The organism is Bacillus mobilis (assembly GCF_001884045.1).
Taxonomy (GTDB): Bacteria; Bacillota; Bacilli; order Bacillales; family Bacillaceae_G; genus Bacillus_A; species Bacillus_A mobilis.
Map to the genome: position 1 here is coordinate 1 of NZ_MACF01000137.1, position 57,671 is coordinate 57,671.

Sequence of the window (57,671 nt, forward strand, 5' to 3'; positions counted from 1 at the left end):
TCTATATTTAAGTTAGGTACTACAGTGTGATCAATCAAGTAAAGAGGTGTAACGTGTTATTGGTATAAATGACTACCAGTGTCTTTAAATTCTTTCGCTTTCTCTTTCATCCCTTTTTCAATTGCTTCTGTCGTTTCTAAATCATTTTCTTTCGCATATTCACGAATATCATGTGAAATTCTCATACTACAAAACTTCGGTCCACACATGGAGCAGAAATGAGCTGTTTTCGCGCCTTCTGCTGGCAATGTTTCATCGTGATATTCCATCGCACGTTCAGGATCTAAAGATAAATTAAATTGATCGCGCCAACGGAATTCAAAGCGAGCTTTTGAAAGTGCATCATCACGCTGATGAGCCGTTTTATGCCCTTTCGCAAGATCAGCCGCATGCGCAGCGATTTTGTACGTAATAACCCCCTCGCGAACATCATCTTTATTCGGTAAACCTAAATGTTCTTTCGGCGTTACATAACAAAGCATCGCTGTTCCAAACCAGCCAATCATTGCAGCCCCAATTGCGGATGTAATATGGTCATAACCTGGTGCAATATCTGTCGTTAACGGCCCAAGTGTATAGAACGGCGCGCCCTGACAAATATCAAGCTCTTTCTCCATATTCTCTTTAATTAAATGCATCGGTACATGCCCAGGTCCTTCAATCATCACTTGCACATCATGTTTCCAAGCAATCTTCGTTAATTCACCAAGTGTTTCAAGCTCAGAAAACTGTGCTTCGTCATTTGCATCTGCAATCGAACCTGGACGTAATCCATCTCCAAGAGAGAACGAAACGTCGTACTGCTTCATAATTTCACATATCTCTTCAAAATGAGTGTATAAGAAGTTTTCTTTATGATGGAATAAACACCACTGTGCCATAATTGAACCACCACGTGAAACGATACCTGTCGTACGCTTTGCAGTAATCGGAATGTAACGAAGTAATACGCCCGCGTGAATCGTAAAGTAATCAACACCTTGCTCCGCTTGCTCAATTAACGTATCACGATACACTTCCCACGTTAAATCTTCTGCAATTCCGTTTACTTTTTCCAGCGCTTGATAGATCGGTACAGTTCCGACTGGTACAGGCGCGTTACGAATAATCCACTCACGCGTCGTATGAATATTTTTACCTGTAGATAAATCCATAATCGTATCTGCACCCCAGCGCGTTGCCCACGTCATCTTCTCTACTTCTTCTGCAATAGAAGAAGATACAGCAGAGTTTCCGATATTTGCATTAACCTTCACATGGAAATTACGTCCGATAATCATCGGCTCTGCTTCCGGATGGTTAATATTCGCTGGTAAAATGGCACGGCCTTCCGCGATTTCCTTACGAACAAACTCAGGCTCTACTCCTTCACGAATCGCAACATATTCCATCTCAGACGTAATGATGCCATTACGCGCATAATGCATTTGCGTAACGTTTGCCCCTTGCTTCGCTCTAAGCGGCTGGCGATCCATTTGTGGAAAAACAGGTGTATGTTTCGAAGCCACTTTCACACCGTCATCCTCTGGTTTCACTTCGCGCCCTTCGTATGCTTCTACATCCTCGCGCTCTATGATCCAAGAGTGGCGCGGCGTTGGAATCCCTTTTTCCAGCTCCACTTTATACGCAGGATCTGTATAAGGACCGCTCGTATCATACACACGAATTGGCGGATTCGGAATGCCGTTCGTTTCACTTTGTTCAATCTCGCGCATCGGCACTTTCATACCCGCGCGTGGTCCATCCACATACACTTTCTTACTTCCTGGTAAACTCGATTTCAATTCAATTTGCTCAGCTGAAACAGACTGTTTCATAACCTTTGTTGCCCCCCTGTACGTGACAAGGACGAGATATGGCCAGCGTATGCCAAAATAAAAAGAGCCAGGTCCATAAAAAAATAAGGACCTGGCTCATAAAGACATCATTATGTAAAGCCGTTAACTTCCCTACGCTGGTACGAGCCAGATCAGGTCCAAAGGGTTAAGAAGTTCACGCGCTTCTCTCTCAGCCTACGCATACGTTAGGCACCCCTAGTTTATCACTGATTTAATTTTCAATACTTTCCCATCATACACGATAATCTGAAAAATGCAAAGTTTATTTCTTTTGTTGTTTATGGAATCATCCACGTTAAATAATATGCCTGTACATACGTCATAATACCAACAATAATTACGAAGAATAAACTATGCTTCACTGTAAAGCGGAATAAATCTGATTCTTTTCCAGCAAGTCCAACTGCCGCACAAGCAATCGCAATCGATTGCGGAGAAATCATTTTTCCTGTTACACCGCCCGTTGTATTTGCTGCAACGAGAAGTACTTCAGATACACCGACTTGCTGCGCTGTAATCGCTTGTAAATTCGAGAACAGTGCATTCGCTGACGTATCGGATCCTGTTAAAAATACACCGATCCAGCCTAAGAATGGTGAGAAGAACGGGAATAGTCCGCCAGTTCCAGCAAGCGCTAACGCTAGTGTAGAAGATAAACCAGAATAGTTTGCGATAAATGCGAATCCTAATACGAATCCGATAGATAGAATTGGCATCTTAAGCTCATTTAGCGTTTCTTTAAATGTTACTACTGCATCTTTTGCACTCATTTTCAAAATAAAGATAGAAATGATACAAGCAATTAAAATTGCTGTTCCCGTCGCTGATAAAACATCGAATTTCAAGATTGCTTCATAAGGCGTCGGTTTATTTACAATTGGTTCTGCTTTCATTACTAGATTGTGTAAGCCTGGAACCTCAAACTTAAACACAAGGCTTTCTAATGCGCCACCTGGAGCAAATAACGCTTTAAAGAAACTTTGGCTCCAAATGACTACCATTACAGTTAAAATAATGAATGGAGACCATGCTTTTACTACTTTTCCTACTGTTAGTTTCGGCATAGATGTTGCTGTCGTTGTCGCAGCTACTTCACTATTTGCTTCTTTAGACTGATAGATTTCTTTCGGCTGCCAAACTTTTAAGAATAGCGATAAACTCACTAAACTTACAAGTGCTGATGTAATATCCGGAAGTTCTGGTCCTAAGAACGTCGCTGTAATGAACTGCGTAATTGCAAATGAGCTACCCGCTACAAATAGAGCTGGCCATGTTTGTCTTACTCCTTTAAATCCATCCATTAAAAATACGATAAAGAACGGAACAAATAATGATAGAAACGGTAATTGATGTCCAGCCATTTGTCCAATTTTATGTGGATCAATACCTGTCACTTGTCCAGCAACTGTAATCGGAATTCCCATCGCTCCGAACGCTACTGGCGCCGTATTTGCGATTAAACAAAGACCCGCTGCATATAAAGGATTTAGTCCAAGACCTGCAAGAAGTGCTGCCGTAATCGCTACTGGTGCACCAAATCCTGCTGCCCCTTCCAAAAATGCTCCAAATGAAAAACCGATTAAAATAACGAGTAAACGATGGTCATTTGTAATGGATAATACAGATGCACGAATGACATCGAATTGACCTGTTTTTACAGATATTTTATATAAAAATACCGACATAATGATAATCCAAGCAATCGGCCATAGTCCGTATAAGAAACCATATCCCGTCGCTGCCATCGCCATCGTGAACGGCATCTTATAAGCGAATAACGCCACTAAAATTGTAAGTACAACTGTAATAAATCCTGCCACATACCCCTTCATGCGGAAAACTGCTAAAGCTAAGAAAAAAAAGATAATCGGAATAAGTGCGACCGCTGCCGAAATCCAAATGTTTCCGAACGGATCATAAACTTGTGTCCATGTGTTCATTATTCTCTCCCCCTAAAAAATCCCCTTTTAAATAGAGTAACCTCATCAATAGACTATCAGGTCATCATACCTTTAAGTCTAAAATAAAAAACGTCCAAGAAAACGTTTTCATTAATTCTATCACAACAATTTCCATTACGGAAGATTTTTTTGAAAATTTCATTTTTAACCTAGAAATCTTACAAAAGCGTCACGTTCTTGTAATGTTCATCGATAGGAAGCTCGCTACATTTCCTGCATAATAAAGGTATAACAACGGATATTATTTATGAGGTGATATATATGAACGGAAACAAAATATTAGCAGCTTTATCATATTTTAGTGTATTATTTGCCCCTATCTTATTCCCAATCATTGTGTGGATCGTGGGCGATTCTGAAACGAAACCACATGCAAAACGCGCTCTATGGACACACATTATTCCAAGCATCGCGTCATTTATTGGATTGATTATTCTAGGAATTATGGGTATCGGATCTGATCAACCAGACGTAACACTTGGCATTGGAGCAATGATTGTCTTATGTATTTGCGGCATTATTAGCTTATACTACTTCATTTGGAACATCGTAAAAGGTATTAAAATACTGAAAGCTTAAGTTTAAACAAACGTTTGATTAAAACATCACGCATAATGGCAAAGGAAAAAACCGTCCCAAAATACCTTTTGGGACGGTTTTTTTATCTTCTGCGTTTCTTCTTTTTTCTCATCATTTTCTTGCGGCGCGTATTCACTTTATCCGCTATAATGTGAAGCGTGCTTGCCACAACAATTCCCATTACGAACGTTATAATTTCAACCTCATGTTTCTTCGCAATTTCTATTAAATTCCCGTCAAGCGCGATTACATTTAATAGGAATAAAAACGGAGAAAATACAATTAACATGTATGCAATACGAATCACATCACCAAGTATAATTGTATGTGTAAAGAAGGATCGATGCGGCATTACCTTCTTATACGGATACCAAAATATACGTAAGAATCCCCATTTATTATACGCATTACTATACGTATCTAAATCCGGCGTTAAAAATGTAGTACCTACTAAAAAGCCAATTGCAAAAGTTAATAAAAAATCAAAGTTTGTTAATCCATACGAAAAGAGCATAAACAAAACAACCGGAAGGGATATTAAGTTTATTTTCGTATGAGTTCTTCCTGATGGCATAATGCACTTCCTCGCTTATGTTCGCCCTGTCACCATATGACAGTTCTCACCTATTGATCTAATTTCTGATCGATAAAGGATGTGTCTATATCCGAACCAAACCATTCTGCCAACTTCACTCGTGCCTTATCTTTCACATCTTCATTGACGTATATTGACGCTTGTAATAGCGCAGCCATTAACGCCCCTAAATCATCCGTATAACCAATTCCAGCAACGAAATCTGGAATCGCATCAATCGGTGCAATAAAATAAGCAAGTGCTCCAATTACAATAATTTTCACTCGTTTTGGAACATCCGGTTTCTGCAAAACGTAAAACAATAATAAACTTGCATAAATGACCGATTGCCCTGCTTGCTTTGCAACATGTTTCACTTTCTTCCAAAACGCTTCAACTGAAAATTTTTGTTCCATGTAAAAGCCTCCCTATTTTTAAAAAGAAATAAGCTACAATATGTTATCAGTAAAAGTTCATCAAAATTACACATAATCTATCAATGAACTTTCATTGTAACAAACAAACGAAAAAAGAACAAGTGTTCGTTAATTTTCCTGTACTCTCCTTCATATAATAGGTTTCTAGATAACCGCTTACCCATCGTCATTTCTTATTTCTCAACAAAGAAAATTTTCAATTCTACTTAACATTCTGCTCTACCTTTGTTATATTTTCTAGTTGACGGACATATAAACGAATGTTAAAGTTTTCTCTGGTAGTGACAAATCTCATACAAAAAATGTAAAATGTTATAGTGTTTCTCAGAAATGAATTTTGTTGTATAATACAGAAATGACGTTATGCTTATGAGCAGCACAAGAAACCAAAAGGGTATGCATAGTTATAGTCGTATATGGGTGAATATAGAACCTCTAATTATGGCCAAGAAAACTATGTATTTTTTATTTTAGCATTTTTCGCTCCAAAATCGACCAAGCCTGATAGAGAAAGGGTGGAAATGAATGAAAGAAACCTTGAAATCACAATTTCAAAATGTGCGTTTCACTGTATTCGTAGCTTTAGCCGTATGGTTGAAGACATATATTATTACACGCACAAGCTTTGATTTAAAACTTGAATCTTTCATGCAAGAATTCATTTTATTCCTTAGCCCATTAGCAGCATCATTACTGCTTGTTGGCCTTGCATTATTTGCAAAAGGAAAAAAACGTAACTATATAGCACTTGGAATTAATTTTGTCTTAACAATCATTCTTGTTGGTAACGTAATGTTCTACGGATTCTACAATGACTTCGTTACTTTACCTGTACTAGGACAAACATCTAACTTTGGAAGTTTAGGTTCTAGTGTGAAAGAATTGTTTAACTACAAAATCATCCTTGCATTTGCTGATATTATCGTATTCTTCATTTTATTGAAGAAGATGAAGAATTTTGCACCGACAGAGCGTGTAGCACGCCCAATGCGTTCCCTATACTTCGTGTCAACAGTTGCTATTTTCTTCGCAAACTTAGGACTGGCAGAAGCCGAGCGTCCTGAACTATTAACACGTTCATTCGACCGCGTTATGCTTGTTAAAAACTTAGGTTTATATGTACACCAAGTATACGACCTTGGCTTACAAGCAAAATCAAGTTCACAAAAAGCTTTTGCTGACGGTAGTAAGTTACAGGAAACAGAAAACTACGTAAAAACAACACAAAGCAAACCAGATCCAAATATGTTTGGTACTGCAAAAGGGAAAAACGTAATTGTTGTCTCTCTTGAGTCATTACAAACATTCTTAATTGGTGCAACAGTTAACGGACAAGAAGTTACACCGTTCTTAAACCAATTTACGAAAGAAAGTTATTACTTTGATAACTTCTTCCATCAAACTGGGCAAGGAAAAACATCAGATGCTGAATTCTTAGTAGATACTTCCATGTATCCACTAGACCGTGGTGCTGTATTCTTCACACACGGTAATAATGAATATACAGCAACTCCAGAAATTTTACGTGAGCAAGGATACCACACATCAGTATTCCACGCGAACAACGCAACATTCTGGAACCGTAACATTATGTATCCGGCACTTGGTTATGATCGTTACTACAACGAACTTGACTACAAGATTACGCCAGAAACGAAATTAAATTGGGGATTAAAAGATATCGAATACTTCGATCAATCTATCGATATGTTAAAAGAAGTGAAGCAACCGTTCTATACTCGCTTCCTTACTTTAACAAACCATTACCCATTCACTTATGATGAAAGTACGAAATTAATCGATGAATACAATTCTGGCGATGGCGTATTTGACCGTTACATGGTAACTGCTCGCTATTTAGACGAAGCAATGAAACACTTTATTGAGCGTCTAAAAGCAGAAGGTATTTACGACAACTCAGTTATCGTATTCTACGGTGATCACTACGGTATTTCTGAAAACCATAACCGTGCAATGGCACAGTTCTTAGGAAAAGAAGAAATCACTGCATTTGACCATATGAACTTACAAAAAACACCGATGTTTATTCACGTTCCAGGTCAAAAAGAAGGTAAAACAATTTCAAAACCAACTGGTGAAATTGACATTAAACCAACAATTCTAAACTTACTTGGTGTAGATTCTACGAATCAAGTTCAATTTGGTCATGATGTATTCTCACCTGATAATAAAGGATTCGTTGTTCTTCGTGACGGTAGCTTCATTACAGATAAGTACATGTACACGAACAGTACATTCTACGACCGTACTACTGGCGAAGTTGTACAATTACCAAAAGAAGAATCTCAACCACTTATTGATCGTGCACAAAATGAATTGAACATGTCTGACAAAATCATTGAAGGTGACTTACTTCGCTTCTCTGAAAGTAATAAGACCAAAACTGGTGAAGTAAAGACAGCTATTAAAGAAGAAAAAAAGAGCGCTGAGTAATCTCAGCCTCTTTTTTTATATTTCTCCATACAATCACTTATATTCATTAACTTTAACATTACATAACCTTTACCAAATATTCACATAAGATTAATGAAACATCTCTATAATAAAATATGTAAGCGAGGTTCTATATATTCCTTATCTCTCATCTTTAATAAGATCCCTTAAAGAAATATATGAATCGTTTATTTCTACTTTCTTATAATTGTCTTTCAATGTGTTTTGTTTCCATACACAAAACATTCAATAAGACGATGTCCCTATGAAAGATAGCTACCCTCCTTGTGCAGCATTCCATAAGAATGTTGCTTTTTTTTATTCAAAAGCAGGATTCTTATTTCTTATTTTCGAATTTGTATATACAAAATGCTGTAAATCACTACTACTTCTCTACCATTTACAAATACATATACGTCATATGTAAAGAAGTACTCACATAAAAATTACTATAGTGATTTTTATTCCGAATGAAAGCTTCACTTTACTTATGTACTTACGAAAGGATGGGACGGAAATTGGCATATGAAAGATTTGTACTTTGGAATGATGCAGTTATTGATACAACGAAACAAAAAGCGTACATAGCACTTGAAGAAAGAGGCTTACAGTTTGGAGATGGTGTCTACGAGGTTATTCGCCTATATAAAGGGAACTTTCACTTATTAGATCCGCATATCACAAGATTATATCGCTCCATGGAAGAAATAGAATTATCACTCCCTTTCTCAAAAGCAGAACTTATTATCCTACTTTACAAACTAATTGAAAGCAATAATTTCTACGAAGATGGAACGATTTATTTGCAAGTATCTCGTGGTGTACAAGCTCGTACCCACACATTCTCATATGACGTCCCGCCGACAATCTATGCCTATATTACGAAGAAAGAAAGACCTGCGTTATGGATTGAATATGGTGTACGTGCTATATCAGAACCAGATACGCGCTGGCTACGCTGTGATATCAAATCATTAAATTTATTGCCTAATATATTAGCTGCTACAAAGGCTGAACGCAAAGGTTGTAAAGAGGCTCTTTTCGTACGAAATGGCACTGTAACTGAAGGAAGCTGTTCTAATTTCTTTCTCATAAAAAACGGAACTCTCTACACACATCCAGCCAATCACCTTATTTTAAATGGTATCATTCGTCAATATATCCTTTCTTTAGCGAAAACCCTTCGCATTCCTGTACAAGAAGAACTATTTAGCATTCGCGATGTTTATCAAGCGGATGAATGTTTCTTTACAGGAACGACGATTGAAATTTTGCCGATGACTCACCTTGATGGAACTGCAATTCAAGATGGTCAAGTTGGCCCTATCACAAAAATGCTACAAAGATCCTTTTCTCAAAGCTTGCTACAATCCAATATGTCTTCTTAAACACGAATAATTTCTTTTCTTTCTACATTCAATATATGTATTTAAATGGAAATCAAGGTGTAATTTATGCCTTGATTTTTTCTTGTAATCTTTTTGTCATATTCAGATTCCCGCATAAGTCTTGACAGTAATCGACATGCTCTTTAGAATTTTTAACAGTTGGTAAATATTTCTTCACTACATTACAGACAGAAAGGAATCGACAAATTATGAAAAAATACCTTGCCGGTCTTGCGGCAGTGTCTGTAGCAGGAGGAGCAGCACCTACACTTGATAGTGTTCAAGCTGCCCCTGAACAAAATACACAAAAAGCTGCTACACAAACTGTCCAAGCTTCCGCATCAAACAGCTCATCTTATACGGTAAACACTAGCGTATTACATGTTCGTGCAGGATCTAGTACTTCTCACGACATCATCTCACGCGTGTATAACGGTCAATCTTTAAACGTGGTTGGCGAAGAGAATGGTTGGTTCAAAATTAACATTAATGGACAAACCGGCTTTGTTAGCGGCGAATTTGTATCAAAAAATGGAGCAAGCAATTCTAATGTAAGTACATCGGGTGGAAACAATAAAGTTACTGCTGATGTATTACGTGTACGTACTGCTCCAAACACTTCTAGTTCTGTTTCAGGACGTGTATATGAAGGACAAACATCAAACGTAATTGGGCAAGAAAATGGTTGGGTGAAAATCAACCATAATGGACAAGTAGGTTATGTAAGTAGCCAATTTGTATCTGGTGCTTCTTCAAATACGGGTTCTTCAAACAACAATACAAATAATAACAACCAAGAATCTGTAAAACCAGCAAGTGGAAACTATACAGTAAATGTATCTTCCCTTCGTGTTCGTACAGGTCCTAGTACTTCTCATACAACTGTAGGTTCTGTTGCAAAAGGACAAGTCGTACAAGTTGTTGGCGAAGTTCAAGATTGGTTCAAAATCAATTATGCTGGACAAGCTGCTTACGTAAGCAAAGACTACGTGACAAAAGGCGGTTCTAGCGACAACGTTACACAAGGTAACAACCAAGATAACAAACAAGAACAAAATAATAATGTAACCGTTCAAACTGGTGGTACTTACGTTGTTAACGCAACATCTCTACGCGTTCGTACAGGCCCTGCTGCTTACCATAGTGTAATTGGCGGCGTGTTAAATGGGACTACATTAAACGTAGTTGGATCTGAAAACGGTTGGTTTAAAGTAAACTATCAAGGAAAAACAGGCTTCGTTAGTAGCGAGTTTGTAAAATTCGTTAAAGGTGGCACTGCTACTCCTGAACAACCGAAACAACCTGAACAGCCAAAACAGCCTAATCAAGGTGCAATTGGTGACTACTACATTAATGCTTCTGCCTTAAACGTACGTAGCGGCGAAGGTACAAATTATAGAATCATAGGCGCACTTCCACAAGGACAGAAGGTTCAAGTAATCTCTGAAAACTCTGGATGGAGTAAAATTAACTACAACGGTCAAAATGGTTATATCGGAACACGTTTCCTATCTAAAACACCAGTTGGCGGTGCTGTAAATAATAAGCCTAACGAGAATCAAAATAATAATAATAATAACAATAACAATACAAGCAATAATAATGGCGATAGTTCTTCCCTACTTGCATACGCAAAAGGAATGCAAGGCGTACCATACGTTTGGGGCGGTACTTCTGCTACTGGTGTTGACTGCAGTGGTTACATCTACCACGTATTTAAGAAATTTGGTCATAACATTAGTCGTCAAAGTGTTGCAGGATATTGGAGCAGCTTACCACAAACTTCAAGCCCACAACCAGGTGACTTAATTTATTTCAAAGACACTTATAAAGCAGGTCCTTCTCATATGGGTATTTACCTTGGCGGGGGATCATTTATCCAATCTGGAGATAAAGGTGTTGCAATCGCTTCATTAAGCAATTCTTATTGGAGTAAGCATTTCTTAGGTTATACGAAAGCACCTTAAGCTATATTTTTAGAGCCTTCTAGATTACTAGAAGGCTCTTTTTAATGTGTATAACCTATTACCCTCAAAAAATAATGTATCTATTTTCCTATTTCATACACTATATTCTACAATAATGATCCATAACGTTATCATAATGTATATTTTCACATAAAAAACATAACCTATTTCATGTCTAATCATTTTATATGTGTTTTTTTAAAGAATTTTCTTTTTATTTAAACTTTTCATTAGACGTTTGACCTCTGATGTCCATTATGATAAGTTACTTAAGATGTTATATTCGTAAATGTATAGACAACTGGTTTATACACTTTTTTTACTATGAGGAAGGAGCTTACACTGCATGAATCTTTTATGGGGAATTGGCGGCGTGATTGGAGTATTAGCAATTGCTTTCTTACTATCTTCCAACCGCAAAGCTATTAATTGGCGCACAATTTTAATCGCGCTAGCATTACAAATGTCATTTTCATTTATCGTATTACGATGGGATGCCGGAAAAGCAGGTTTAAAATACGCTGCAGATGGCGTTCAAGGATTAATTAATTTTTCTTACGAGGGAATTAAGTTCGTTGCTGGGGATTTAGTCAACGCAAAAGGCCCTTGGGGATTTGTTTTCTTCATTCAAGCACTACTTCCAATCGTATTTATTAGTTCATTAGTAGCAATCTTATATCATTTCGGTATTATGCAAAGATTTGTTAGTGTCGTTGGTGGCGCATTAAGTAAACTTCTTGGAACTTCTAAAGCAGAAAGTTTAAACTCAGTAACAACTGTATTTTTAGGACAAACTGAAGCTCCAATCTTAATCAAACCTTACTTAACACGTTTAACAAACAGTGAATTCTTCGCTATTATGGTAAGCGGTATGACAGCTGTTGCCGGATCAGTTCTTGTCGGCTATGCAGCAATGGGTATTCCGTTAGAACACTTATTAGCAGCAGCAATTATGGCAGCTCCATCAAGTTTATTAATTGCGAAACTAATTATGCCAGAAACAGAACAAGTAGATAATAACGTTGAACTTTCTACAGAACGTGAAGACGCAAACGTTATTGACGCAGCTGCACGTGGTGCATCTGAAGGTATGCAACTTGTTATTAACGTAGCAGCAATGTTAATGGCCTTCATCGCTTTAATCGCTTTATTAAATGGTCTATTAGGATTAATTGGCTCTCTGTTCCATATTAAACTTAGCCTTGATTTAATCTTCGGTTACTTACTATCACCATTTGCAATCTTAATCGGGGTTTCTCCTGGTGAAGCTGTACAAGCAGCAAGCTTTATCGGTCAAAAACTTGCAATCAACGAATTCGTTGCATACGCAAATTTAGGACCACACATGGCAGAGTTCTCTGCAAAAACAAATTTAATTTTAACATTCGCAATCTGTGGATTCGCAAACTTCTCTTCTATCGCAATTCAGTTAGGTGTAACAGGAACATTAGCTCCTACTCGCCGTAAACAAATTGCACAATTAGGGATTAAAGCAGTTATCGCTGGTACATTAGCGAACTTCTTAAATGCAGCAGTTGCAGGTATGATGTTCCTATAAATTGATAAAAGTCCCCTCTTTTCTAAAGAGGGGACTTTTTGTTATATATTTTTTTGATATATATTAAATACTTTATGCTTAAATATAAAAACATTATGATACAATAATTAGTAAGTCTGTTTATTTTTTCTTGTAAAAGAGGGATACTACTTGTGGTTGCTCTGTAAAATAACCTAGTCATCCGGTCTATTTCTTAATAATTGCACATACTACAAGTATCCTTGCATGAATTATCTTTAAGGAGGAAAGTTTTGTGAAAAATAACTTCTATAAAGTCCTTTCTATGTGGATTTTACAAATTTTATTTTATTTTACAACTGTACATGTAACACAATATGAGCATGCTCTCATTTTCACAATTATATATGTAATTGTTAATGTACTATTTCTATTATTGACTGATAAAACCGCATTTGTACTTTTTATATTAGGTACCATTACTTCGGTATTCTACCTATTCTACCAAGCATGGCTTTACTTATGGAGTACAACAGAACAATGGGAATACATTATTACGCACTTCCTAATGGCAGCAAACTTCTTCATCGTATATATATCAACTCATTTATTAAAGAAGGTTATTCATGAAAATAAAGAATTAACTGAACGTGTGAGAACGTTAGAACAATACATTGGAGAATCAAAATTATTAACAAGACAAGAATTCGAAAGACGACAAGCATTATTAATCACTGCAATGAATCGTCGTAATGAAACAGGCGTTATTATTTACTTTGACTTCACTTCCTTTAGTAAATATACGAAGGAAAGTGTTATGGACCGTGTAGCTTCATTATTAGTTGAAACAATAAGAGATGACTTTGACCTTGCTGCTGAATACGATAATAATAAGCTCGTTATTTTATTACAAAACACAAATGAAGCCGGTGCTGACATTGTAATGAACCGCCTAAAGCCAAAAATGGAGCAATGGCTTGCTGCTGAAGCAATCCAAGATATAAAAATTTCACGCGAGCAAATTGGGAACAAAGGACAGACGTTATTATGATGACACTCGTTATACTACTTTTATTCCTTCTGTTTTGCGTACTCGTTTTTTGGATTAGCATCACATTTTCGATTAAGTATATACTTATCTTTACAGCCTTTCTTTTCTCTGCCTTACTTGTTTACTATTCTTTCTTAACACTCGCAGGCTTAATTCACCGAAATAGTAAACGAAAAGATCGTACGCTAGAACAGTATCCAAGCGTCGATATTTTAATACCTGCCCACAATGAAGGTGTCGTTATCAAAGATACTTTAGAGGCGATGGCGAAGATTGAATATCCAGGCAGACTAACTGTTTATTTATTAAACGATAACTCTCAAGATGAGACACCTGAAATTGGTGACGATTTCGATAAAGCTTATGCTCATATTCGTCACATTCGTGTTCCAGCGGGTGAGCCAAAAGGGAAATCGCGTGTATTAAATTATGGTCTTAGTATTTCAGATGGTGAATACTTCTGTGTGTATGATGCAGATAACCAGCCTGAACCACATGCACTGCGAATGCTTGTAGAACACGCTGAAACAACCGAGGATGCTGTTGGAGCTGTCGGTCACGTTCGTACTGTAAATGAAAAAAGAAACTGGCTAACAAGAATGATTTCGTTAGAATTTCAAATCTTCCAGCTCCTTATGCAATCCGGACGCTGGTTACTATTCCAAACAGGTTCACTAACAGGAACAAACATGCTTCTTCGCCGCTCTGCATTAGAAGAGCTTGGCGGCTATGACCCGTATGCAATTGCAGAAGACGCTGAATTAACATTACGGATTACACAAAAAGGCTATCTCTTACCGATTGTTCCAGAATCGATTACATGGGAACAAGAACCTGAGCATTTAAAAATCCTGATTAAACAGCGTACACGATGGCTCCAAGGGAACTTGTATATTTTAGAAAAAATGTTTTCTTCCTTAAGTTTCTTTAAAGGAAAACTTCTCGTCCATTCCTTACAACAAGTTTTAGTGTATGTTGTATTTTGGCTATTCTTAATCATTTCGAACGTTTGGTTTGTAATTGGGTTACTCGGGATATTCCAAATTCAATATAGCATTCCGCTACTATTTATGTGGTATGTCGCATATATTACATATGTTTCTCAATTATTTAGTGCCCAGAGTGTGGAACGAACCTTTACACCCACTAATATTTTTATTAGCGTTATCATGTACTTTACGTACGCACAGCTCTTTACGTACTTATTCATTCGTAGCTTAATTTTATACTTACGTGCAAAGAGCAAGAAACAAGTCATTGGCTGGGATAAAACAGTTCGATTCAAAAAAGATAAATAATAAAAATAAGCACAGAGCGCCGTATGCTCTGTGCTTATTTATTGCCGTATAAATTATATATCAGACAATACCCCTTAGCTGAAAGTAATTTCACGTCCATCCCCCAACGAACGATTGACCTTCATTTATATACGAAAAAGTGATTGCTATTTTTGTAGAACCAATTGCTTCTCTAGCTGTTCTTTGCGCGTTTCAGTCTTAGGTTCCGTGCTTTCTTGGACACTACGATGTGCCACACGTTTCAAACAAATATGCTTCCACTTTCTTTCGTAACGTTTCATTATTCTAGATGTCCCCCTTGAATGCGCTTTAAAACTATTTGAAATCGCTTACAGGAAATAATATAGCACATATACATAAACGTGACAACACATTTCCGACAATTTTTTGTCAAAAATATGAATAGAATACGCGAAATATCGAACATTGTCGAAATTAATCGATTTTCCTTTATATAAAAGGCATACTACTTTATAGAGTAAAGTATTTTATTTCCCTGACTTGCTGTTAAAGTTCCTTCTATATAAAAAAGAGCTGATACATAATCAGCTCTTTTTCCTTCTATTATTTATGACGCTTCATACGCCCTTCTTTTTGTAACTCTTTAAATAATGCTGCCATCATAAAGAAAATAACGAAGACGAATGGGAATGCTGCTATGATAGCTGCCGTTTGTAAGGCTTCTAATCCACCTACATATAATAAGATAGAAGCTAACGCTGCTAAAACGATACCCCAAACCATTTTAATGCGGTTTGGTGGATTTAAACTACCATGTGTCGTTAACATCCCTAAAACGAATGTCGCAGAGTCTGCAGATGTAATAAAGAATGTAGAAATCAGAAGAATTGCTAGAACAGATAAAGCTGATCCAAAGCTTCCCATCTGATCAAACATAGCGAATAATCCTACTTCTGTTCCCATCTCTTTCACTTTTTCAAAGATATGTGCATCACCAAACAACTCCATATGAATACCAGTCCCGCCGAAAACAGAGAACCAAAGCGCACCGATTACAGTCGGTACGAGTAACACACCGATAACAAACTCACGAATGGTACGTCCTCGTGAAACACGAGCAATAAACGTACCTACGAATGGTGACCATGCAATCCACCATGCCCAATAGAAAATTGTCCACGACTGAATCCATTGGTTTCCGCCTTCATCTAATGGACTTAAACGGAAGCTCATGCTTGGCAATTCCTGAAGATAAGAACCGATTGTTGAAGTGAAGTAATTCATAATAAAGTTTGTTGGACCTGCAAATAATACAATAATCATAAGTGCAAACGCCAAAATAATATTCGCATTACTTAAATATTTAATTCCTTTATCAAGACCTGTTTGCGCAGATAACATGAAAAGAACGGTTACGATTGCAATAATAACTAACTGTGTCGGCAATGAATTCGGGATAGATGTTAAATAACTAACACCACCAGCAATTTGTTTCGCACCAAGACCCAATGATGTTGCAACACCAAACACAGTTGCGAAAACAGCTAACACATCAAATGAATGAGCAATACGTCCATGTTCCCCGCCTTTAAATAACGGACCTACTGTCGCACTAATCGTACTTGCTTTTCCTTTTCTAAAAGTAAAGTAAGCAATACACAGCGCTACAAATGCATATAGTCCCCACGGATGTAATCCCCAATGGAAAAATGAAAAGCGTAGTGCAAGACGCGCACTTTCCTCAGTTGCACCTTCTCCAAATGGAGGTGCGTACAAATGGTTTAACGGTTCGGCAACGCCCCAGAAAACTAAGCCGATACCCATACCAGCGCTAAATAGCATAGCAAACCATGTCATATAACTATAATCAGGCTCATCATCATCTTTACCTAAACGAATAGAACCGTATTTCGAAACAATTAAAAAGATAGACACACCTAATATAATAGAAACAGAAATAATATAGAACCATCCAAACTTACTAACTAATGCAGTTTGAATTGCCGTTGTTACATTTCCTAGGCTACCTTTTCCAATAATAGATTCGGGAATAATCCCCCAAATTGTAAATGCAATACATAATGTTAATGAAACGATGAATGTTTTTGTCAGTTTCCTCATCAAATCCCCCTTCGTAGGTTTCACTTTTGTAAATAACATCAATTCCGATATGTAAAATCGGATAGAAAACTATGATTTTTGCGGTGATTTTCTTACTTTCACCTTCACCAATTCGAATTCTTATGGACAGCCTTACCTTCCGTATAATCTTTTTACTCTGCAAGAGCTACAAGATCGAAATACTGCTGTCAAATTGTGCGAGAAAAATGCGGATGGGAATGTGTTTTCCCAAAAAAGGATGTGTTACAGATGTAAAAAAGGGCATTTTTCTTCCTTGCAACCCTTTCTGTTTGTAACAATTATGCGGTTTTTTTGCTAGTATATAGCACGTGTTTATAGTTTCACAAACAAAATGTTTATGTTTATATAACTATATTACCCATAAAACGGTAAAATACTCAAGGAATGTAATCGTTTAGTAAACATCATGTAACACTCCTGTAATATTTTTATTTACGCCGAAAACAATATGTTGTATTAAATATTTTGAATATAAGTAGAAACCTAATAATCATATGGAATGAAAAACGCTTTCCTATATTTTTTGTTATATTACAGGATGTTAACGACTTATTACGAATGGTTTGTAATTGTGTGTTTTCCCGAAATCCGAAAAAATCTGTTGCTATAATGAGGACACGAAAACAAACGCAATGGAGGCTATCATGAAAAAATTAATTGGAATAGCAACAGCAGCAGTTTTTGGTCTTGGGATTTTCACATCATCTGCTAATGCAGAAACTGTTGTAACAACAGACGTACTAAATGTACGCGAAAACCCTACTACGGAATCAAAAGTTGTCGGTAAATTACTAAACGGTAATAAAATAGATGTTCAAAATACAGAAAACGGATGGTCAAAAATCACTTTAGATGGTAAAGACGCATTCGTAAGTTCAGAGTTTACAAAAAGCATCTACTACGTAACAGCTAACGTATTAAACGTACGTGCTGAAGCGAACACAGACTCAGAAATTCTTGGGACGCTTACGAAAGACGATATGATCGAAACAACGAACCAAGTACAAAATGAGTGGTTACAATTCGAATATAACGGGAAAACAGCTTATGTTCACGTTCCTTTCTTAACAGGTACAGCACCTGTTATTGAGAAACAAGAACAACCTGCTCCTGCTAAAACTGTAGCACCAGCTAAAGCGCAAGCACCTGCAGCACAAGCAAAACCAGCTGCTAAGCCTGCTGTGAAAGCTGCTGAAACTAGCGAACCTTCTAATGGTCGTGAGTTAACAGTTGTAGCTACAGCATATACAGCTCACCCAAGCGAAAACGGTGGCACATACGGCGGCCGTGTATTAACTGCAATGGGTCATGACTTAACAGCGAACCCAAACATGAAAATGATTGCTGTTGACCCGAAAGTAATCCCATTAGGATCTAAAGTATGGGTTGAAGGTTACGGAGAAGCTATCGCTGGAGATACTGGCGGTGCAATTAAAGGTAACCGTATCGACATCCTACTTGGATCAGATAGTGCTGCTCAAAAATGGGGACGCAAAACTGTTAAAGTGAAAATTTTAAAATAACCAATGACTGCTAAAGCCGGTTCTCTTTGTTGAGAGCTGGCTTTTATTTTTTTATAATAGCTATAAGGAGGTTATGTCCATGAATGTACAAGCAAAAGTAGACTGGATCGGTACACCAAAACCGTATATATATAAAGATGAAGTAACATACGATGCTACTTCCATTGACTTTTCACTCGCTGGTGATGACAATCGATATAAATTAATTGTGCTCAGCTCTGAAGAAAATACACATTACAAAATTGTCCAATATGGAATCAAACCCGGCTCACAAAAGCCATTTCCTATCGACATTCCATTCGAACAAAATATGTTACCAATCGTAGAAAAAATATTACATGATCCATATGTGCAAGCGATATTAAAGGAAACGCGCTCATAATTGTAAAAAAGGATATCATCTAGCTGGTTTTTTCGGCTAAGTGATATCCTTTTATTTTCCCTTCGTGAACATATCAATGGTTCGACACGACATATTGATTTACTAGCAAATATTCACATAAAAAGAGGCTGTTCAACAATATTGAACAACCTCTCTTCTTTATTAGCGAGTCGGACCAGATACTTCCTCTGACTTAAGCGTATTATTCGCTCCAAGAGAATGGTACAATATCTTTCCATCTCCATTAACAGTAACGATATGGTCATTACTAAAGCTCTTAAATTTAACAGAGCCATCACCGTAACGAATATGGTACTCTTCATATGTCGTTACTTTATATTTCGTAGCACTTTGACGCTCTACACTACGAACTTCCATTGTTAATAAGTCTTCTGTAATTCCTTTTTGGTATAGATATTGTAAATACTCACGATCCTGTTTATAAGATGGCCCGCTCTTATCATAATTATTTGCGATAATACTAAAATCATTTGATGAAATCGCACGTACATTATCATAAATGTGTGTTCGTACAAATTCACCAGCTGCTGAGCTCGATATTTCTTTTACGCTTGGCGTTTCTTTTGGGAACTTTAAATAATATGTGCTTTGATCCCCAACTTTGATACTTTCAGATTTAATGGCACCAAGCTCTGTATTTTTCTCTAAATGCACTTCTACCGTTTCATCTGTCGCTACAGGTCCCAGTTTATAACTTCCGTTACTCAATTTCCCACGCTTTTTACCATTCACAAAAACAGTCGCGTCATTTTCATCAGAAGAGATAGTTACATAATTTCCTTCAAGTGATAAATTCACTTCTACTGTCCCTTTCTTTTCATCTGCTAAATCCACTTCTTTTTCTGTCTCTAATTGAGTAAGTTCTGCTTTCGCCTTTGCCTTCACAACATAAGAACCTGGAAAATATGGCCCTAATTCTTTTGAAGTTTTACTACTAGAAAGCTCTACTTCTTTTTTATCATTTACATATATTTCAGCATTCTTGGCCGTTATGCTAACATTCATGTAATAAGATTTCATACTGAACTTATACTTCGGATATAAGAACCATTCTTTCCCATCTTCTATGATTCTCCCATCTTCAAAGGATACTGTACCACTTACTGAATCTTTAGCTATCACCTCTTTTTGCAAGTAGTATAGTAATGCTTTATTGTATGAAGGGTTGTCTTTTAAATAACGTATGTATGCCTGAATGTCTTCTGACTTCACTTTTAGACCTGGATCATCTACTTTTACAAACTCATCGATTGCACTAACATCGTTCTTTTGGAATGCCTCAATCATTTCATTTACTTGCTTCTCTTTTGAAAACTTATACGCCCCGAATTGATATACTCCAAATAATAAGGCAGCAATTACGATGAAACCAATAAAAAGAAATATATTTTTCTTACTTCGTACTGGTCGCGTCTCTCGTTGCATCTCCTCACTAGAAGCAACCATACTTGCCGAAGTATCTTCTGATTTATTGCGGCACCTAGGGCAAAAATTCAAATGACCTGCAAACTGTTCCCTACAAGTTTCACAAAACTTCAATATGCTCTCCCCCAATTTTCCTCTAACTTTATTGCGGCACAATAAAGCTTATACTTTTTCTATAGCAGGTAATTTCAGCCTTCCTTATTCACTTTACTCCCCTAATTCGGGCCGTCTTTCTCCCTATAAACATTATATATATTACCATGATTTTCAAATTGTGTAATGTAAATTTCATTTTTTCTGTTTTGAGCATTTTTTGTTTATAATGGTAAAGGAAAGAAATATGTGTACGGAGGAATATTATGCTGCAACACTCAATTACGAAAGATGAAATTATGATGATTGCGAATGAGTTCGTCCAAGGACTAGATCCACAGCAAACAGCTGATCAGGAACATGTCGCTACAGCTCGGCACCTATATCGTAGTGGTTTTGTCTACAACGTTGACTTTGATGGTTATACGCTATCAGGAACTGTAGATGCTACAGGCAGCGTATATAGCGTCCATATCCCGATTCGTAACGTCGCTGAAAGCTATTGCGATTGCTTCGCACCAACACAATGTGAGCATATGCTTGCTGTGTTACTATCTGCAGCATCTAGTTTCGGGCAAGTAGGAGATGTATTAACTTTATTTAAAAATAATACGAAACCTTCCCTTCCTCCTATTCGAACTGCAAGACAAGTATTGCAATCATCAGCTTTTGAAGAAACGGATTATAAAAGTTGGCAATCATATTTTGATAACGAATATGAATCATTTAAAAAAGAACAAGCTCGGCTTACGTATAAACAAATGTATTTTCTTATGAGTATTTTTACGGACTTCTATACGAAACTCGAGCGGAAGGCTCCGCGCATTGTTGCGATACATGAGTTGTTTAGGCTACACGCAGCGCTTTATTGCTTTCAAAAATTACTAGAAGAGATTCAGGACTTCGAAGCGAATAAAACGTATTCTTATCACCAGCCTGTTAACGTCGTTCGCTTATTTGTAGATAAAGTGGAATCCATCGTTCGGGACTTACAATCAGAAGCGATTCCTTCAGAGTCTGAAGCAATTTTGCAAGAAACAGCTCGTCTCGTTCACGAAGTCTTCTTCTCCACCGACGCTTATACACAAGAGAGATTTTTTATTTATCGTCACATATGGAGTGAACTCTTACAAAAGAAAGAGCAACTACAAGAAGAAGAAAAGCGAATCGATACGAAAATCAATCCACTTTCCAAAGCATTAGCATCTTCTCATCTACTCTTTTTAAATGACGAAGACCTATTAGCGATGGATTTACTTAAGAAACAACCTGCTTCTGTTGTAAGCCTATACTTCTATTGGTTAGAAGAGCTATTAAATACAATGCAGTGGGATCGTGCGAAAAACTGGCTTTCCTTTACGTATAAGCAAGTGAAGAAAACGATACATGAGCACGAAAATACAATTTTCATAAAAGATATCGTTCGCTTATTTGTCATCATGTATGAAACGTATGCAACCCATACAAATGAACAAGCCGGACTCGAAATGATTTTGCAAGAGCTATTACCATATAGTTTCGCAAACTATGAGCAATACGTACTCGCGAAAAAGCAATATCGTACATGGGCAGAACTTCAGCTCTTACATGGATTTGAAGCCATTGAACTTTTGAAAGAGCCTCTGAAAGATATTGAAAAGGAAGCACCAGAAGCGGCCCTTCCTCTTTATCACCTTGCTGCTACTGAGGCCATTGAAGAGCGAAATCGTAAATCATATAGACGCGCAGTTCGTTACTTAAAGAAATTACGTACATTATATAAACGATTAAAGCGTACCGATGAATGGGATGCTTTCATTATTCACACCGCAAACTTACATTCACGTCTGCGTGCACTACAAGAGGAATTACGGAAAGGAAAATTAATCGATGATCAATCAAACTGAAGTAACAATTAGGCTCCAGCACGTTAGTCAAGGTTGGTTCCTTTGGGGAGAAGATGACAGCGGTACTCCATTATCCGTAACAAGTTGGAAACGAAATGCATTTACATGGCACTCCACTTCCTTCTACGGCACGTTTCTAAAAGAAGCGACCTTTGAAGGAAAACAAGGTGTTATGCTAACAAACGCACAAGCATTTGAATACATCGCTAATAAACCGATGAACTCCTTTGCCCATATTCAAATGAACGGCCCTATTACAGCACTTACGGAAGATGCGAACGAATTATGGGATGCCTTCATCAGCGGTAGCTTCGTACCTGATATGGAGCGTTGGTCTCAGCAACCATCTTGGAAAGTTCAAAATACCCCAATCGAAGACGACACATTGGCATCTCTTTTCTCGACTGCGGTAAATGAAAGCATATTACAAGATAACCGTTCAAATGATGGATGGGAAGATGCCAAGAGACTTTATGAACATTACGACTTTACGAAAAGACAATTGGATGCAGCACTACATGAAGAAGATTGGCTTCGCAAAATTGGTTACATTGAAGATGACCTTCCCTTTACAATCGGACTACGGCTACAAGAACCGCAAGAAGAATTTGAAATGTGGAAGCTTGAAACAATTGTTACACCAAAGCGCGGGGCACATCGCATATATGTATATGAGAGTATCGATTCTTTACCAAAGCGATGGCACGATTATGAAGAACGTATTCTAGAAACACAAGAAGGCTTCAGTAAGCTCGTACCGTGGTTAAAAGAAGACGAGATGTTCCGAAGTGAACTCTTTGAAACAGAAGCGTGGAACTTCTTAACGGAAGCAAGTAACGAATTACTCGCCGCAGGTATTACGATTTTACTACCATCATGGTGGCAAAATTTAAAAGCAACAAAACCAAAATTACGTGTACAGCTGAAGCAAAATGCTACGCAAACGCAATCTTTCTTTGGCATGAATACGCTTGTTAATTTTGACTGGCGCATTTCAACGAACGGCATTGATTTGTCCGAAAGCGAATTTTTCGAACTCGTTGAACAAAACAAACGGTTATTCAATATAAATGGTCAATGGATGAGACTGGATCCAGCCTTTATTGAAGAAGTACGAAAACTCATGAACCGTGCCGATAAATATGGACTCGAAATGAAAGATGTCCTTCAGCAACATTTATCAAACACTGCTGAGGCAGAAATTGTAGAAGAAGATAGTCCATTTACCGATATTGAAATCGAACTAGATGGATATTATGAAGAGCTATTCCAAAAACTATTACACATTGGAGATATTCCAAAAGTAGATGTCCCTTCTGCACTAAACGCAACACTCCGTCCATATCAACAACATGGCATTGAGTGGTTATTATATTTAAGAAAGCTTGGATTCGGAGCATTATTAGCTGACGACATGGGACTTGGGAAAAGTATTCAAACGATCACTTACTTACTATATATAAAAGAGAACAATCTCCAAACAGGCCCTGCCTTAATCGTGGCACCGACATCTGTTCTTGGAAATTGGCAAAAAGAATTTGAGCGTTTCGCACCAAATTTACGTGTTCAGTTACATTATGGAAGTAACCGAGCGAAAGGCGAATCATTTAAAGACTTCCTTCAATCAACAGATGTTATATTAACATCTTATGCATTAGCTCAGCTTGATGAAGAAGAACTGAGTACGTTATGCTGGGATGCTGTTATTTTGGATGAAGCACAAAATATTAAAAACCCACATACGAAACAGTCGAAGGCAGTACGAAACTTGCCAGCAAATCACAAAATCGCTTTAACCGGGACACCGATGGAAAACCGACTTGCCGAGCTTTGGTCTATTTTCGACTTCATTAATCATGGATATCTTGGCAGCTTAGGACAATTCCAGCGCCGCTTCGTCTCACCGATTGAAAAAGACCGTGACGAAGGAAAAATCCAACAAGTTCAACGTTTTATCTCGCCATTTTTACTGCGTCGTACGAAGAAAGATCAAACCGTCGCATTAAACTTACCAGATAAGCAAGAACAGAAAGCTTACTGCCCACTTACTGGTGAACAAGCTTCCTTATATGAACAACTTGTTCAAGATACATTGCAAAATGTAGAAGGATTAAGCGGGATTGAAAGACGCGGATTTATATTACTCATGCTGAACAAGCTCAAACAAATTTGTAATCACCCTGCTCTTTATTTAAAGGAAACAGAACCAAAAGACATCATCGAACGTTCCATGAAAACGAGCACGCTAATGGAACTCATTGAAAATATAAAAGATCAAAATGAAAGTTGTTTAATCTTCACACAATACATCGGTATGGGAAACATGCTAAAAAATATGTTAGAAGAACATTTCGGTCAGCGCGTCCTCTTCTTAAACGGTAGTGTACCGAAGAAAGAGCGTGACAAAATGATCGAGCAATTCCAAAACGGAACGTATGACATTTTTATCTTATCGTTAAAAGCAGGTGGAACTGGCTTAAACTTAACCGCTGCCAACCATGTCATTCACTATGACCGTTGGTGGAATCCAGCTGTAGAAAATCAAGCAACAGACCGCGCATATCGCATTGGTCAAAAACGCTTCGTTCACGTTCATAAACTTATTACAACAGGGACACTCGAAGAGAGAATTGATGAAATGTTAGAAAGAAAACAATCATTAAACAACGCCGTCATTACAACCGATAGTTGGATGACCGAACTATCTACAGATGAACTAAAAGAATTACTTGGTGTATGAGCAAAAGGAGCTAATCTCAAAAGATTAGCTCCTTTTTCTATTCCAAAACCAATTGCTTATTATAATTCCTGTTAATCCGCCGCATGTATCCAGTAATGAATCTTGCCACATCGGTGTACGGTCTCCCGTAAACCATTGATGAATTTCATCAAATGTTGCATATCCCGCTACGAAAAGAAGGGCGTATATAAAACACCGCTTTCTTGAATAACCTGATCGATGAAAAGCATAATACGTCAATGAACCGAGCATAAAGAACACCATAAAATGAGCACCTTTACGAAGGAAAAACTCAACAAATCCACCTACACCTTTATTTGCAATGCTAACAGGTGTACCACCGCCATAATCGATAGATACCCATGAGAAATGCTCTTTCACAAACTCCACATTTACATATTGTTCAATATCCGAACGCATATCCTGCTTTTTATATGGTTGTGCCGAGGAATAGAAAATCAACCCCATCCATAGTAAAACAGGAATCCAAAATAACCATTTACGATTCATTCTTCCGAAACCCCTCTCTTAGTCTTTTAAGCGTACCAAAAAAAAGAATAAATTTCACGCCAAAACATGACATTCACGCCCTATTTATAAAGTGAAAGGGGGTGATAAGCATGGCAGTCGAAACAATCGTAATGGACTTAACTTTACGTCTTGTCTTAAACAGTGGATTAGATAAGAACGGAAAAACAGTTTTTAAGCACAAACAATTTAAGCGTGTGAAAACAAACGCAAACTTAGAGCAAGTACAAAACGTAGCACGTGCTCTTGCTTCTGTACAAGCATCACCGCTTCACGCTATACAACTTGTTAGCACATCAGATCTTTCTAACCTATAAGGTGAAGCTTTAATCAGTGGGGTGTTCATCCCCCGCTGATTATTAGCCAACACCAATCGTCCCTGCCTAACCGGATAAATAAAAAGGAGGAAATAACATATGCAAGTACTAGAATTAATTTTCGCAAAAGAAGATGGAAAAACAGTTGTTTTTTCTATCGAAAAACCTATCACACCCGTCGATGCACAAGTCGTAGATCAAGTAATGGATACGATTCTTGCCTCATCTGTATTTTCATCAATTAATGATACTACTCGAAAAAAAGGAGCCCGTCTTGTAGAGAGGAATGTATCTGAAGTTCCCATTACTCTATAAATGAAAAAGACGAATCTGCATCATTTTGCAGATTCGTCTTTTTTCTTCGGCATTTCAATCGGAATAAATATTTTTGAAAAACCGACGCATACATATTTATAGTGTTCTCCACCTATATCAAACTCGGTCGTATATGTTGAGAAGAAAATATAATCACTTCGCTTTGTATAATTCTCGATTAATAATCCAACTTGTGGCTCAACATATTTTTTCGCCAACTTCTTACCAGCCGATGCTAAATCGCCAAGGAGACCCTCTTCATTTTCCTTTTGAACTTCGTCTAGCTTCTTACTTACATCATTACGTTTCATAAACTGCTTTGCTGCCCAATCCGTATATTCACCTTTACTCGGATTACTATTTGCTAAATATACTAGAAGAACAACAACTAGAGCCATAATAATATACTTTTTCTTCATACTATCTCACCGCCTACTCTTTTCTATTTTCATATATATGTACAAGCGATGCAAATTAGAAAGACTATCATCTATTGATTGTAAACGAATAGCCAAAATTTACAATATGAAACAGAATATTAACAATTAATTTACTTAATTCGTATATAATTATATTGAGAATTATTATCATTTATAAAGGGGGAATCAAATTTATGAATGAAGAAAATGATATTATTATTTCTAATTCTACAATGATGTTAGAACCATACAAGCACCCTTATTATCAAACAAAGATTATCGAAAGTAGCGGGAACCATCTTTACTCCTGTCAAACTGCTCTCCAACTCATCAAACAATCTTGTCTAACCAATGTTCACTCTACTTACCAAGGCAGACGAAAAGCAGTTCAAACAAACTTTCATTTCAAACAAAATGTCCCAATTCCAATTAATCATCGAGAATATATTTGTGCTTTCCCGACAGAATCTCCTTCTTCTCCAAACTGTATATGGCTGTTTTATAACCATATAGATGACATAGAGTTTTTCAAAAAGAGTAAAAAAGCTAACATTCATTTTTCAAATGGTACTACTACAACAATACATATCAGTCCCCATAGGCTAAAACAACAATTATTAAAAGCTGGATACGTATTATCACGTATGAACATGCAAGATTCACTACAATTTAAAAGCCTCTTATTACATTTACTACCTTAACATAATAAGTAGAATGGAAAGCAATATCCCTTGCCTTCCATTCTTATGATAATATTTACCCTCTTAAGCTATTTCGCATTTTCTCAAGTGCTTGCCGATACATCCACCTCACTTGATAATAGGTCATTTCCATCTCGCTAGCGATTTCTCCCATCGTTTTCCCTACAAAAAATCGTTCAAAAATAATGTACTTCTCCTTCTCATCTAATACACTCATAAAATCCTTCGCTTTCATTTCAATATCTTCAAAATGGAAGATATCCTCATACTCTCCTACATATACACACTTTTCTTGCACCGCAAACTCTTTCTTCAACCTTTCTAATATATACCCCCGCACAGTTACAACTGCATATGCTGGGAAACTTCCTTTTTCCGCATCAAATCTTTCATACGCATACCAAAGACCGATTAAACCACATTGATAATACTCTTCATGATCTTGATAAATACCTAATTTCTTTATTTGATTCACAATCATACCTTCGTACAAAACAACCGCCTCTTTAAAAGTTGCTGGTTTCACACAGTACCCACTTCTAAAAGGTATACCTCTTTGTTATTCCGCCGGTACCTCCACAATATAAAAATAAAGAAGCGATTTCACTGTGAGTAATTTCAAATACTACCGCCGAAATTTGAAATTACATGAAATAGAATTTGAAATTTTACTGGTCGTATTTGAAATAAGGGTAAAAATAAAAAAGGTGACTCTTGGAAGAGCCACCTTTTCATCCAATCATATTATGCACCAATGCCAGCTAACCCTTTTACGACACCTAATGCAACTGTTAAAACGAAGAAAATTACAATTAATGTTGTAGCTTGTTTCTTACTTAAGCCAGCTACAATATGTAACCCTAGTCCCGTTAGAGCCAAACTCCAAATATTGAAGATTTCAATTGAAGAGCCAATTCCATGTAACACTGTTCCTTTTTCAAATAAAGGAGCTAAACTTGTATAAATATCAACACCATTTCCATCAAATACAAAGCCTAATGCTACATTTAACAATCCACCAATGTAATAAACAAGGTTAGCATATAAGTAAATAGATAATATCTTCATGTACGGAGTATCATTGCTCATAAACATCATAATAATTTTATAAATACCAGCTGCAATAAATAGACCTATAGGCGTACCTAATACACCAACAAGTGCTCCACCACCAAGAGCAAATCCTTTTATCATTGCTCCCGCTTCACCATTTAACTCTTTTGCCATTTCTGGAGTATTAATTAGCGTTAAGTATGCTGCACCTGTTGCCATAATCGTTCCCAATAAAATAAGTAAGACAAATGCGATCCAGACCGGACTTTTCGTCTTCATTCTCTCAAACTGTTCACCTGGAGATGTAATCATCCCTAATAACGATGGCTTTTTAGAACCTACATCTTGCGTATTAATATTCGTTTCCATTATAACGCCCCCCTATTTATACTGGCATATTTGGTAAGAATGCCGCAATTAACATAATAATTGCCGTTAAGAATAATGCTTTAATGATGAATAAAACGATAATTGGAATCGCTGCTTTCACTTTACTTACTCCCGCTGTAATTTGCAGTCCTAACCAAATTAAAACGATATTCCATAAATAAAATACTTCAATCGAACTCCCTATTCCATAAGCAACTGAACCTTGCTCAAATAGTGGTCCTAAGCTTGTATACGCAGTTGGTGCGACACCTAAAATGAAAGCGATAATACCATTAATAAATCCACCAATAATAACAACAATGTTTGCATATACAATAATTGTGACTAATTTTTTATAAGAGGTATCATTCCCATAGAACATCATAAACACTTTATAAATAGCTGCAACAACGAATGTTGCCAGCATACCACCTATAGTACCCGACACAATGCCAGAAATAACATCGGATGTCAGTGAACTCTGTCCTGCGAATTCACCTAGTTCTTTTTTCACTTTCACCATCTCAGGTGACGTATTCGTAACGTATGTAGTAAAAGCATTTAACAGCCCTTGTAATAGCGCCATTAAGAAGAACATACCCCAAACTTTCTCGCTCGTCTTCATTCTCTCAAACTGTAAACCAGGAGAAGTAATCATTCCAAACAATGATGGCTTCTCTCCGCCAGCTTTTTGTGTATTCAAATTCGCCTCCATTATAACGCCTCCTTCTATTTATATAACCCGTTCTAACGGGCGGTTCACTTCCTCTTATGAGGCTACGAACCGCCCACTAGAACGGTAATGTGTAGTAGAGAGCCCCCTCTCTACTACACTGCTAACTTATTCATAACGTAATGCTTCAATTGGATCTAATTTAGCAGCTTTATTCGCCGGAATTAATCCGAAAATAATACCGAGTGTCATAGAGAATAGTACGCCTCCAACGACAACTTCCCACGAAACGAGTGGTGGCCATTTCGCAAATGTGGAAACGATATAGGCTCCGCCATATCCAAGACCAATTCCGATTAAACCACCTAGAAGTGTTAACATAACTGCTTCAATTAAAAACTGTAATAAAATTTTACTACGTGTTGCCCCAAGTGCTTTACGTATCCCAATTTCGCGCGTACGCTCTGTTACAGATACGAGCATAATGTTCATAACACCGATACCACCAACGACTAACGAAATACCCGCGATACCGCCGATGATCATCGTCATGATGTTAGTAACTTTAGAAACCCCTTCTTGGAATTCTTTTAAGTTTACTAGTTCATATTTACCTGGAATTTCACTTGGCTTACGGCTATTTAATACATCAACAGCCTTTTTCCCAGCTACTTCTAAATCATCTACATTTTTAGACTGAATTGCGATATTTTGAATATCATCTGTTCCGTATAAAACAGGCCATAACGTAAGCGGGATTAACCCTTCTTCCATTTCAAATCCCATAAACTCATTATCAGATCTGTACACACCAATGATTTGCATTGGTTGTCCCTTCATCTCAATAATTTGTCCGACTGGATTTACATCCTTAAATAATACTTCTTCTGTTTTTGTACTAATCATCATAACGTTATTTGCATGAGAAATATCTGATTCGTTTAAAGTACGTCCTTTTACGACCTTTACTTTATTAACTGCAAAATATTCATTATCAAGACCAATAATATTCAGATTTGCTTTTTTATCATTTACATCAAGTATCTCCATCCCCTGATTTGTTGTAATAACGTGGGATACATTCTTCACTTGTTTTACTTCCATAATATCTTCTTCTGTTAACTTCGGTACTTCAAATCCACCCATTGCAAACTCATCATTCATATCTGGTTTAAACTGAATTGGCATAAGGTTATCACCAGAACCAGCGATTTTTGACTTCAACATCGCTTCCCCGCCTTGCCCAATCGCAACGACAGTAATAATAGAACCTACCCCGATAATAATACCGAGCATCGTAAGAGCTGAACGCAGTTTATGAGCTAAAATAGAAGATAGGGCAATTTTTATACTATCTAGTAAACTCATACCGCACACCTTCTATCTTCTGTAATTTTCCCATCTCGCAGTACAATGCGGCGGGAAGAATACGCTGCTACTTCCTCTTCATGCGTAACCATAACAATCGTTGTACCTTCTGCATTAAGCTTCGTGAAAATATTCATAACTTGCTCACCAGACTTCGTATCAAGCGCACCAGTTGGCTCATCGGCCATAATGAATGTTGGGTTATTCGCAATCGACCTTGCAATCGCTACACGCTGCTTCTGTCCACCTGATAATTCATTCGGCAGATGATGAACCCTATCTGACAAACCGACTTTACCAAGCGCTTCTAGAGCCCTTTGACGACGCTCTGCTTTCTTCACGCCACCGTATACGAGCGGAAGTTCAACATTTTCTACTGCTGAAAGACGCGGCAGCAAATTAAAGTGCTGAAACACAAAGCCAATATATTCATTACGAATTAAAGCAAGCTTTGACTCATCTGCTGTTAAGATATTCACATCATTCAGCATATATTCGCCTTCTGTTGGACGATCTAAACAACCGATAATATTCATAAGCGTTGATTTACCAGAACCAGACGGCCCCATAATCGAAACGAACTCACCGCTTTGAATCGTTAAACTAATATCATGTAAGATCGGCACTGCTAATTTCCCTTGATAATACGTTTTAGCAATATTATTTAACGTAATCATTTCTCTTTCACTTCCATTCCGTCATACACATCGTCGGAAGGATTTTTAACCACCTTTTGCCCCACTGTTACGCCTTCAGTAATTTCTGTCCAGTCTCCATCAGTAGAACCTTTTTTCACATTTTGTTTACGAAGCTTTCCTTTATCCTCAACATAAACAAATGCATCATCGTCTTTTTCCACAATGCTCTTAGTTGGAACAGCAATCATCGTCTTATTCTCTAAATTTACTTGCAAAGAAACGTGATAACCTGGAGATAAACCATCTTGACTATCAAGACTTGCTTTATATGTATATTGGGACATATTTTGAGTTGCTTCACCCATACCGCCTGCTTGAGCCATCTCTGCACTCGTTGGGAATTCACTTACTTCTGTAATCTTACCAGTCCACTTCTTCTTACTATTTGCTTTCGCAGTTACAGTAAATGTTTGATCTGGTTGAATTTGTGACTTCTGAAGCTCAGTTAACGTCCCTTGAACTTGGAATGGATCTTTAGACGCTACTTGTAAAAACGCTTTCCCTTGACCACCTAAAGCTTGCGATGAACTTTGCGCCGCATCTTTATCTAACTTTTGAACAACACCAGCAAAATTACTATAAACCGTAAGTTCTTTCTGTTTTTTATTTAACTCTTCTTTTTGTAACTTTCCTTTTTCTTTCTCAAGATCAGTTGTCTTTTGCGCCATTTCCAACTCACTTACTTGCTCTTCCATCGGATCTGTTACTTCTTTCCCAGCTCCGCTATCTTTCGCCTTCTTAATTTCTTTCTTCAGCGAATCAATCTTCTTCTTCCCTTGGTCATAACGCATATCTGCCATCTTCTGATCAAGTTCAGCTTGCTTCATTTGAAGATTCATTTCTTCATTATCATAAGAGAATAACTTCGTTCCCTTCTCTACCTCTTGCCCTTCTTTCACTACAATTTCTTTCACTTTTCCTTTAGTTGGATCAGCATAGAAACTTTCAATATTTGCAGGCTTCACCTGTCCCGCAATTAACTTCGTATTATTAAGCTTTCGCTCCGTTACCTTCTCAAAGCTCACAGCATCAGCAGATGTTGATGCTCCTTTCTTCTTGCCTTGCATAATAAAAATATTAACTGCTGCTACAATAACAATTAGTGCAATAACCCCGATAATAATCCACTTCTTCTTCTTGTTTGGAGTACGAACCGTATTTGGTATCATTTTCTCGCTCCCTTTATAACTTGATAGTTTAATATAAAAATTGTATAAAACTTTCTGAAAACGGATTACATATTATTACATTCTTTTTACAAAGTTTTACACATCCATTTATATTGTAACAAAAATTCCAATGATTAGAAATATGACATATTGTCTTTTAAGATAGATTTAAGGAAAGATTATATTAATATAAAAAAAGCTATCCAAAATAATAATTGGATAGCTTTTCAAACAAAATATTATGCCGCTTTAGGAGCATTTCTCTCATGTCCACGTTGAACGATGAACAAGAAGATTGTTGATAAAACTGCACCTGTTAATAGTAAGATGAAGCAACCGTCCCAGCCAGAACGATCAACAATAACACCGATTGCTGCGTTTGCTACAAGGCTTCCGCCTACATAACCGAACAGACCACACATACCAACTGTCGTACCTACTGCAAATTTCGGTACTAATTCCATCGCACTTAAACCGATTAAGAACTGTGGTACATAAATTAAACAACCGATAATAGAAACTGCAATACTTACAACAAGTATGCTAGTTGCTTGCCAATATACGAACGTACCAATAACAACTCCGACCATACTAATGATACATAATGGCATACGTTTTCCTTTAAATAATTTATCACTTAAAAGACCAACGATTAATGAACTTGGAATTGCCATACCTTCAAAAATTGCGTACGCCGCGTGTGCTTCATTTTTTGAGAAACCTTTAACTGTCGTTAAATAAAGTGGAACCCAGTTAATAACACCGAAGCGAATTAAATAAACAAATGCATTCGCAATACATAAGAACCAAACAAATTTATTCTTTACTACGTATTTCATTAAAATTTCTTTTGGTGACATCTTATTAGCATGATCTGCTTTTTCAAGATTTTCATAGTCATTACGATACTCATCAATTGGAGGAAGACCTTCTGATTCTGGTGTATCCTTCGCATTAATCCAAACAAGAACTGAAATTACCATTGCGATAATCGCAGGGAAAATAAATACGCCGCCTTGCCAATGATTTTCACCAAAAATAGCTACACCAATTCCGACAAGTGGTGGCACAAGCATTCCGCCAACGTTATGTGAAATATTCCAAATACCTGTTTTCGTGCCACGTTCTTTCTTTGAGAACCATTTCGTCATAACGATACTACAAGGTGGTGCTCCCATACCTTGTACAATACCATTTAGAACAAGTAATGTAACAATCATTCCAAATGACGATGCAAAACCGAAACAAATATTTACAAGCCCTGATAAGAATAAACCGACTGCGATAAAACGCTGGGCGAAAGCTTTATCTGATAAATTCCCCATAAAGAACTTACTAAATCCATAAACAATTGCCATGATTGAACCTAGTAGTCCAATTTCAGCTGTACTAAACCCATATTCTTGTACTAAATACGTACTAGATAACGTAAAGTTACTACGAACTAAATAATAAGCAGCATACCCAACTGAAATTCCCATCAATACACGGATACGTAGTAATCGATATACACGGTCGATCATATCCGCTGGCAATCTCTCAATTACAGGTGCTGGCTTAAGCCATTTAAACATATATTTTCGTCTCCTTTTCTCACTTCTGAGAGAGACGCTGTCTATTCCATATCTCGATTATTCCACTATTTGATATATTTTTGTTTGTTCTTCTAACCGGCTGTCCTTCAATTTCTTTCTCGTTCTTCGCAAACATTGTTGGTACGCCAAACGAAACCTTTTCTAAAATGTGACCCGCTTCTTCTGATAAACAATAATCAATAAATAAATCCGCAATAATACCATTCGGTGCACGTTTTAGTTTCGAAATCGCATTAACAGATAACCCTGTTTGCTCCGGTACAATACTTACAATTGGAAAGCCTTGCTTTTGAAGCATTCTCTGATCTCCCATAAAATTGATGCCTATCATATAATCACCGCTCGCAACAAGCTCCACCGGTATGTAACCGTTCACCGTTACTTCACCAACTTGTCCTGCGAGATTCTTAACATATTCCTTCGCTTCCTCTTCACCTACAGTATCAATAAGTGATTGAAAAAACGTATATGCTGTTCCTGATACATTTGGATCTGGCATCACAATCTTTCCCTTATATACTGGATTTAATAAATCTTGCCACCTTGATGGATAAGGAAGTCCGAGCGGTGCTATTTCTTCATTCCACCGCTCTTTATTGATCGCAATTGCCAGTTTCTCTACTTCATAACCGTACCAATAACCGTCTTTATCTTTAACAGTTTTTGAAATACGATTCGCATGCTGACTCGTAACAGGAATAGATAGATTTTTTTGTTTCATCATTTGATGCGCATCTACCGTACCGCCAATAATAATATCCGCTTTCGGATTTCCAGCTTCCTCTTCTACCCTCCGAAGAAGCTCTTCTGTCGAAAGACGAATAAATTCATACGTACAGCCGCGCGGTTTACAAAATGATGAAAGCAAAGCTTCACCCACTTCCTCACGAGCCGCTACATACGCAACAAGATGACGATCATCCAAAATAGGGAGACCACTTTTATTATATTTAATAGAGGTTGTATCTCGAGAGCAACTAGACATCGCTCCTCCAATTACTAGCAAAAAGAAGAAAAAGGCTATCTTTCTCATGACACATTCTCCTTTACAAATAAATTTGCGAGGGAGCTTTTCATATACATGACATTCCCATTATTATCACCGAGATATTGCACAACAAAGTACGATGGATATACAGAAATAGTAAGAATGTCTTCTCGCTCATTCTTTATACGCTTCCCTGTTTTATAAGCGGTAATATAAGCAATCGGTTCATTCTGTGATTGTAATAATTTCTGTATTTCTCCGTAATCTGTAATTTGCTTTGCGTACCGAATCGAATCAAGTATGTGCGTAAGATTCATCGCACGTTCTACATCACCTTGGCGCACTATGACATCCTGCGCTGACGCAAAAAAATCACTAATACGTTCTGGTGTGTAATACAGGCTTAACAAATACGTTTGAAATGCTGAAATCATTGGGTCCGTACCATTCTTTCCGTACATATCAGCCCCGTACTGGAACAAGTCACCTACTGCAAAAGTACGTTTATGTCCATTCAAGTACGTTACTTCTCCAGTAAATACTTGTTCTTGATTCTTAGCTTCTCTCGGTTCTATTTGAATTCGGTCAAAGAATGAAACAATCGTATGCAAACGAACTTCATCCGTTATAACAATTTCTCCCCACTTTTCATGCCTAACCTTCATTTCGGTAGGCAGGGATTCATTCACTCTTTGTAAAACAGTTTGTTTGTCATTCACTATTGTGATTCGATTGTATATTTGCTTCTCCATCACATAAAACAAAATAAGAGAAACGATTATACAAAGGACAAACATAAGAATTTGAAATGATAGCCTTTTCATTTCTGCCTACCTCCAAGATAAAAAAACGTTGTTTCGAAAATACCGCATAATTGTTTCATAAATGTATCATTTAACCGCTTTCAAGTTTTTTATGTCTTCCATCTGTCTTGGAAGTAAGAATGTAATAAATATTGTAGTACCAACCTCTTCACTACTCTCAATTCGCATACTTCCGCCCTGCTTATTCAGAATCTCCTGACAAATATACAAGCCGTAACCATTCCCGTAACTAGAAGGCAGTACCTTCCCTTCTGGCGATTCATTCCACTCTGCAAGCACACCTTCATCTATACCAATGCCATCATCATGAACAAAAACCTTCGCCTCACGTTCATTTACAATTACATTCATACGAATTTGCGTAGCATCGCTATATTTTATCGCATTATCGAGCACGTTTAAGAAGATTTGTTTCGTCTTATCAAAATCCGCAACAACATGTACATCTGTTAACTCATTTATCACTTCAATCTCAAATTTCTGCAGGCGAGGTTTCACAATTGAAACTGCTTCTTCTGCTAATTCCTTTATATTCACAACTGTAGGTGACACTTCAAACGTACTCGTTCCGTACTTTGAAGACTTAAGTAATTCCTCCACAAGTGATAATAAACGCTCACTCTCTACAGCTACATAACGCAGGCTTTCCTGTACATCTTCCTTCGCCTTTAACTTCGGAATTAAATCCACATAGCCAATAATCGCCGTTAGCGGTGTTTTTAGCTCATGCGTAATACGGTCTAAGAAATCTTTCTGCTTCTCTTTCTCCTCTTTCAATTGCTTAATATGCAATTCAATTCCATCAGCCATCGCATTAAAAGATGCTGAAAGCTGAGCAATTTCCACATATTCATTTAGCTCAATCTTGCTTTTATAATCCCCATTCGCAAGCCGCTTTGCCATTTGTCTTAACTGATCAATCGGCTTATGAAGAGACTTTGCCAAACGAATTGCAAAGAAAATACCCGCAGCTACGAGACAAAGAGACGTCATTAAAAACGTCCAACCGACATTTGTTAAAACTTCCTTCTCACCCGTTAACTCATTTATAAAACGAACACTTCCAATGACATCGTTTCCATAATACACTGGGCTTGAAAATAAAAGAATTGGAGCTGGGTCTCCCTCTTCAAAAACATACGATTTCTTCCCCTTCAAAGAACTCGCAATATCGATATTTCGATGAAGAAGTGCTCCCTTTTGCGTATCCGCCACAACATCTCCATTCTTCCCAATCATCTGTACACGTACATCCATACGCTTCGCTAAATACGAAGCAATTAAAAGTGAATTCGGACCGAGCGTCTCGACCTCTGCTTCCTTCTCTAAATAATTCATCGTATAAATTTGTGCTTCTACACTTAACTTTTCTAAAGAATTTGCCGCGTTATGATACATATTCTTTTCTAACGTAATATAAACAACTGCGTACAAAAGAACAAAAATCGGGATTAACAGTCCCACTATTCCAAACACCATATTTCTCTTTAAAGACATACCATCACCACTTAACAATCCAGTTTATAGCCGACGCCATAAATTGTCTTAATATATTCCCCACTATTCCCTAGCTTCTTCCGCAGTCTTTGCACCATAATATCAACCGCTCTCGTATTTCCGATATACTCAAATCCCCATACTTTCTCAAGTAACTCATCTCTCATAAATACACGCTGCGGATTGGAAACAAACAACTGACATAAATTAAACTCTCTGTACGTTAACTGAATTTCTTGTCCACTAACATGTACTTTTCTTTCCTTAGGACAGATCGTTATCTCCCCCGCCCCAATCACTTCATGACTTACTGTTACCTCTCTCTTCTTCACACGCCGCGTCATATTCTTGACCCGAAGAATAAGCTCCGCATAATTAAACGGCTTCGTCACATAATCATCTGCACCTAGCTGCAGACCAAGCAATTTATCATTCATCTGACTCTTCGCAGTTAACATCAGTACTGGAATATCCCTATTCTTCTCACGGAACAAACGAAGCAACTCATACCCATCTGTATCTGGAAGCATAACATCCAAAATCAATACATCCGGCCCTTCATTCCATTTCTCTAAAGCTTCTCTTCCATCAGCCGCCGTGAGCACTTCATACCCTTCCATCTCCAACTGCATCCGAATCAAATTACGAATACTCGATTCATCATCAACTACAAGTATTTTCATTATTCTCCTCCTTCCATCCCGTATTATAGTACAGTTTAGTATAGCAAAAATCCTATAGAAAAAGAGAGGGTATTGTCGAACATATTTTGTCGACGATACCCTCTCTCACTTATTATATTTATTTAGCATACCCATTAGGTTGCTTCTGATGCCAATTCCAAGCATGCTCAATGATTGTCTTCACATTTACATACTGAGGATCCCATCCTAACTTCTCTTTCGCTTTCTGAGAAGAAGCAACTAAACGTGCTGGATCTCCTGCACGGCGCGGCGCTACCTCAGCTGGAATTTCATGATTTGTAACTTCACGAACTGCATCAACGATTTCTTTCACACTGAAACCATTACCATTTCCTAAGTTATAGAAATCACTCTCTCCGCCGTTCTGTAGGTCTTTAAGCCCTAAGAAGTGAGCTGCCACTAAATCTTCAACATGAATATAATCACGGATACAAGTACCATCTGGTGTATTATAATCCTCACCAAACATCATAATCTTCTCACGTTGACCTAATGCCACTTGCAGTACAAGAGGAATTAAGTGTGTCTCTGGACGGTGATCTTCCCCAATAATACCATTTGGAGTTGCACCAGCTACGTTAAAGTATCTGAAAATCTTATATCGTAAGTTAGAAGCTTGGCTATACCAATGAAGCATCTTCTCGATTGCTAACTTCGTTTCTCCATACGTATTCGTTGGATTTGTCATCGTTTCCTCAGTAATAAGGTCTACATCCACCTCACCATACGTTGCCGCAGTAGAAGAGAAAATAAACTTATCTACCTTAAACTCATCCATTACCTCTAATAAACAAAGTGCACCATACACGTTGTTATTATAATATTGAAGAGGCTTCTCCATACTAACTCCAACTAAAGAATCAGCTGCAAAGTGCATAACTGCCTCAATATTTTCTTGTGTAAAAACATCTCTTAAAAATGCTTTATCACGAAGGTCGCCATTATAAAACTTCGCACCTTCCGTAATTGCATCCTCATGACCAGTTTGTAAGTTATCTACTACTACTACAGATAAACCTTCGTCTACTAATTTTTTAACAGCGTGAGAACCGATATAACCAGCTCCACCGCAGATTAGAATTGAATTCATTGTCTTCACCTAACTTTACTTTTTATAAAATACTTACTATTTTTCTCTAGCAAATTCCATATCCATTCTTATTATACATAACTTTAATAACTAAGAAAAATCTTTGTTATTAATGCTTCAATATAAAATGCCATTTAGCCCTTCATAATTCAAAATAAACTGTAATTTGATGAAGACTTATTAATAATGTACCATAAATATGACATATAAGAAGTTGGGAGTTATAAAATTGAAAGATACACTAAATTCATCATCACGAATACAAGCAATAGACATCGTCAGAGGGATAACTATCTCACTAGTAGTTATGGGCCATACGGAAATGCCCCCGCAATTAAATAATATCTTTTCTGCTTTTCGAATGCCCCTATTTTTTATGGTTTCTGGTTACTTACTTAACGTAACTAAACATTCAGATAATTTCTCGACCTTTATACAAACCCGGATATGGAGACTACTAATTCCATATTTTTCAGCGGGTATACTCTTCTACATAATATGGATAATAAGACAATATTATAATCAAGATTATACACTCTCTTGGTATGAGCCCATAATAGGAATTTTCTATGGGAATGGTGAAATGTTATACGTCAATGTACCTATATGGTTTTTAATTTGCTTATTTTGCTCAGAAGTACTATTTTTAGCAATAATGAGTCTAATACAATCCTATAAAAATTCGCTTCAACTCCTTATCTTTATAGGAATAGGGTTTATCGGGGGGTATATTAGTTACTATGTACATTTACCATGGGGACTAGATATCGCTTTCGTTGTACAATTATTTTTGTACATTGGAAATAAATTTAAATCAATTGGTTTGTTTAAGTGTTTCCATTTCCCAATTACCTTTATTATAATAAGTACTATTCTATTTATTATTCTTAATCCAATTAATGGCCTTATAGATATTAATAATCGGATTTACGGTAACATTATTTTATTTTATATTAACGGTTTCTTAGGTAGTGTAATTATGCTCTATGCAGCTCAACTATTAGGGAATAGCAAAGTTTTTTCTAAAATATTTATTTATTTTGGCAAAAATTCAATAAATATTTTAATTTTTCACAATGCAACATTTTGGTTTCTTAGCATGCTGAATAACACATTACACTCCCCCCTTCTTTCGCACTGGTTTATCTATACTATTTTTGGGATTACTATGAGTCTATTTATTTCATTTATCATCAAAAAGTACCCTCTACTTCAGATGCTATTTAATGGCGTAAGACAAAAAAACAAAAAGTTTCTATCTAACTATAAAAATTAATAATAAGAACGACTCAGTAATTAATCACTGAGTCGTTCTATACCTCTATATTACATACATTAAACTTATAAATAGCTTTTTATATCAAACAGCTTCATTAGATATGAAATAGTTCATTATATATTGCCCCCAAACTTCATGCCCCTTCGCACTAGGGAATCCAAACTCTTCTTGTAAATATGGTAAAATAGCCTTTGTTGTTGCATCAGGCCATGCTCCCCAATGATCTACATATGTATAACCATTTTGTGTCGCAAATTGTTTTAATGCTTCAATTGCCTTCGGATAATTCTTCGCACCATACACTGGGTTTGGTGGTTGAATCATAATCGTAGCACCCTTTGCACTAGTAGAAAGTGCTTGTACAAATTTCTGTGTACTCGCAACTGAGTTTCCATTACCAGTTTTACCATTGTCCGTAATAAATGGTGGTTCGAATAAAATCACATCTGGATTATCTTTCGCAATCTCTTTATCACGCTTATTTGCGATCAACTCTTCTGTGCTTTCACCCTTATATTCCTTTACCGTCACATTCCATAAGCCTTTACCGTAAGCAGTCTCTAAATTAGCCGTTAACTGAGCTGCCCAAGCATCTTTTTCAGATGAAGAAGCTTCATCACCAACAATTACAAGATTTACTGCCTTTTTATCCTCAGCAGCTTTCTTTAACTTCTCTTTCACTGCATCTGGTAAATTCTTCGCATATGCTTCATTAAAAGATGACTTTGCATCTTGCTTTTTCTCTGTTTTCTTCGCTCCGCTGTCTTTCACTTCAGACTTCGTTTTCGTTACTTCACTCGTCTGCCCTGTCGCATTCGCAACTTTCTTATTCCAGTACAATTTACCGCTCACAACCGAAGCGACAAACAATACAAAAATAAATAGGACAAGTACTGCTTTCTTATTCATCGATTCACCTCATCTATTAATCTCACAATATATAATACTAATATAAACTCACGCAAAAATAAACCCAACTCCTTCCAAAGGAGTTGGGTTATTATATATTACTTAGTCAATTCAAGATGCGCTCTTAATTTATTCGTAATATCTTGTTTCGCTGCATCTGGAACGTAGTAGTACCAAATACCATCAGCGGCTTTGTGACCATCGCCTGGGATTTGGATTTCTTCACTGTTCTGCATGCAATCTTTATAGTTCTTTTGAATATCAAACATTTGATCCTGAGTTAAACTTGTTTTAACATTTTTCTCAATCGCTTTTAACACATCGCCATAATTTGCAAGAGAAGATACACTTGCACCCTTTTTAATTACCGATTGGATAACTTGACGTTGGCGCATTTGGCGACCGAAGTCACCACGTGGATCTTCATAACGCATACGAGTATACTTTAATGCCGATTCACCATCTAAATGAATATTACCTTTAGCAAAGTGGGTCTCTCTTGATGTAAAATCTAAATCATTATTTACATCAACACCACCAACAGCATCTACAATATCTTTAAAACCAGCCATGTTTACTTCAATGTAATGATCAACTGGTACATTAATAAAATTCTCCACTGTTTTCACAGCCATATCAATGCCGCCAAAAGCATAAGCGTGATTAATCTTATCTTTCTTGCCCTTACCAATGATTTCAGTATAAGTATCACGAGGAATACTTGTAATCTTCATTGATTTTTTTTGTGGGTTCAATGTGAACAACATTAATGAATCAGACCTAGAAGTTTCATTCTCTCTTTGATCAGTTCCCATTAATAAAATTGAAATTGGCTTTTGATCTGATATATTTACTTTTTGATCCCTTTTTTCAGATTTATCACGATTTAATGGTTGATGTACCGACTCTAATGTATTAGATACCTTTGAATAAACATTATATGCATATATTCCACCAGCCATTAAAATTAGTGCTAAGCTTCCTAGGAGTACAAATATTATTTTTTTCTTCATTTAATATCCTTCTTTCCAATCTATAACTATATAAACATATTTCGTTCTTTTTAAGATATCCCACCAAACTACTTTATTATGGTGTTACACGCTTTCCTCTTTTACGTAGTATCCCATCTTTCATAGCCTTCATTAATAGTCCATAATCTTTAAGGCTAAACTTTTTAATTTCTTTAATACACTTTAAATTATAAAAAACAAACTGGAATAGTGCTCTCATATATACTATATATAAATTACCATATCTATAATCTAATTCTATTCTATTTCTAAGCATGTAATAATCTTTCCAATTAAAAATTTCCTTTTTTTGCAAATGAAGCGAGTGTCTTTTCATAATTGCTTTTTTTACAACGGCAAGTTTAAAACCTTTTTCTTGTGCACGAATTGAAAAATCCGCGTCATCACAAATGATAAAATATGAATCGTCAATATCTCCCACCGCTTTAAATACATCTCGATGTATTAGAGGACCTTCAAACGGAATTGATACTATTTCCCTGAATGGGTCCTTCATTTGGTCAGGATATACGCAATCAGTGGACTCTAATTGAAACGGATTTCTAAAGTTCAACTTTGTAGTATATGGTAAACTTTTATTGGATTCGATATCAATTCTATTAGTCTGTAAAATTGAATACTTACCGTTGGACTCCTCATATACTTTCAACAAATTTTCCAAGCAATCAGACTGTGGATAAACATCATCATCCATCAACCAACACCATTCAAACTCATAATTATTCGCCAATTCCACCCCAGCTTTAAATCCACCGGCGCCTCCCGTATTTTCCTCCAATCGATTATATTCTATACTACTGTTATTAATAAACCCCTTTTCCCTTAAGTACTCCTCAGTACCATCTGTAGAAGCATTATCTACAATAATAATTTTCTCAATTTTTTTAGATTGCTTTAATAGTCCATCTAAACAATTACATAACAATTCTTTCCTATTATAAGTTACAATAACAGTAATTACACTCACTTTTATATACTCCTTTATACGCTTCTAATTTACAAAACTTCTATTTTTCAACAAACAAAAATATACAATCCAACTTATTAAATATTTAGTTCGTGCCACAATTTTTTAAATTTTTTCCTTAATAAATTAATTTACCACCAACAATATCTTCCATATCCATCATTTTACTTTCCCAAGAATTTTTTAATGCAGTTTGCTTTCTACAAAGAATAGCATCTTCACTATCTAGCGTCTGTAATTTAGACAGAATATCCATAAATTCAGGCTTATCACTAGCTGTATATATCGACTTAATTTCTAATAAATCTTCAAAAGGAGTAGTAATTAGTGGTTTTCCCGCCGCTAAACATTCAAATGTTTTAACTGGAAAAACCCCTTTATTAAACTCATTAATCTTATATGGAAATATAATAGCATCTGCTTCTTTTATATAATTAATCAACTCTGTTCTAGGCATAGCATCCATTAAATACAAATTAGAGTACTTATCACTAAAAGGATTTTTCAGTTGCCAATCTCCTATCATACGTAACTCATAGTTTTTATCTAAAATCATTTTAATTAAATCGAAATCTAATTTATTTGATATAGAACCATAATATAGTAGTTTTGAATATTTTTTTCTAGGTTTTGATAATTCGTCATAAAACACATCTATATCTACACCATTTGTTATTAATTGAACCTCTTTATTAACTATATTGCTCTTCTCTCTCTTGTGATAGAGACCATCTGCAATTATCACATCAGCTAATTGCAAAAGCGCCTTTTCACTATCCCTTATCGATTTCATTGTATTTTCCGCATGTATAAAATTATATGCTACATCATAAACCAGCACTTCTGGATTAAGTTTCTTTGTAATACTAATCGTGGTTTCTGTTGGTAGATATGTAATGATTATTGGTTTTTTTTCCTTATATACACACTTCTCTTGAATTTCTGACACGATTTTATTAGTAAAATATAAATTATTTAAACTAATAAAAAGGCCGTTAGTAGGAGGTAGTGCTACCGGAGATACAATTTCAATATTTTCGTCTAAAGGATTCCTACTATCTTCATTTTTTTTCTTCATTAATCGATTGAATATACGTTTCATATCACCAAAGTGTGGATTTCTTTTTGCTGTTGTTTCAACGTATACAACATTGTTTTTTTTTGAAAAATGTGTAGCAACTTCATGATGTCTTTGCCACATAAAATTCCAATCAATAGAGGATAATATTATTATATCTCGATTTTTTATATTTCTTTTCATAAGGACTCCTTAAAAATAGACATTTCAATCCACTAGTTTATATTTACAATACTTCATAAATATTAGTTTTCTTTAAAATTACTGCATTATATTTTGAATCATATTTTCAAATTTATCCACAAAAACTTGATTATTTGTTACAAATTCCTTTTTTCCTATTGCATTCTCTTTTAAACATGTTTGTATTTTTTCTTCCATTTGATTTATGTCATATACCGCTATAACTTGTTTCTTTTTCTCTAATCTCTTTACAAAATCTACTTGATGATTATCAACGTGTTCATCAAAATCCTTATTTCTTGGTACAACTATGGGTGTTTTTCCTAATGATAACGGCGTCATAATACTCCCAGGTCCACCGTGAGTAATAATTACAGATGCCTCTTCCATTTTTTTCATCATTTCATTATAACCAATTAACTTAGATCCTTCGCAATACCTTGGGATATATGTAGAATAGCCATATTGAATGAAAACGTCACCTGTAATTTCTTTATTTTTTTTCATTTCATCTATTTTTTTTACTAACCTATCAAATTGCTGCTCATGTGTACCTGTGGTGACAAAAATCATAGCAATCCTCCTAATACTTCTCCCTTTGGATAAAACTTTTTTTGCTCCTCCCATTGTAATACAAATTTATCACAAATCGGATAAACAAGCTTTCCTGTAAGGGTTGGTGAATCTATCCTGTCATATACTTCTATATAAACTACTTTAGATTTAAAGAATAATTTACCTATATAAAAAAATGGAATAGCTGGAGCTGCACCAGTTGAAACAATAACATCTGGTTTTTCCTTAAATAATACTTTAATAGCTAAAAATGAATTTTTTATTAAATTTTTTATATTTCTATTTGAAGGATAATAGCACCATGTAGTATTTTCTTTTTCTAAAAGGGACTTACTGTCCTCTTTATTAAATGTTACCCATGTTCTTTCATGCTTTTCCCACCAAGGTTTCAACTGGTATAGTTGAGTTAAATGTCCACCACTAGAACCTACTAATAAAATTTTCATTAAGCTTCTCCTTTCAATCGTTTACTAATTCCTAAAATTAAACCAATCGATATAAAATAAAAATATGCAACTGTTTGTGGTGCATCTATATCCTCAGTTAACATCCAAAGTACTACTGTTAGCACTGAAATACCTAAATATTTTAAAATATACTTTTGAAGATATTCATTTGCATTAAAAAACAATTTCATCCAATTATATAGTGAGCAAAGTATGAATGAAATAAATAAAGAAAATCCTATAATTCCTGTTTTCATTAAAACACCAATATAAGTAGAGTGTGATCCTATTGGAACCTCTATCCAACTAACATAAGGTTTCATGCCTATCCCGAGAAATGGAGATGACATAGCATTTTGAATAGCCATTTTATATATTATTTGTCTCTGGCCGGTACTCGCTTCTCTAGAATCTAACATAAAGCTTGCAAAATCATCTAAAAAGAAGTACATAGTAATAAATAAAACGGCACCTACACACATAATTTGAGATATTTTCAGATAAATCCCCTTATTTTTAGGGACAGTGATAGCACTTACGACTATACTAGCGACAACTAAAGACATTATTGCCGTACGTGATAATGAAAAAATCAGAGGTAACATTATAATTAACAGTTCAAAATAACTTTTTACCTTCCCCTTCTTAACAAGTTTATAATATACAATTGCCAGGAAAATAATAATACTCGTTCCAACACCTGTTGCCGTTGGATAAAGGAAAAAACCTGTAAATCTTGGGAAATCCGATTGTAAAAACCAATCTGTTTTTACAATATTTAAGTTCATAGTGCTTTCAATTATATCGAATCTTAATGACTGGGGAATCACGTTATATAAAAGAGACTTTATTTCTACCAAATATTCTCCTTTTTTCCAAATATAAATTGAATATATACAAAATACACCTTGTATTAATCCAACAATTCTAAAAGAATTTAATAATTTCACTAAATCTTTCAATTCTATTTCAGCATTATTAATTGAAACAATAATACAAAAACCCATAATCCAGTAACTTAAATTATATATAGATCCAACTACTCTATTCATTTCAAAAGCTGATGAATTAATCACAATTGAACTGGCATATACCAAAATAAAGAATAGTAATAATTTACTATACCCTTTATAAATAACTTGTCGATTACTTTTTTTACAGTATAAAAGAGCAGATATAAACATCAATAAAGAAATCATATGAAAAATTATTATGTTCAAACCTAAAATCCACCATAAGGGAATTAGTAGCACCCCTATTCTAGCTATACTCATTGGTAATCTTTTATATTTCATATCCAACCTCTTATAATAATTTAATATAATTAGTACAAAATAAAGTTTCTATACAAAATGTATAGAAACTTTATTTATATTAATTATTCGGTTTGTTGATTTTCTCATTAAAAATCTTTATCGATCTAGCAATAACCATATCCATATCATAGTATTGATATTCTGCCAATCGTCCAATACAAATCAAACTATCGTGCTTTTTAGCTTCCTTTCTATATTTATGATATAACTCTTGATTATCATCATTTTTTATTGGATAGTACGGAGTATTTTCCTCTGGAATATACTCTTGTGAAAACTCTTTAACTGTTGTCGTTACATTTAGTTTTTGATTTGTTAAATGCTTAAACTCCGTTACTCTTGTAAAATTATAGTCATTAGGATAGTTAATAGTTCCTACTTTTTGAACATACTCTTCATTATAGCTTTCAAATTTAAAATCTAACGAACGATATGGAAGTTGACCATATTTATAATCAAAGAAGAAGTCAATTGGTCCTGTATATATTATCTTTCCATCAAATTTGTTACCAAATAACTTTATCTCTCCATTGTTAGTATCAAAATCAACAACTTCTTTATAATCCGTATTTAACATTACCTTGATATTAGGATGATTTAGCATGCTTTCAAAAACTTTTGTATAACCCTCTTTTGGCATCCCTTGATATGAATCTTGAAAATAGCGGTTATCTCTACTGATATGTACTGGAACACGCCCTGTTACTGAGGAATCTAATTCCTCCGGTTTAATTCCCCATTGCTTTAATGTATATCCTAGAAAAACTTTCTCATATATATATTCCGCCAAAAATCTAAGATCTTCATCCTCAACTTCTCTCAATTTTAATATCGGTACTTTTTTATTATACCCAAAATTACTAATTAGCTTTTTCTCTAATTTTGTCGCTAAATCCTTAGGGAAAATTTGATCAATTGAGTTTAAATTAAATGGGATTGGTACCTTTTTCCCATCAATTACACCAAGTACTTCATGATGATAATGAAGCCATGATGTAAATTTCGACAAATAATCCCATACACTCTTTATTTTTGTATGGAAAATGTGAGGTCCATAGTTATGGATTAATACACCATCCTTATCATAAGAATCAAATGCATTACCACCTATATGATTACGTTTTTCAATGATTAATACCTTCTCATTTAGTTGAGAAGCTATACGTTCAGCAATAACACTTCCAGCAAATCCAGCACCGACAATAATATACTTAAACATAATTACCTCCATAAATTAACTTTTTTCTTCTTCAAATAAATTACCATTGTTCCCGTAACTATTAATTCTATCAATAACAATGCTATTGCTGTACCGATATGATTATATAAAGGGACAAATATAGCTGCCAATATAATATTAATTCCACTAGAAAACATTAAAATCTTTGAAAAGGCTTTTTTATAACCAAAATTAATCATAACTTGAACGCCTAAAATATTACTAATACTCACTAATAGCGGCAATGGCGATAAAATTTTTAAAACTAATATAGACTCTCTATAATCAGGTCCAAAAACTAAATCCACAATTAACTCTGAAAATAGAAATACTAGAATAGAAATACCTAAAAATATAAAAATATTTAACTTCAGAATTTTTCTTATAAATCTTAAAGCCTCAACTTTTGAATCAATTGCTATTCGGCTGAGATGTGGAAATATTGTTTGCGAAATAGGGTTAATCAATCCATTTATAGCATTTATTAACTTTTCAGCACTTGCATAATAACCTGTAATTGTATTGTTGGTAAAAATCCCTAATATAAATGTATTACTAATTGTATACAAACTAACTGAGATGGTTGAAATAAAAATATCCCAGCCTTCTCTTAATTCTTTTTGAATATCTCTAAACTTTGGTTTTACAATTACCAAATCATATTTTCCCTTTATAATTACTAAAGAAATAATACCAACGGTAATATAACCAACTGAAGTAAGAGCTGGCACTAAATAAAAATCCTCTGCGGTTTTAACAAAAATAAATAAACTAACAGTAAAAAACAGTTTCGAAATTGCATTTAAAACTGAAATAACTTTCATATTTTCTAATCCCTGAAAAAACCAGATTGGAAACAAGACATTACCAAGTACCATCCCAAAGGTTAATACATATATCTCCCAATTAACTCCAAATTTTTCAACGATATATAATATGCACATTAAAATAATAAAACTAATAACCATTAGAGCTAATTTTATACTCATTACTGTTGAAAATATACGAGAGAGTTCTCCCTTATCTTTGCGATTAATTGAAATTTCTTTCGTGGCAGTCAAATTGAATCCATAATCGGTTAAAAGAACAAAATACTGGATTAATGCTTGTGCAAAAGCGATTATTCCGAATTTTTCTGGTCCTAAAGTTCTAAGTAAATACGGTAAAGTTATTAATGGCAATAAATAATTTACCCCCTGGACACTTAACAATGATAAAAAGTTTATAAATAATCTTTTATTATGCATCTAAATAAACCAATCCATTCAAGGGCCTGCAGCCTTGCGAATACAATCCCATAATTTTAACAGCGCCTATTTCATACACTATAATTTTAAAATGCATCTTTTGAACCAATAAGCACCCTAAATGTTCTTACTATAATTTTAATATCCAAAAAAATACTTCTACGTTGAATATAAATGATGTCTAGTGCAACCATCTCTTTAAATCCTGTATTACTTCTTCCACTTACTTGCCATAATCCTGTACACCCTGGTGTAACAAGCAATCTTTGTTTATCATAAGAATTGTATTCTTTGACCTCTCTTTGAAGTGGTGGTCGTGGTCCAACTAAGCTCATATCACCCTTTAATACATTTAATAACTGTGGTAATTCGTCTATGCTTGTTTTACGAATAAATTTACCAATTTTAGTTACGCGCGGATCCACTTTCATCTTAAACATAGCACCCGATACTTCATTATACTGCAATAAATCTTTTAGTCGTTCTTCTGCATCTGTGACCATCGAGCGAAACTTGTACATCCCAAATTCCTTTCCATCTTTTCCAACACGAGTTTGTTTGAAAAAGACAGGGCCTTTTGGATCCTCAATTTTAATAACCATGGCAACAATTACAAAAATCGGTAAAAGAAAAATAAGACCACAAATTGCACCAACTACGTCCATTAAACGTTTCGTAAACAAATATATACTATTCTGATTTACCTCTTCAGCAGCAAGTAATCCTTGTTCCTTTGCAGTTCCACTGGATACTTTCGTTAAGGCCAATGCCCTTCCACCTCACTTTATACATGCACATTTTCTGTTTTTACTAGTTCATTCATATACTGCATTAATTCATCTTTCAATTCTTCATGCTGAAGTGCCATCTCAATCGTAGTCTTAATAAATCCAAACTTCTCTCCAACATCATAGCGAGTTCCTTCAAAATCATAGGCAAATACACGTTGAATTTCATTTAAACGTTGAATCGCGTCTGTTAATTGAATTTCTCCACCAGCTCCTGTTTGTTGGCTCTCAAGAAACATAAAAATTTCTGGTGTTAATACGTAACGACCCATAATTGCCAAATTAGATGGCGCTGTTCCTTCTGTTGGCTTTTCAACAAATTGACGCACTTGATAACGACGGTCATTTTTTTCAACTGGATCGATAATACCGTAACGATGCGTTTCATTTTCAGGTACCGTTTGTACACCAATAACCGATGACTGTGTACTTTCATATTGATCCATTAATTGACGTAAACATGGCGTTTCTGCTTGTACAATATCGTCGCCAAGTAATACCGCAAATGGTTCATTCCCAATAAACTTACGTGCACACCATACTGCGTGCCCGAGTCCCTTTGGTTCTTTTTGTCTTATATAATGAATATTTATTTTGGATGAAGCTTGTACTTTTTCAAGTATTTCATACTTTCCTTTTTCCAAAAGGTTTTGTTCTAATTCAAATGAATGATCAAAATGATCTTCAATTGCACGCTTTCCTTTTCCAGTAACAATAATAATGTCTTCAATTCCCGATTCTATTGCTTCTTCTACTATGTATTGAATTGTCGGTTTATCGACGATTGGTAACATTTCTTTCGGCATTGCCTTCGTTGCTGGTAAAAACCTTGTCCCAAGACCAGCTGCTGGAATAATTGCTTTTCTTACTTTTTTCAAATTTCTTCCCTCCAAATTTTTTTATAAAAATGCAACAATAACAAAAAACCCTACCTATAGAGTCATATTTATAACTCCATAGGTAGAGTTTCTAAATATTAATAAACTATGGGCATCTAACCCAACCTCACGTCATACTCCCGACGACAAGCGTCTAAGGTAGGTTCGAAATAAAAATTTCTACCCACAGCACGACCGAGTGCCTCCGTTGATAACGGTTAGGAGACATCACCTGTTCTTTATTTAAAAAATACCGAACAATTTTTTACGACGAATTTGTTCTGGATCTTCTTTATAAATTGATTTCCCGCTAATGATTAAATACGGATTCTCTCTTAAATCATTCATAACACTTGCGCCAAATTCTTTCTCTATTAGTTCATAGCTTTCTGCTAAATGAAACCCTCTTGACGTTGTGTTATGTGCATCTGATGCGATCATATGCGTTAAATTATGTTCAACCAGTTGTAGCGAGAATTTTTTAATCTTTTTCCCGAATTTACCTAGAAGACTTCCTGCCGTTACTTGTGTCAATGCACCTTTATTGACAAGGTTATATAACTTATCAGGCCGCTCAATTAACTCGGCATTACGTTCTGGGTGAACGATAATTGGGATTATTCCTTTTACACGTAGTTCATAAAATAGTTGTTCTGCATAACGAGGTACATGATTAGACGGAAATTCAATGAATATATATTTGTTTGTTTCATTTAAAGTAACAATTTTACCAGCTTCATAGTCTTCTAATAAATCACCGTATAACCTGACTTCTTGCCCTGGTAAAACCTTCAGCGGGATTCCATTTTGTTGTAGTTCATCATTTAATTGTTTTATTTGATGAATAATAGAAGTACGCTCATTTACATATTTTCCGTTTTGATGATGTGGCGTTGCGACAATTGTATGTATTCCTTCTGCCACAGCTCGTTTTGCCATCGCTAAACTATCTGTTACTGTTTGTGCACCATCATCAATACCAGATAAAATGTGACAATGTAAATCAATCATTCTTTTCATCCTCCCTCTCTTATAGTAATCTTTTTTCCCTTGAATATGAGACATCCCTCATATTCAAGGGAAAAAAGGAGATATGTTTCCCATATCTCACTCTTTTAATTAATTTGCACCGTAGTAATAATATAGGCCCTGTTCACGTTCACGATCGTTCAGGACAACACCTAACAATTTCCCTTTAGCCGATTCTAACAATCCTTTTGCCTTTACTGCCGTTTCTTTCTCTGTTGATTCACTACGAACGACAAGAATAGAAGCATCACATACATTTGCCATAATTTGCGCATCTGTAACAGCTAAAATTGGTGGTAAATCAAAAATGACCAAATCATACATACTGTATGCTTGTGCAAGAAGCTCCTGCATTGATTTTGATCCTAACAATTCTGCCGGATTTGGCGGAATTGGACCACAAGCTAAAAAGTGTAAATTATCAACTGATGTCGTTTGTACACATTTTTCTAAACGTTCACTATTTGTTAATACGTTCGTCAATCCGAAAATATTATCTACTTGGAACATTTGATGCATCGCTGGTTTACGCATATCTGCATCAATTAATAATACTTTCTTTCCTTGCTGTGCGAACACGACTGCCATATTCGCTGTTGTCGTTGTTTTACCTTCACTTGGGTTCGCAGACGTTATCATTAATGAATGTAAATTCGTATCAACAGCTGCAAATTCAATATTCGTTCGAATATTACGATATTGTTCCGAAATTGGTGACTTTGGTTGTTGCTGAGCAATTAATTGACGACGTTGACGATGATTTTTTTTCTTTTTAAATAAATTAAGAGCCAATTGTTTGTCCCCTCACTTTTCTTGATGATGGAGCGTGTGATTTCATAGTTGTTGTTTCTTCATCCATACGAGCTACAATTCCTAACACTGGCAAGCCAAGTAAGTTTTCTATATCTTCTTCCTTTTTCATCGTGTTATCTAAGTATTCTAGTAAGAATGCAAGACTAATTGAAGCCATTAAACCAACCACAAAAGCGATTGCTACATTAATCATTGGTCGAGGCTTAATTGGAGATTGATTCTCAACAACTTCTGCTTTTGATAGTACAGTTACGTTATCAACACTCATAATCTTTGCAACTTCTGCTTTAAATACATCTGCAGTTGCATTAGCGATATCACGAGCTACTTTTGGATCCTTATCCTCTACCGTTACAGAAATAACTTGTGAATCTTTTTCATTTGCAACATTAATCTTTCCTGTTAACGCTTGTGCTGTCATATTTAAATTTAATTTTTCATTCACTTGTTCTAAGATTACGGGACTTTTAATAATAACCTTATATGTATTCGTTAATTGAATATTCGTTTGAATTTCACCAGCTTGTATCATTGTCCCATCTTGTTTCTTCTGGTTTACAAGAATTTGCGTTGAAGATTGATAGATTGGTGTCATAAAGAAAAAGCTAATAATAGCACTTATGATTGCCAAACCGAATGTAACAGTGAGAATCATTGCTAAACGTTTTTTTAAAATATGAAATAACTCTTTCAAACTAATTGTTTCTTCCATAAGTTCCTCCAACTTTCTAAAATTTGCACATAAGAAAAATTATAACATATTAATCTTACGTTTTTTTATTTTAATAAATTATTTAATATAAGCTCACATCAAGCAAATATAATCTTACAAAATAATCTTAAATATGACAACACATTCCAACGAATTTCCAAAATTTCCATTATATCATACTTTTTATATAATGCAATGATGAATTTTATAAAAATTCAAAAAAGCCGATAAAATCATTTATCAGCTTTTACATTTACTATTCTACACACTATTTTCTAATAATATCCATATTGTTCTTTTTCTTCTCTTTTATCGTTTAAGACGACACCAAGTAATTTACCAGAAGCTTTGTCTAATATTTGCTTCGCTCTTACAATTTTATCTTTTTCTGTTTTTTCACTGCGTACGACAAGTACGATTCCATCGCATTTGTTCGCAAGTAGTTGTGCATCGGTAACCGCAAGAACCGGTGGTGTGTCGATTAAAATAATATCAAACATGTTATATGCTTCTAGTAATAGATCGTCCATTCCCCGGCTACCTAATAGTTCAGCTGGATTTGGCGGGATTGGACCTGCTGCCATTAAGTATACATTCTCTATATCTGTTTTTTGAATGCATTGCATTAGTTTCGCTTGTCCTAATAATAGGTTCGTTAATCCATTTGAATTATGAATGGCAAATAAGTTTTGAATCGTCGGCTTGCGCAAGTCGGCTCCGATTAATAAAACTTTCTTCCCTTGTTGTCCAAAAACAACTGCTAAGTTTGCGATTGTCGTTGTTTTCCCTTCACCTGGATCTGCCGAAGTAACAATAATAGAACGAACATGATTATCTACAGATGTAAATTCAATATTTGTACGAATGTTACGGTATTGTTCTGTGATGCGTGATTTAGGCTCTTTATGCGTAATTAATTGTCGTAATGGTTTTCTTTTTTTTCTCCCGAACATGGTATGATCTCCTCTTTTCAAAATGCGACACTTTCCCCTTTATCTCTCTATGTCCGATATGCTACGCCCATTTTTCATTTACTGATACTGTTAAAATTCCCCATCACTTTCCTCTACAATTCATCATAACCAATCATAATAAGCTTTGTCCTATCTCATAACCTTCATAATGTGACAACCGCGTCTCTATTTTTATCGCGCTATCATTTATCTTAATTTCAAGATATTTATAGCGTCATTATATATGAACTTCCATTCATTTACAATAAAAATTCTGATTACTCTGCATTTTAATATTTCGAACAAAAAGTATATGAATTAAAAAAATTCTTCTGCCTATTGCAGAAGAATTTTTTTAATTTACATCTATTCTTTTTTATCACCAATCGCAAATGTAATTTCAGCTTCACATGCAATTTCACCATCTACTGTTGCGATCGCTTTTCCTTTTCCGATTGGACCGCGTACACGTGTCATCTCTACTTCTAGGCGAAGTTGATCACCTGGGCGTACTTGTTTTTTGAAACGACAATTGTCGATACCAGCAAAGAAAGCAAGTCTTCCGCGGTTTTCTTCTTTCTTTAATACCGCAACTGCTCCGACTTGTGCTAATGCTTCTACAATAAGTACACCGGGCATAACTGCATAGTCAGGAAAGTGCCCGTTAAAGAATTCTTCGTTTGCGGATACATTTTTAATTCCAACCGCTCGTTTTCCTTCATCTACTTCTAATATTTTATCAACAAGTAAAAATGGATAGCGGTGAGGAATGATTTCTTTAATTTGTTCTATATTTAGCATGTAACAATCGCCCCTTTTACAATATTGGTCTTACCACTTGGACATATTGTTTATTATCCCATTTTGTTTATTGTTTGTCATTAGAAAATGACACTTTACTTCCTATTATAAAAAAATGCACACACTCTATTCCCTTAAAATAGCTGCATATACTTGCAACTGACACGGAGGTAGAAAAGAGTGTATGCCCAGATTAGGGAAAGGCAATATGTACTGAAACATTATTTGCCTTAATGTCGTATTCGACTCATTATATTATAAACGTTTTCAAATAAGGAAATATTAAATTTAACCATATATATGAATATTTTACCTGTTTTCTTCATTTTTCTCTATTTTTCTTCTATTTTCTCAATAAATCAAAATAAAATAAAAAAATAAAAGAATACAAAAACAAAAAAGAACTACGGTTAACACCTTAGTTCTTCTCATCTTCCTGCTATTTGTGAGCTAATAATAAGTGGGGAATACCCCCACTTATTAAAGTTTCACTTTATCGTAAAGCACGCTTCGGTAATTTATCAATATTCTCTAACATAATACCTGTACCAACTGCAACACATTGCATTGGGTTTTCAGCAATTAATACTGGTACTTTTAGTTCTTCTGCTAGAAGCATGTCGATACCGTGTAGTAAAGCTCCACCGCCTGTTAGAATAACACCGCGGTCGATGATGTCCGCAGATAATTCTGGTGGTGTGCGCTCTAATACGCCTTTTGCAGCTTGTACAATGATAGCCGCATCTTCTTTTAGTGCTTCTGTAATTTCTTCAGAGCATACTGTAATTGTGCGTGGTAAACCTGTTACCATGTCACGTCCGCGAATTTCAAGCTCTTCGCTACGTGCACCTGGGAATACTGTACCAACTTTAATTTTAATATTTTCTGAAGTACGTTCTCCAATTAACAGCTTATACTTACGTTTAACATAGTTTAAGATCTCCATATCAAACTTATCGCCAGCCATTTTGATAGAGGAAGAGGTAACAATATCACCCATAGATAGTACAGCGATATCTGTTGTACCTCCACCAATATCAACAACCATGTTACCGCTTGGTTGGAAGATTTCCATACCAGCACCAACTGCAGCTACTTTTGGTTCTTCCTCTAAAAATACTGTCTTACCACCTGAACGTTCAGCAGCCTCACGAATTGCTTTTTGTTCTACTGATGTGATATTTGTTGGACAACAAATTAAAATGCGAGGTTTTGAAAAGAAACTCTTTACGTCCAATTTGTTAATGAAATACTTTAACATTGCTTCTGTAATTTCGAAATCTGCGATTACACCATCTTTAAGTGGACGAATTGCTACAATATTACCAGGCGTACGTCCCACCATACTTCTTGCTTCTTCACCTACTGCTAATACTTTACCTGTGTTACGATCAATTGCAACAACAGATGGCTCATTTAATACAATACCCTTACCTTTAACATGGATTAATACGTTAGCCGTACCTAGGTCAATTCCGATATCTCGCGCAAACATTCCCGTTTTTTCCTCCTCGATATTCAAAATCAGGTTACACCCGAATTCTTTTACACCTAATTTCTGATTTTATCATAAATTTAACAGAAACGTAATATTCGCAAAAAGAATTCTTCTGAAAAATATTACCGAATTGACACGGAATGTTTACGATCGCATATTTATTGACGGACCGGCTTTTCTACATCTTCTTTTCTATACTTTTGCTTTGTTGCTTCTCCGCCCCTTAAATGACGAATAGACTTATGATAATCAAGAATTTCTTTCACTTCATTTGCGAGCTCTGGATTAATTTCTGGTAGACGTTCCGTTAAATCTTTATGGACTGTACTCTTTGATACCCCAAATTCCTTTGCAATGACACGCACTGTCTTTCTTGTCTCCACGATATACTTACCAATCTT

Annotated in this window: 53 protein-coding genes and 1 riboswitch (1 of these 54 running past the window's edge); of the genes, 15 read left to right on the top strand and 38 right to left on the bottom strand. The window is 35.7% G+C overall.

From position 1 onward, the window contains the following. Positions 1-56: 56 nt before the first annotated feature. Together thiC and lldP are read right to left on the bottom strand one after the other, a co-directional pair. Positions 57-1,817 (bottom strand): phosphomethylpyrimidine synthase ThiC, encoded by a 1,761-nt coding sequence (gene thiC, locus BAQ44_RS26545; RefSeq protein ID WP_071724706.1) that lies wholly within the window; start codon positions 1,815-1,817, stop codon positions 57-59. A gap of 112 nt (positions 1,818-1,929) precedes the next feature. After that, a riboswitch (TPP riboswitch) is annotated at positions 1,930-2,045 on the bottom strand. A 71-nt stretch (positions 2,046-2,116) separates the two neighbouring features. Then, positions 2,117-3,778, bottom strand: coding sequence for an L-lactate permease (gene lldP / locus BAQ44_RS26550; RefSeq protein WP_071724709.1), 1,662 nt, complete (start codon positions 3,776-3,778; stop codon positions 2,117-2,119). Between the two features lie 282 nt (positions 3,779-4,060). On the opposite strand from lldP, the gene BAQ44_RS26555 reads away from it, so the two are divergent. Further along, positions 4,061-4,378, top strand: coding sequence for a magnetosome magnetite crystal formation protein family (locus tag BAQ44_RS26555; protein ID WP_071724711.1), 318 nt, complete (start codon positions 4,061-4,063; stop codon positions 4,376-4,378). 82 nt (positions 4,379-4,460) lie between these two features. Here BAQ44_RS26555 and BAQ44_RS26560 read toward each other — a convergent pair whose 3' ends face one another. Both BAQ44_RS26560 and BAQ44_RS26565 read right to left on the bottom strand, forming a co-directional pair. Then, entirely contained in the window at positions 4,461-4,952 is a 492-nt protein-coding gene (locus tag BAQ44_RS26560) for a metal-binding protein (RefSeq protein ID WP_063262274.1), read from the bottom strand. A gap of 50 nt (positions 4,953-5,002) precedes the next feature. Continuing rightward, the gene (locus BAQ44_RS26565) at positions 5,003-5,368 is read right to left on the bottom strand and encodes a YkvA family protein (RefSeq protein ID WP_061679361.1); all 366 of its coding nucleotides are present in this window, start codon (positions 5,366-5,368) and stop codon (positions 5,003-5,005) included. 546 nt (positions 5,369-5,914) lie between these two features. Between BAQ44_RS26565 and BAQ44_RS26570 the strand changes: the two genes are divergently transcribed. The 6 genes from BAQ44_RS26570 (at position 5,915) to BAQ44_RS26595 (ending at position 15,063) form a co-directional block, all read left to right on the top strand. Further along, positions 5,915-7,843, top strand: a complete 1,929-nt coding sequence (locus BAQ44_RS26570; protein ID WP_061679362.1) for an LTA synthase family protein — start codon at positions 5,915-5,917, stop codon at positions 7,841-7,843. Between the two features lie 506 nt (positions 7,844-8,349). Further along, complete coding sequence (locus BAQ44_RS26575; RefSeq protein ID WP_080467749.1) at positions 8,350-9,231, top strand: D-amino-acid transaminase; 882 nt, start codon at positions 8,350-8,352, stop codon at positions 9,229-9,231. A gap of 209 nt (positions 9,232-9,440) precedes the next feature. Beyond that, positions 9,441-11,198 (top strand): C40 family peptidase, encoded by a 1,758-nt coding sequence (locus BAQ44_RS26580; protein ID WP_071724713.1) that lies wholly within the window; start codon positions 9,441-9,443, stop codon positions 11,196-11,198. A gap of 346 nt (positions 11,199-11,544) precedes the next feature. Beyond that, positions 11,545-12,756 carry a NupC/NupG family nucleoside CNT transporter gene (locus tag BAQ44_RS26585; RefSeq protein ID WP_071724715.1) on the top strand — a complete coding sequence of 404 codons (1,212 nt, stop codon included), beginning with the start codon at positions 11,545-11,547 and terminating at the stop codon, positions 12,754-12,756. Positions 12,757-13,009: 253 nt separating this feature from the next. Further along, positions 13,010-13,765 (top strand): diguanylate cyclase domain-containing protein, encoded by a 756-nt coding sequence (locus BAQ44_RS26590; RefSeq protein ID WP_071724717.1) that lies wholly within the window; start codon positions 13,010-13,012, stop codon positions 13,763-13,765. Then, positions 13,762-15,063 (top strand): glycosyltransferase family 2 protein, encoded by a 1,302-nt coding sequence (locus BAQ44_RS26595; protein ID WP_063262279.1) that lies wholly within the window; start codon positions 13,762-13,764, stop codon positions 15,061-15,063. Before BAQ44_RS26590 ends, BAQ44_RS26595 begins: the two co-directional genes overlap by 4 nt. Before the next feature lie 564 nt (positions 15,064-15,627). Here BAQ44_RS26595 and opuD read toward each other — a convergent pair. Further along, the gene (gene opuD / locus BAQ44_RS26605) at positions 15,628-17,145 is read right to left on the bottom strand and encodes a glycine betaine transporter OpuD (protein ID WP_061679369.1); all 1,518 of its coding nucleotides are present in this window, start codon (positions 17,143-17,145) and stop codon (positions 15,628-15,630) included. A 665-nt stretch (positions 17,146-17,810) separates the two neighbouring features. Between opuD and BAQ44_RS26615 the strand changes: the two genes are divergently transcribed. Then, positions 17,811-18,689: a cell wall-binding protein EntA gene (locus tag BAQ44_RS26615; RefSeq protein ID WP_071724720.1), complete on the top strand. Its 879-nt coding sequence runs from the start codon at positions 17,811-17,813 to the stop codon at positions 18,687-18,689. 79 nt (positions 18,690-18,768) lie between these two features. Beyond that, positions 18,769-19,071 (top strand): DUF3910 family protein, encoded by a 303-nt coding sequence (locus tag BAQ44_RS26620; protein WP_063262281.1) that lies wholly within the window; start codon positions 18,769-18,771, stop codon positions 19,069-19,071. Positions 19,072-19,233: 162 nt separating this feature from the next. Here BAQ44_RS26620 and BAQ44_RS26625 read toward each other — a convergent pair whose 3' ends face one another. Next, complete coding sequence (locus tag BAQ44_RS26625) at positions 19,234-20,631, bottom strand: zinc ribbon domain-containing protein (protein WP_071724721.1); 1,398 nt, start codon at positions 20,629-20,631, stop codon at positions 19,234-19,236. A 245-nt stretch (positions 20,632-20,876) separates the two neighbouring features. On the opposite strand from BAQ44_RS26625, the gene BAQ44_RS26630 reads away from it, so the two are divergent. Further along, a complete protein-coding gene (locus BAQ44_RS26630; protein WP_061679372.1) occupies positions 20,877-22,496 on the top strand; it encodes an SWIM zinc finger family protein in 1,620 nt (539 codons plus the stop codon). After that, entirely contained in the window at positions 22,480-25,236 is a 2,757-nt protein-coding gene (locus BAQ44_RS26635) for a DEAD/DEAH box helicase (protein WP_071724722.1), read from the top strand. Before BAQ44_RS26630 ends, BAQ44_RS26635 begins: the two co-directional genes overlap by 17 nt. Positions 25,237-25,260: 24 nt before the next feature. Here BAQ44_RS26635 and BAQ44_RS26640 read toward each other — a convergent pair whose 3' ends face one another. Then, positions 25,261-25,746 (bottom strand): VanZ family protein, encoded by a 486-nt coding sequence (locus BAQ44_RS26640; protein WP_016136054.1) that lies wholly within the window; start codon positions 25,744-25,746, stop codon positions 25,261-25,263. 110 nt (positions 25,747-25,856) lie between these two features. On the opposite strand from BAQ44_RS26640, the gene BAQ44_RS26645 reads away from it, so the two are divergent. Together BAQ44_RS26645 and BAQ44_RS26650 are read left to right on the top strand one after the other, a co-directional pair. Further along, a complete protein-coding gene (locus tag BAQ44_RS26645) occupies positions 25,857-26,081 on the top strand; it encodes a DUF1659 domain-containing protein (protein ID WP_061679374.1) in 225 nt (74 codons plus the stop codon). Positions 26,082-26,180: 99 nt separating this feature from the next. Beyond that, on the top strand, positions 26,181-26,396 hold the full coding sequence (locus tag BAQ44_RS26650) for a DUF2922 domain-containing protein (RefSeq protein WP_061679375.1): 216 nt from the start codon (positions 26,181-26,183) through the stop codon (positions 26,394-26,396). A 20-nt stretch (positions 26,397-26,416) separates the two neighbouring features. Here BAQ44_RS26650 and BAQ44_RS26655 read toward each other — a convergent pair whose 3' ends face one another. Continuing rightward, entirely contained in the window at positions 26,417-26,815 is a 399-nt protein-coding gene (locus BAQ44_RS26655; RefSeq protein ID WP_000731404.1) for a DUF4359 domain-containing protein, read from the bottom strand. Positions 26,816-27,009: 194 nt separating this feature from the next. On the opposite strand from BAQ44_RS26655, the gene BAQ44_RS26660 reads away from it, so the two are divergent. Then, positions 27,010-27,516 (top strand): competence protein ComK, encoded by a 507-nt coding sequence (locus BAQ44_RS26660; protein WP_060488005.1) that lies wholly within the window; start codon positions 27,010-27,012, stop codon positions 27,514-27,516. Positions 27,517-27,571: 55 nt separating this feature from the next. On the opposite strand, the gene BAQ44_RS26665 is transcribed toward BAQ44_RS26660, so the two are convergent. The 12 genes from BAQ44_RS26665 to galE form a co-directional block, all read right to left on the bottom strand. Beyond that, positions 27,572-28,042 (bottom strand): sigma-70 family RNA polymerase sigma factor, encoded by a 471-nt coding sequence (locus BAQ44_RS26665; RefSeq protein ID WP_071724724.1) that lies wholly within the window; start codon positions 28,040-28,042, stop codon positions 27,572-27,574. 218 nt (positions 28,043-28,260) lie between these two features. Further along, entirely contained in the window at positions 28,261-28,938 is a 678-nt protein-coding gene (gene yknW, locus BAQ44_RS26675) for a YknW family membrane protein (protein WP_071724728.1), read from the bottom strand. Between the two features lie 16 nt (positions 28,939-28,954). Then, positions 28,955-29,653: a YknW family membrane protein gene (gene yknW, locus BAQ44_RS26680; protein ID WP_071724731.1), complete on the bottom strand. Its 699-nt coding sequence runs from the start codon at positions 29,651-29,653 to the stop codon at positions 28,955-28,957. A 126-nt stretch (positions 29,654-29,779) separates the two neighbouring features. After that, entirely contained in the window at positions 29,780-30,979 is a 1,200-nt protein-coding gene (locus BAQ44_RS26685) for an ABC transporter permease (RefSeq protein WP_063262291.1), read from the bottom strand. Continuing rightward, the gene (locus tag BAQ44_RS26690) at positions 30,976-31,656 is read right to left on the bottom strand and encodes an ABC transporter ATP-binding protein (protein ID WP_048542605.1); all 681 of its coding nucleotides are present in this window, start codon (positions 31,654-31,656) and stop codon (positions 30,976-30,978) included. Before BAQ44_RS26690 ends, BAQ44_RS26685 begins: the two co-directional genes overlap by 4 nt. Further along, on the bottom strand, positions 31,653-32,846 hold the full coding sequence (locus BAQ44_RS26695; RefSeq protein WP_071724736.1) for an efflux RND transporter periplasmic adaptor subunit: 1,194 nt from the start codon (positions 32,844-32,846) through the stop codon (positions 31,653-31,655). Before BAQ44_RS26695 ends, BAQ44_RS26690 begins: the two co-directional genes overlap by 4 nt. Positions 32,847-33,085: 239 nt before the next feature. Further along, positions 33,086-34,420, bottom strand: coding sequence for an MFS transporter (gene pgtP / locus BAQ44_RS26700; protein ID WP_071724737.1), 1,335 nt, complete (start codon positions 34,418-34,420; stop codon positions 33,086-33,088). A 19-nt stretch (positions 34,421-34,439) separates the two neighbouring features. Continuing rightward, positions 34,440-35,474 carry an ABC transporter substrate-binding protein gene (locus tag BAQ44_RS26705; RefSeq protein ID WP_071724739.1) on the bottom strand — a complete coding sequence of 345 codons (1,035 nt, stop codon included), beginning with the start codon at positions 35,472-35,474 and terminating at the stop codon, positions 34,440-34,442. Next, positions 35,471-36,253 carry a DUF3919 family protein gene (locus tag BAQ44_RS26710; RefSeq protein WP_000826638.1) on the bottom strand — a complete coding sequence of 261 codons (783 nt, stop codon included), beginning with the start codon at positions 36,251-36,253 and terminating at the stop codon, positions 35,471-35,473. Before BAQ44_RS26710 ends, BAQ44_RS26705 begins: the two co-directional genes overlap by 4 nt. Positions 36,254-36,319: 66 nt before the next feature. Further along, a complete protein-coding gene (locus tag BAQ44_RS26715; RefSeq protein ID WP_071724741.1) occupies positions 36,320-37,750 on the bottom strand; it encodes a sensor histidine kinase in 1,431 nt (476 codons plus the stop codon). Between the two features lie 11 nt (positions 37,751-37,761). Next, entirely contained in the window at positions 37,762-38,433 is a 672-nt protein-coding gene (locus tag BAQ44_RS26720) for a response regulator transcription factor (RefSeq protein ID WP_071724744.1), read from the bottom strand. Positions 38,434-38,551: 118 nt separating this feature from the next. After that, positions 38,552-39,544 carry a UDP-glucose 4-epimerase GalE gene (gene galE, locus BAQ44_RS26725; protein WP_061679387.1) on the bottom strand — a complete coding sequence of 331 codons (993 nt, stop codon included), beginning with the start codon at positions 39,542-39,544 and terminating at the stop codon, positions 38,552-38,554. A 199-nt stretch (positions 39,545-39,743) separates the two neighbouring features. Here galE and BAQ44_RS31880 point away from each other — a divergent pair, with 199 nt between their 5' ends. Further along, the gene (locus tag BAQ44_RS31880; RefSeq protein WP_084669652.1) at positions 39,744-40,820 is read left to right on the top strand and encodes an acyltransferase family protein; all 1,077 of its coding nucleotides are present in this window, start codon (positions 39,744-39,746) and stop codon (positions 40,818-40,820) included. An 84-nt stretch (positions 40,821-40,904) separates the two neighbouring features. Here the strand turns inward: BAQ44_RS31880 and BAQ44_RS26735 are convergent, their stop codons facing one another. The 18 genes from BAQ44_RS26735 to spoIIID all read right to left on the bottom strand — a co-directional run. Continuing rightward, positions 40,905-41,732, bottom strand: coding sequence for an SGNH/GDSL hydrolase family protein (locus tag BAQ44_RS26735; RefSeq protein ID WP_071724748.1), 828 nt, complete (start codon positions 41,730-41,732; stop codon positions 40,905-40,907). A gap of 98 nt (positions 41,733-41,830) precedes the next feature. Next, a complete protein-coding gene (gene tagU / locus BAQ44_RS26740; protein WP_071724750.1) occupies positions 41,831-42,745 on the bottom strand; it encodes a polyisoprenyl-teichoic acid--peptidoglycan teichoic acid transferase TagU in 915 nt (304 codons plus the stop codon). A 76-nt stretch (positions 42,746-42,821) separates the two neighbouring features. Beyond that, on the bottom strand, positions 42,822-43,733 hold the full coding sequence (locus BAQ44_RS26745; protein WP_071724752.1) for a glycosyltransferase: 912 nt from the start codon (positions 43,731-43,733) through the stop codon (positions 42,822-42,824). A 118-nt stretch (positions 43,734-43,851) separates the two neighbouring features. Next, positions 43,852-44,994, bottom strand: a complete 1,143-nt coding sequence (locus tag BAQ44_RS26750; RefSeq protein ID WP_071724755.1) for a glycosyltransferase family protein — start codon at positions 44,992-44,994, stop codon at positions 43,852-43,854. Between the two features lie 78 nt (positions 44,995-45,072). Continuing rightward, the gene (gene pssE, locus BAQ44_RS26755; RefSeq protein ID WP_071724756.1) at positions 45,073-45,567 is read right to left on the bottom strand and encodes a PssE/Cps14G family polysaccharide biosynthesis glycosyltransferase; all 495 of its coding nucleotides are present in this window, start codon (positions 45,565-45,567) and stop codon (positions 45,073-45,075) included. Further along, entirely contained in the window at positions 45,564-46,016 is a 453-nt protein-coding gene (gene pssD / locus BAQ44_RS26760; protein WP_071724758.1) for a PssD/Cps14F family polysaccharide biosynthesis glycosyltransferase, read from the bottom strand. The genes pssE and pssD overlap by 4 nt, the downstream gene beginning before the upstream one ends. Continuing rightward, positions 46,016-47,311 carry an O-antigen ligase family protein gene (locus BAQ44_RS26765; protein WP_071724760.1) on the bottom strand — a complete coding sequence of 432 codons (1,296 nt, stop codon included), beginning with the start codon at positions 47,309-47,311 and terminating at the stop codon, positions 46,016-46,018. The genes pssD and BAQ44_RS26765 overlap by 1 nt, the downstream gene beginning before the upstream one ends. 79 nt (positions 47,312-47,390) lie before the next feature. Beyond that, positions 47,391-48,551 carry a UDP-galactopyranose mutase gene (gene glf, locus BAQ44_RS26770; protein WP_071724763.1) on the bottom strand — a complete coding sequence of 387 codons (1,161 nt, stop codon included), beginning with the start codon at positions 48,549-48,551 and terminating at the stop codon, positions 47,391-47,393. Positions 48,552-48,553: 2 nt separating this feature from the next. After that, positions 48,554-49,798: a flippase gene (locus BAQ44_RS26775; RefSeq protein WP_071724764.1), complete on the bottom strand. Its 1,245-nt coding sequence runs from the start codon at positions 49,796-49,798 to the stop codon at positions 48,554-48,556. Positions 49,799-49,884: 86 nt separating this feature from the next. Then, positions 49,885-50,565: a sugar transferase gene (locus BAQ44_RS26780; RefSeq protein ID WP_071724767.1), complete on the bottom strand. Its 681-nt coding sequence runs from the start codon at positions 50,563-50,565 to the stop codon at positions 49,885-49,887. A gap of 17 nt (positions 50,566-50,582) precedes the next feature. Beyond that, a complete protein-coding gene (bpsC, locus tag BAQ44_RS26785; RefSeq protein WP_071724769.1) occupies positions 50,583-51,464 on the bottom strand; it encodes a UTP--glucose-1-phosphate uridylyltransferase BpsC in 882 nt (293 codons plus the stop codon). Between the two features lie 243 nt (positions 51,465-51,707). After that, positions 51,708-52,475, bottom strand: coding sequence for a tyrosine-protein phosphatase (locus tag BAQ44_RS26790; protein WP_071724771.1), 768 nt, complete (start codon positions 52,473-52,475; stop codon positions 51,708-51,710). A gap of 108 nt (positions 52,476-52,583) precedes the next feature. Then, positions 52,584-53,285, bottom strand: coding sequence for a CpsD/CapB family tyrosine-protein kinase (locus tag BAQ44_RS26795; protein WP_071724774.1), 702 nt, complete (start codon positions 53,283-53,285; stop codon positions 52,584-52,586). Next, entirely contained in the window at positions 53,275-54,018 is a 744-nt protein-coding gene (locus BAQ44_RS26800; RefSeq protein ID WP_071724776.1) for a YveK family protein, read from the bottom strand. The genes BAQ44_RS26795 and BAQ44_RS26800 overlap by 11 nt, the downstream gene beginning before the upstream one ends. Before the next feature lie 275 nt (positions 54,019-54,293). Further along, complete coding sequence (locus BAQ44_RS26805; RefSeq protein WP_071724778.1) at positions 54,294-54,971, bottom strand: CpsD/CapB family tyrosine-protein kinase; 678 nt, start codon at positions 54,969-54,971, stop codon at positions 54,294-54,296. Positions 54,972-55,337: 366 nt separating this feature from the next. Next, positions 55,338-55,772, bottom strand: a complete 435-nt coding sequence (gene fabZ, locus BAQ44_RS26810) for a 3-hydroxyacyl-ACP dehydratase FabZ (protein ID WP_000931956.1) — start codon at positions 55,770-55,772, stop codon at positions 55,338-55,340. A gap of 493 nt (positions 55,773-56,265) precedes the next feature. Next, positions 56,266-57,267: a rod shape-determining protein gene (gene mreB, locus BAQ44_RS26815; protein ID WP_000457990.1), complete on the bottom strand. Its 1,002-nt coding sequence runs from the start codon at positions 57,265-57,267 to the stop codon at positions 56,266-56,268. A 161-nt stretch (positions 57,268-57,428) separates the two neighbouring features. Next, positions 57,429-57,671, bottom strand: partial view of a sporulation transcriptional regulator SpoIIID gene (gene spoIIID / locus BAQ44_RS26820; RefSeq protein ID WP_000544012.1) — the 3' portion only. It continues 30 nt past the right edge of the window; 243 of the gene's 273 nt are visible here — the last part of the coding sequence; the start codon falls outside the window, past its right edge — the gene reads right to left on this strand; the stop codon is at positions 57,429-57,431.

What these genes read in the sequence shown, in the direction of transcription:
- thiC (WP_071724706.1), bottom strand. Translation starts at nt 1,817, where the DNA reads ATGAAACAGTCTGTTTCAGCTGAGCAAATTGAATTGAAATCGAGTTTA.
- lldP (WP_071724709.1), bottom strand. Translation starts at nt 3,778, where the DNA reads ATGAACACATGGACACAAGTTTATGATCCGTTCGGAAACATTTGGATT.
- BAQ44_RS26555 (WP_071724711.1), top strand. Translation starts at nt 4,061, where the DNA reads ATGAACGGAAACAAAATATTAGCAGCTTTATCATATTTTAGTGTATTA.
- BAQ44_RS26560 (WP_063262274.1), bottom strand. Translation starts at nt 4,952, where the DNA reads ATGCCATCAGGAAGAACTCATACGAAAATAAACTTAATATCCCTTCCG.
- BAQ44_RS26565 (WP_061679361.1), bottom strand. Translation starts at nt 5,368, where the DNA reads ATGGAACAAAAATTTTCAGTTGAAGCGTTTTGGAAGAAAGTGAAACAT.
- BAQ44_RS26570 (WP_061679362.1), top strand. Translation starts at nt 5,915, where the DNA reads ATGAAAGAAACCTTGAAATCACAATTTCAAAATGTGCGTTTCACTGTA.
- BAQ44_RS26575 (WP_080467749.1), top strand. Translation starts at nt 8,350, where the DNA reads ATGGGACGGAAATTGGCATATGAAAGATTTGTACTTTGGAATGATGCA.
- BAQ44_RS26580 (WP_071724713.1), top strand. Translation starts at nt 9,441, where the DNA reads ATGAAAAAATACCTTGCCGGTCTTGCGGCAGTGTCTGTAGCAGGAGGA.
- BAQ44_RS26585 (WP_071724715.1), top strand. Translation starts at nt 11,545, where the DNA reads ATGAATCTTTTATGGGGAATTGGCGGCGTGATTGGAGTATTAGCAATT.
- BAQ44_RS26595 (WP_063262279.1), top strand. Translation starts at nt 13,762, where the DNA reads ATGATGACACTCGTTATACTACTTTTATTCCTTCTGTTTTGCGTACTC.
- opuD (WP_061679369.1), bottom strand. Translation starts at nt 17,145, where the DNA reads ATGAGGAAACTGACAAAAACATTCATCGTTTCATTAACATTATGTATT.
- BAQ44_RS26615 (WP_071724720.1), top strand. Translation starts at nt 17,811, where the DNA reads ATGAAAAAATTAATTGGAATAGCAACAGCAGCAGTTTTTGGTCTTGGG.
- BAQ44_RS26620 (WP_063262281.1), top strand. Translation starts at nt 18,769, where the DNA reads ATGAATGTACAAGCAAAAGTAGACTGGATCGGTACACCAAAACCGTAT.
- BAQ44_RS26630 (WP_061679372.1), top strand. Translation starts at nt 20,877, where the DNA reads ATGCTGCAACACTCAATTACGAAAGATGAAATTATGATGATTGCGAAT.
- BAQ44_RS26635 (WP_071724722.1), top strand. Translation starts at nt 22,480, where the DNA reads ATGATCAATCAAACTGAAGTAACAATTAGGCTCCAGCACGTTAGTCAA.
- BAQ44_RS26640 (WP_016136054.1), bottom strand. Translation starts at nt 25,746, where the DNA reads ATGAATCGTAAATGGTTATTTTGGATTCCTGTTTTACTATGGATGGGG.
- BAQ44_RS26645 (WP_061679374.1), top strand. Translation starts at nt 25,857, where the DNA reads ATGGCAGTCGAAACAATCGTAATGGACTTAACTTTACGTCTTGTCTTA.
- BAQ44_RS26650 (WP_061679375.1), top strand. Translation starts at nt 26,181, where the DNA reads ATGCAAGTACTAGAATTAATTTTCGCAAAAGAAGATGGAAAAACAGTT.
- BAQ44_RS26655 (WP_000731404.1), bottom strand. Translation starts at nt 26,815, where the DNA reads ATGAAGAAAAAGTATATTATTATGGCTCTAGTTGTTGTTCTTCTAGTA.
- BAQ44_RS26660 (WP_060488005.1), top strand. Translation starts at nt 27,010, where the DNA reads ATGAATGAAGAAAATGATATTATTATTTCTAATTCTACAATGATGTTA.
- yknW (WP_071724728.1), bottom strand. Translation starts at nt 28,938, where the DNA reads ATGGAAACGAATATTAATACGCAAGATGTAGGTTCTAAAAAGCCATCG.
- yknW (WP_071724731.1), bottom strand. Translation starts at nt 29,653, where the DNA reads ATGGAGGCGAATTTGAATACACAAAAAGCTGGCGGAGAGAAGCCATCA.
- BAQ44_RS26685 (WP_063262291.1), bottom strand. Translation starts at nt 30,979, where the DNA reads ATGAGTTTACTAGATAGTATAAAAATTGCCCTATCTTCTATTTTAGCT.
- BAQ44_RS26690 (WP_048542605.1), bottom strand. Translation starts at nt 31,656, where the DNA reads ATGATTACGTTAAATAATATTGCTAAAACGTATTATCAAGGGAAATTA.
- BAQ44_RS26695 (WP_071724736.1), bottom strand. Translation starts at nt 32,846, where the DNA reads ATGATACCAAATACGGTTCGTACTCCAAACAAGAAGAAGAAGTGGATT.
- pgtP (WP_071724737.1), bottom strand. Translation starts at nt 34,420, where the DNA reads ATGTTTAAATGGCTTAAGCCAGCACCTGTAATTGAGAGATTGCCAGCG.
- BAQ44_RS26705 (WP_071724739.1), bottom strand. Translation starts at nt 35,474, where the DNA reads ATGAGAAAGATAGCCTTTTTCTTCTTTTTGCTAGTAATTGGAGGAGCG.
- BAQ44_RS26710 (WP_000826638.1), bottom strand. Translation starts at nt 36,253, where the DNA reads ATGAAAAGGCTATCATTTCAAATTCTTATGTTTGTCCTTTGTATAATC.
- BAQ44_RS26715 (WP_071724741.1), bottom strand. Translation starts at nt 37,750, where the DNA reads ATGTCTTTAAAGAGAAATATGGTGTTTGGAATAGTGGGACTGTTAATC.
- BAQ44_RS26720 (WP_071724744.1), bottom strand. Translation starts at nt 38,433, where the DNA reads ATGAAAATACTTGTAGTTGATGATGAATCGAGTATTCGTAATTTGATT.
- galE (WP_061679387.1), bottom strand. Translation starts at nt 39,544, where the DNA reads ATGAATTCAATTCTAATCTGCGGTGGAGCTGGTTATATCGGTTCTCAC.
- BAQ44_RS31880 (WP_084669652.1), top strand. Translation starts at nt 39,744, where the DNA reads ATGACATATAAGAAGTTGGGAGTTATAAAATTGAAAGATACACTAAAT.
- BAQ44_RS26735 (WP_071724748.1), bottom strand. Translation starts at nt 41,732, where the DNA reads ATGAATAAGAAAGCAGTACTTGTCCTATTTATTTTTGTATTGTTTGTC.
- tagU (WP_071724750.1), bottom strand. Translation starts at nt 42,745, where the DNA reads ATGAAGAAAAAAATAATATTTGTACTCCTAGGAAGCTTAGCACTAATT.
- BAQ44_RS26750 (WP_071724755.1), bottom strand. Translation starts at nt 44,994, where the DNA reads ATGAAAAGAAATATAAAAAATCGAGATATAATAATATTATCCTCTATT.
- pssE (WP_071724756.1), bottom strand. Translation starts at nt 45,567, where the DNA reads ATGATTTTTGTCACCACAGGTACACATGAGCAGCAATTTGATAGGTTA.
- pssD (WP_071724758.1), bottom strand. Translation starts at nt 46,016, where the DNA reads ATGAAAATTTTATTAGTAGGTTCTAGTGGTGGACATTTAACTCAACTA.
- BAQ44_RS26765 (WP_071724760.1), bottom strand. Translation starts at nt 47,311, where the DNA reads ATGAAATATAAAAGATTACCAATGAGTATAGCTAGAATAGGGGTGCTA.
- glf (WP_071724763.1), bottom strand. Translation starts at nt 48,551, where the DNA reads ATGTTTAAGTATATTATTGTCGGTGCTGGATTTGCTGGAAGTGTTATT.
- BAQ44_RS26775 (WP_071724764.1), bottom strand. Translation starts at nt 49,798, where the DNA reads ATGCATAATAAAAGATTATTTATAAACTTTTTATCATTGTTAAGTGTC.
- BAQ44_RS26790 (WP_071724771.1), bottom strand. Translation starts at nt 52,475, where the DNA reads ATGATTGATTTACATTGTCACATTTTATCTGGTATTGATGATGGTGCA.
- BAQ44_RS26800 (WP_071724776.1), bottom strand. Translation starts at nt 54,018, where the DNA reads ATGGAAGAAACAATTAGTTTGAAAGAGTTATTTCATATTTTAAAAAAA.
- BAQ44_RS26805 (WP_071724778.1), bottom strand. Translation starts at nt 54,971, where the DNA reads ATGTTCGGGAGAAAAAAAAGAAAACCATTACGACAATTAATTACGCAT.
- fabZ (WP_000931956.1), bottom strand. Translation starts at nt 55,772, where the DNA reads ATGCTAAATATAGAACAAATTAAAGAAATCATTCCTCACCGCTATCCA.
- mreB (WP_000457990.1), bottom strand. Translation starts at nt 57,267, where the DNA reads ATGTTTGCGCGAGATATCGGAATTGACCTAGGTACGGCTAACGTATTA.